Source organism: Aquimarina litoralis (assembly GCF_019295435.1).
Lineage (GTDB): Bacteria > Bacteroidota > Bacteroidia > Flavobacteriales > Flavobacteriaceae > Aquimarina > Aquimarina litoralis_A.
This window is the reverse complement of sequence record NZ_WEKL01000013.1, coordinates 1-57,671: the sequence shown is the minus strand read 5'-3', so window position 1 is coordinate 57,671 and position 57,671 is coordinate 1. Positions and strand designations below refer to the sequence as shown.

The following is a 57,671-nucleotide window of genomic DNA, read 5'->3' as shown; positions in this document are numbered from 1 at the left end:
AATGAGAAGTTACCGCATACAACATTTCAAAATCAGTAGATGAAAATTCAAGTTTACTCCAGTTGAGCATTGACACAGCATTGCTATGCTTTATCATTACTCCTTTTGGTATTCCTGTAGAACCTGATGTGTAAATTATATAAGCAACATTAGACGGGCTAATTTGTGAATCAACAGTCTCTTTTGAAGTATTCTTTTCTTCTTTAAAAGTCGATAATAGACTATTATCTATAATAACTTTACAGCTACTATCTTTTTCAATATACGCTATCCTCTGTTTTGGATATTTTGGATCTATTGGTACGTAAGCACAACCAAGTTTTAAAATCGCTAACAATGATACTATTAACCATTCATCTCTATTTAGTTTAACACCTATTAAGTCTTCTAAATTAAGGTTGTATTTTTCCGATAAAAAATGAGATAATTCATTTGAAAGCTCATCTAATTCTTCATAGGTAAATTCTTTTTCTTCATGTACAATTGCAGTAGCTTTTGGTGTCTTTTTTACTTGTGCTAAAAATAAATCTACAATTGTTTCATTTTCTGGAAAGGAAACCTCTGTTGTATTAAAATCATCTAATAATTGGGTTCGCTCTGATTGAGTCAAATAATCAATTGTTTGTATACTTTGTAGAGGTTTCGTAATACATCCATCTAAAAAACCTTCTATATGTTTGAATAGTTTTTCTATAAATGAAGACTCATATAAATCGGTATTATATTCTAAATATAAATGCAAACAATCTCCCTTTACAGAAAAGATAAAACTAATATCAAATTGACTTACTTTTCTATGATTATTCTTGTATTCATTAAATGTTAGTCCTTCTATAGAAGAATCATCCGATTCTAATAATCCTCTTTGGTTTTGAAACACTACCATTATATCAAATAGAGCAGAGCGACTCATATCACGATGTAGATCTAAGGTGTTTACCAAATCATCAAAAGGATAATCTTGATGTGAATATGCATCTAATAATGTGCTTTTTTGTATCTCTAAAAGATCATCAAAAGTGCATGATTTCTGAAACTGAGTACGGATGGCTAATGTGTTTAGAAATAAACCTATCTGTCCTTCTAGATCTGGATGATCTCTTCCAGCTATTGGAGTTCCAATTATGATGTCACTCAGTCCTGTATATCTTGAAAACAAACCATTTATACCTGCCATTACAGTCATAAATAAACTTGCTCCTCGTTTTTCCGAAAACACTTGCAAACGATGACTAAAATCTTTTGAAAAAGTATATGTTAATGCGTCACCTTTATATGTCTTGATTTTAGGTCTAGACTGATGTGTTGGAAGTTCTACAACTGGTAAGTCACCTTTAAATTTATCTAACCAAAAATCTTTGGATTCTTGTAATTTAGACTGTTGTAATTCTCCTGTTAACCACTCTGCATAGTCCTTATACTGAAGTGGTAGTGTGGGTAAAATAATATTCTTATTATTTAACAAACTACCATATATTACTGCAAATTCTTTACTAAGTACCTCCATTGACCATCCATCACTGATGATATGATGCATATTAAATAGTAATAAATGCTTTTCTTGAGATAATGTAACTAACTGTAATTTTAAAAGCGGTGCTTCACTGAGATCAAAACGATGTTTGTTACTATTTTCGATAATCGATGCAACTGCAGAAGATTGATCGATCACATTACTTAAATTTTTTTGATCAATTATTACATCAATCTCATCAATACTTTTTATGTACTGTCGTACATCTCCTTGATTATCAGTTAAAAAAACTGTTCTTAGACTTTCATGTCTTTCTATAATAGTGATAAGTGCTTTTTTGAGTTTATCAATAGCTACTACACCTTCCAATTCATAAGCTCCTGGAATATTATAGGCAATACTTCCTTCTTCAAACTGACTTAAAATCCAGAGTCTTTTTTGAGAAAACGTCAACGGATAATTTTCTTTTTCTTCTGCTTTAGGAATATCCGATTGTGTATTTTTTTGCAATTTCAGAGCTATCCCATGAATAGTAGGATTGAGAAACATATCCTTTATTCCTAACTCAAGACTTAATATTTGCTTTATTTTATTACATACCAAAGTTACTTTTAGACTATGTCCTCCTAATTCAAAAAAGTTGTCTGTGACTCCTATATTTTCTACTCCTAATACATCTTGCCAGATCGACACTAACTGCTCTTCTAATTTATTTCTTGGTGCCACATATTCTTTTTGAATCAAGTCTTCTTTACCTATCTCCAATAAAGCTTTCTTATCTACCTTACCATTCGGAGTCAATGGTATTCTGTCTAAAAAAACATAGTAGCTAGGTAACATGTAATCTGGTAGTTCTTTGCTTAGTTCAGATCTCAATTCTTTTTTATCTATAGTTTCTGCGCTAACCAGATAAGATACAATTGCATTTTCTCCTTGAACTTTATCAACTGTAACTACACATTGATCTATCGATTTTTTTCTTAGAATCACATTTTCTATTTCCCCAAGTTCGATACGATATCCTCTAATCTTTACTTGATCATCTTTTCGCCCCATAAACTCTACGGTACCATCAGCTAACCAACGACCTAAATCACCTGTTCTATATAATCGACTATTATCCAAAAAAGGATGTGTTATAAACCTCGCAGAACTGAGATCGGGATCATTCAGATATCCTCTTGCTAAACCATCTCCTCCTAAACAGATTTCACCTACTATACCAATTGGTTGTACTTGTAGATCATCATTTAAGATATATACTGTGCTATTACTTATTGGAGATCCAATAGGTATTTCATTTTCTACTTCAGTTATGTTGTGAGTCAAAGAAAATGTAGTATTCTCCGTTGGACCATAACCATTAATTAATTCCAGATTTGGAAAAACCTCCTTAATAGTACTAATATGTCCAGCTGATAATTTATCTCCTCCTACCAAAACTGTTTCTAACGATTCAAATATTCCTATATCATTATCAACCAGTTGATTGAACCATCCAGAAGTAAACCACATCACGTTAACTGCAGTATCTTTAATTTGTTTATTCAATAATGTACTATCTAGCAACACATCTTTAGTACAGATAACTAACTTCGATCCATTTAATAAAGTTCCCCAATACTCGAATGTAGTAGCATCAAATGAAAATGCCCCTGTTGTTAACAATACATCTGATGGTGAAAATTGATAATAGTTGGATGATTTTACTAAGCGAATAATACTTTGTTGCTCAATTAATACGCCTTTAGGGGTTCCTGTCGATCCCGAAGTATACATCACATATGCGAGATGATTCGCTTTGGTCTTAACTTTTGGTAGCGATTTCAATGAAGTATCAGAATTTCTAAATGACTCTAATAAATCTTCATCAATAGTAAACTTACATTTGCTATCCTTTTCGATATATGCGATACGCTGTTCTGGATAATTTGGATCAATAGGAACATATGCGCCACCAGTTTTTAAAACAGCTAACAATGTGATTATTAACCATTCACTACGATCTAATTTAACACCAACTAAATCTTCAATTTCAATATCATAATTATTTAATAAATAGTTTGCTAATTGATTAGATAACTCATCTAATTCTTTATAGGTTAGCTCTACTTCTTCAAATGTTATTGCAATTGCATCAGGAGTATTTATAGTTTGTTCGACAAACAGATCTATAATTGTTTTACTACTTGGGTATGGAGTTAAGGTGTCATTAAAATTATGTACTATTTGTTTCTCTTCTAATTCACTTAAAAAGTTAATTTTAGTAATACTTTGATCAGAATTGGTAATACATTCTTGTAAGAAATTTTCTAAATGCAGCGCTATTTTTTCTATAAAAACAGCTTCATAAATATCCGTATTGAATTCTAAGTCTAAGTTTAACTGTGAGTCTTGTTCGGAAAAAACAAGTGTAATATCAAATTTGCTAAATGACTTCTCTGTATTTTGATATGGAACTAATTCAACTTCATTAAAAAGTAATCCTTCCGAATCGATTACATCTTGTTGATTTTGAAAAACTACCATGACATCAAACAAAGCCGATCGACTCATATCTCTCTTCAGTTGCAATTCATCAACCAATTTATCAAAAGGATAGTTTTGATGTGAATAAGCATCTAATAAAGTGGATTTTTGAATTGCCAGTAACTCTTTAAAACTAGTAGATTTTTCGAATTGTGTTCGAATAGCCAAAGTATTCAAATACAAACCTACTTGCTCTTCTAAATCCGGATGTTCTCTCCCGGCTACAGGAGTTCCTAATACAAAATCTCTTGTATTTGTATATCTTGAAAACAAACCATTTACAGCAGCCATTAAAACCATAAATGTGGTCACCTCATTTTGTTGCGTATATGTATTAAGCTGTGAAGTAAATGCTTTAGAAAATGAATGATTACTATTAGAACCGTTATAGGTTTTTAGTTTAGGTCTAGGTTTCTGAAAAGGTAATTCTAATATTGGTAAATCCCCTTCCAACTTATCCAGCCAAAATGACTCTGATTTTCTTAAATTATCTTGCTGAACTTTACTATTCTGCCATTCAGAATAGTCTTTATATTGAATATTCAACTTTGGTAATTCTAGGCTATTCCCTGATACTAGTGTGTTATAAATAAGCATAAACTCTTTCTTTAACACAGCCATTGACCATCCATCTCCGATAATATGATGCATATTAAATACTAATACATGGCGGTCAGGAGAAACTCTTATAATCTCCCCAATAAACAGTGGCCCGTTTTCTAAATTGAAAATGTGTCTCTGAAATGATTTAACGTGATTTGCTATTATTTCCTCTGTAGTATTTTTACTGAGGTCAATAAATTTTAATACAGAAAAGTTCTCCTCTATCGGAATTATATACTGTCCTAGCTCTCCACTTTTATTTTCTTTAAAAACTGTTCGTAAACTTTCATGTCTGCGTATTAAATGGTTGAATGCCAATGTTAGTTTATCGAGGTCTAATATTCCATGAAGTTCGAATGCACCAAATATATTATAAGCCACACTACCTTCATCGAACTGACTTAATGTCCATAAACGTCTTTGGGGAGAAGTGACATTATAGTACTCCTTTTCAATAGAACTTGGTATAGGTACATAGGAAGAGAGTAAGCTAATCAACTGCTCTTTATGAATCTTGATATCGTTCACAATATCATTAGTTAAAACACCTTTTGGAGCATTAATTTTTATATCTCCATCTTGTATTTTAACACCAATACTTAACGACTCCAGCGTATGAATTAAATTTTCTATCACGATATGTTTTTTAAGATTATACTGATATATCAGGTTGAATTTCAAATATCAACATAGAAATATTACAATGACTTGAAGTCAAATAATTTGAATATTGATCTTACTTTGATCTCAGTATAAATTAATGTAAGTAAGTTCCGGTCAAGCAATAAAACCAGTAGATGTTTTTAGATTATTACTTCATCAAAATCGTCAATGTTATCGGATTTTAATTGATTTTGAAAAACAATGAATTTTAATTTTGTAGATACTCCTACTATTTCTTGAGTATCGTAAAGATCTTGAATCGAGAACCTTGTTTCAAAAGTTTTATTTATTCTATTTACCAGAATTGTTGCCTTTAAACTATTTCCACCTAATTCAAAAAAGTTATCAGTAATTCCAATTTTTTCTATTCCTAAAACATCTTCCCATATAGATACTAAATGTTCTTCTATTTCATTTGTAGGAGCTACATATTCTCGTTGAATAAGATCTTCCATTCTAACTAATGGTAATGCATGTTTATCTACTTTTCCATTTGCTGTCAAAGGAATAAAATCTAAACTTACATAATAACTAGGTATCATATAATCTGGTAATTCTTGACTTAATGAGGCTCGTAATGCTTGTTTATCAAATCCTTCTTTAGATACTATATAAGCTGCGAGTGTTTGATCTCGGTTTTGCACATCTACTTGTACTAAAGCTTGTTCTATTCCAGATTGAGAAGCTATTACATTTTCAATTTCTCCTAATTCTATTCGATAACCTCTTATTTTTATCTGATCATCTTTTCTACCGATATACTCAATAGTACCATTAGGCAACCAACGAGCTAAGTCTCCTGTCTTGTATAATCGTTCCCCAGCTATAAAAGGATTACTTATAAATTTTTCTGATGTCATCTCCTTGTGATTAAGATAACCTCTGGACAAACCTGCTCCAGAAACACATAATTCTCCTACAACACCAACTGGTTGTAATCTCAATGAATCGGATAGAATATATATCTTAGTATTTGAAATAGGGCGACCTATAGGTATAATATTTCCAAAATGATCCTTCAAATCAAAACTAGTAGTAACAACAGTGTTCTCTGAAGGTCCGTAATTATTGTAGATTTTTAAGTTTTTAACTCCTTCAGGCAATTTAAGAGCTTCACCGCCAGTCAAAATTTTCGTATGTTTCAATTCTAAACCTTGAAACACCAGTTCTTCACAAATCCTTGTCGGCAAATAGGAATGCGTGATCTCATGTTGATCTAAAAAGTCTTTAAGTAAGTTAACATTATACCTAACTTCCTTACTTTCAATAGGGTATAGTGAACCACCTGATAATAAATATGGATAGATCTCCCAAACAGAAGCGTCAAATCCTGATCCAGCGAATAAACTTCCTCTACTTGTGATATTCAAGTCATAGGCATCTATATGCCAGAAACATAGATTTAATAAACTACCATGTTCTATCATAACTCCTTTAGGCTTCCCTGTGGAACCTGATGTATAAATTACATATGCTAAATTTGTTGATGTTATTAATGCTTTTGGAAGTTCTTTTGATTGAGATTCAGAAGACTTAAATAATTCAAGTAAATCGGTGTCTATGGTCAACTTACAATTGCTATCTTTTTCAATAAACGATATTCGTTGTTCTGGATAATTTGGATCAATAGGAACGTAAGCGCATCCTAATTTTAAAATTGCTAGTAAGCTAATTATCAACCATTCGCTCCTTTCTAATTTCACACTTATAAGATCTTCAATATCAAGAGTATAATTCGATTTCAAATAATTTGCTAATTCATTTGACAATTCATCTAATTCTTTATATGTTATTTTCTTTCCTTCGAAAAAGATAGCAGTTGAATTAGGAGTTTTGTTCGCTTGATCAATAAATATATCTACAACTGTCTTATTCTTTGGATATATAACATCTGTAGTATTAAACTCATATAATAACTGATGCTCTTCTTGAGCTTTCAGGAGATTAATATTTGCAATACTCTGGCTTGGATCATCAATAGAATTTTCTAAGAAACTTTCTAAATGATACACAAGTTTTTCGATAAAGACAGCATCATAAATATCAGTGTTATATTCTAGATGTAAAGAAATTTTTCCTTCTTGTTCGGAAAAAATGAAACTAAGATCAAACGGAGTTACTTTCCTGTGAACCTCCAAATAAGGTTCTAATGATAATTCTTCTAATTCGATATCTGAAGAACCTAGTAAATTATGCTGATTTTGTAAAACCACCATAACATCAAATAGTGCTGATCTACCGGTATTTCTATTAGTAACTAATTCATCAACCAGAGTATCAAATGGATATTCTTGATTGGAATAGGCATCTAATAGCGTAGATTTTTGAACTGATAGCAAATCTTCAAAGCTTGCATTCTTATCAAATTGTGTACGAATAGCTAAAGTATTCAGATACAGTCCTATTTGTTGTTCTAAATCTAAATGATTTCGTCCAGCTACTGGTGTACCTATAATAATGTCATCTGTATTAGTATATCGGGATAACAAGCCGTTAATTCCTGACATCAAAGTCATAAATAAACTTGCTCCATGTTTTTTACTAAACAATTGTATAGATGTACTTAAATTTTGAGAAAAACTATAAGAAAATGAATCTCCATTATAAGTTTTCATTTTCGGCCTCATTTTATTTACTGGAAGCTCTAGTACAGGTAAATTACCCGATAATTTCTTATGCCAATATTCTTTTTCTTTATCTAATTGCTGGAGTTGTTCTTTACTTGTTTGCCATTCAGCATAGTCTTTATATTGTATAGATAATTCGCAAAGATCTACTTCTTGATTGGTAACTAAGCTGTTGTAGACCGTTATAAATTCTTTGCTTAATATCTCCATCGACCAACCATCTCCAATAATATGATGCATATTTAATAACAACACATGATTCTCTGGAGTTAACTTAATAACCATTCCCTTGAATAACGGACCATTACATAGATCAAAAACATAGTTTTGATTTGAAATAACTAAATCTTCTAATCGTACAGAAGAATTTGATTCTGAACTTATATCCACAAACTCTAATGCAATATTCATGGAGTTGGCTTCCAAAATATGCTGTCTTACCTCTTCTTGATCACTTTCCTTGAAAATGGTACGAAGTACTTCATGTCTATCAACTATTTTAGTAAAAGCTTGAGATAATTTACCAAGATCAAGTCTACCATTTAGTGTAAATGCTACAGGTATGTTGTATGCTACATTTCCTTCCTCAAATTGACTCATTACCCATATCCGTCTTTGGGAAGATGTTAAACTATAACTTTCTTTCTGTGATGCTTTTGGAATATTACTATAAATACTCGTTTCTAATTTGGAAACTACACCTTTAATAGTAGGGTTTAGAAACATGTCTCTTACTGATAAGTCTAAATCTAAATGTTGTTTGATTTTATTAACCAGTAGCGTAATTTTTAAGCTATGTCCTCCTAGTTCAAAGAAATTATCAGTGATACCAATACCTTCTACACCTAAGACACTTTCCCAGATCGAAACCAACTTTATTTGTAAATCAGTAGTTGGAGCTACATATTCTCGTAGCGCTATGTCCTCATTCCCTACTTGAGGTAATGCTTTTTTATCTACTTTACCGTTTGGTGTCAATGGAATAGCATCTATCTCCACATAATAACTCGGTAACATATAATCAGGTAGCTCTTTGCTTAGGGATAAACGTACATCTTTTTTATCTAAGGGTTTTTCGGCTACCAAATAAGCTACAATTACCTCATCACCTTCAACTTTCTGCGTTACAACAGAACACTGATTTATAAAATTTTGAGATAACATAACATTCTCAATTTCTCCTAATTCTATACGATACCCTCTAATTTTAACCTGATCATCTTTTCTTCCGATGAATTCTATTGTACCATCTGGCAACCAACGACCTAAATCACCCGTTTTATATATTTTTTTCCCTGATACATAAGGGTTTTCCACAAATTTTGTAGATGTCAACTCTGGCTGATTTAAATATCCTCTTGATAGTCCTTCTCCTGAAATACATATTTCTCCTACTACTCCAACAGGTAACAATCCAAAGCCTTCTGATAATATATATATTTGAGTATTTGCTATTGGACTTCCAATAGATACGATGTTTCCTTTAAATTGATTTTTATTGATCTTACAAAGTGTAGAACTAATTGTTGTTTCTGTAGGTCCATACTTGTTATAAAAATCTGAAACACTACTCATTTTCATAATTAGATCTTTTGAGCATGCCTCGCCACCAGAGACTATTCTTCTTATCTTTTCACAAGATTTAAGATCATTTAAATGTTGTAAATAAGTTGGAGTGGAATGAAAATGTGTTATATCGTATTCTTTTAAGGCTTTTACAAACATTGAAGGATCAATGATATGCTCCTTTGAGATGATGATTAATGATGCCCCATTCAATAAGGTTAAAAACAATTGTTCTATGGATGCATCAAATGCTGGATTAGAAAATAATAAAACACGTTCTGTACTATTAAAGTCAAATTCTAAAGATTGATTCGTAATATAATTCACCAAACTCTTGTGCTCAACCATTACTCCTTTTGGTCTACCTGTTGAACCTGAGGTGTAAATTACATACATAAGATTTTCTGGTTTCAAAGCTACCTTAGGTAATCTAACGTCATAATTATGTTGTTGAGATCTAAAATCATCTAGTAATTCATTATTAATTACAGCTTTGCAATTACTATCATTTTCGATAAATGCCGAACGTTCAGAAGCATCACTAGTAGGATCAATTGGTACATAAGCTCCTCCTGTTTTTAATACAGCAAGCAATGAAATTATAAGCCATTCGCTTCTATCTAATTTTACTGCTACCAAGTCCTCAATATCTATTTTGTAATTAGCCATTAGATAATTGGCCAATTGACTTGATACCTTATCAAGTTCCTCATAGGTAACCTCTTTTTCTTCAAAAATTAAAGCTACTTGATTAGGTGTTTTTCTTACTTGATCATTAAATAGATCTACAATTGTTTTATCCTTTGGATAAGTTACTTTAGTATCGTTAAAATCTATTAATATTTTATGCTTTTCTAATTTTGTTTGTACATCTATATCTTCTAGCCTAACATGATCAGAAACTAATACTTGTGCAAATAAATTTTCTAAATGAGAAAAGATTTCTGTAACAAATGACTCTTCATAAATATCTGTATTATATGTTATATGAAGTGACAAATCCTCTTTTTCTATAAATGCAAAAGAAAGATCAAATTGAGAAGTTTCACGGGTTATATTAAATGGACTTACTACTAATTCCTGAATTTCTTCTCTATTTTGGAATTCCGATAGTTGTTTTTGGTTTTGTAATATGACCATTACATCAAATAATGGTGATCTGGAAGTATCTCTTGTTACTCCAAGTTCTTCCACTAGTTTGTCGAAAGGATATTTTTGATGTGAGTACGCTCCTAATAATTGTTGTTTTTCTTTTTGAAGTACATCGAAAAAACTATCCTCTTTATTTAATTGAGTTCTTATTGCCAATGTATTTAAATACAGACCAATTTGCGATTCAAGATCAGGATGTTCTCTTCCAGCGATTGGTGTACCTATTATAATATCCTTCTGATTACTATACCTTGAAAGCAAGGCCTTAATTCCAGACATCAAAGTCATAAATAAGGTAACATGATGTTTCTGTGAAAATACCTTTAGATTAGACAAAGTTTCTTTTGAAAAATGATAGTTCAGCTCTTTACCTGTATATGTTTTTATAAGCGGTCGATTTTTATAAGTAGGTAAGTCTAGTACTGGTAATTCTCCATGAAAAACATTTAGCCAATATTCTTTTGATTCCTTTAATACATTCTCGGTATTTGTTTCTTCCAACCAAACTGCATAATCTTTAAACTGTATTGGTAAATCAGGTAGCTCCAAAGAATTTTTCGACTGTAGCTGTTTATAGCTTTCTACAATCTCTGAAGTTAAAATCTCTAACGACCAACCATCACTAATAATATGATGCATTGATAATGAAAATACAAAGCATTCATCATTTACTTTTAACAATGAGCCATCAAATAAAGGAGCTTTAGACAAATCATATCCTTTACCTTTCTGTTCTTTTATATAATTCTCAACTTTTTCATAAGGTACATCTGATCTAGAAAAATCTTTTACTACCAATTCAAAATCAAAATCTGCTTTTGATAATATGTACTGTCTTAGGATACCTTCTTCATTATTCTCAAAATATGTACGTAGTATTTCATGACGATTAACTACATAATAAAATGCCTCTTTAAATTTTTCGATATCTACATTTCCTTCTAAGTATACAGCGCCTTTAATTTGATATGCTTGTGTACTCTCTTCTATTTGACTTAACAACCATAAGCGATGTTGTGATGATGTAATTGGATATGAATCCGAAATAGGCGCTATTGCTATAGAGGTAAACGTATCATCTTTTAATGTTTTCCTTATATCTTCAATTGTTGGATTTGTGTAAAAAGACTTAAAAGGAATATTGGCACCCATAACCTTATAAGCTTTATTTATGATTTGTGAAATCATAAGGCTATGACCTCCCAATTCAAAAAAGTTGTCCTTAACACCTATGTTTTTTATCCCTAACACCTCTTCCCATATATTCACTAAATCTTGCTCTGTTTTATCTCTAGGTGCTACATAATCCTTTTTAACGATATCTACCGTAGTAATTTCTGAAAGTGATTTCTTATTTACTTTTCCATTAGGAGTAAGAGGAACAGATTCTATTGTAATAAAATAAGTCGGAATCATGTAAGATGGCAATCGACTACCTAAAAAATCCCTTAATTCAGATTTATCAATAACATTATTCTCTACATAATAACCAACTAAAATTTCTTTTTCCTTAACTTTTTTAACAGCTACAACAGCTTGCAAAACATCTTCGGAAAACTCTGATATCGAATTTTCTATTTCTCCTAATTCAATACGATATCCTCTTAATTTTACCTGATGATCTTTTCTTCCTAAAAATTCAATATTCCCATCTGGAAGCCATCTTGCTAGATCTCCAGTATCATAAATCCGTTCTCCAGGACAATAGGGATTATCTATAAACTTTTCATCCGTTAATTCTGGACGATTTAAATACCCTTTTGCTACTCCAATTCCAGAAACATATAATTTTCCAATCGCACCAGATGGTAATAACTGTAAATGTTCATCCAGAATATACGCTTGAGTATTGGTAATAGGTTTTCCTATAGGAATCGATTTATATACTTCTGTATTTGATAATTTATAGCATGTGCTATAAGTAGTATCTTCTGATGGACCATAAAGGTTTCTAATCTCCGCTTTTGTAGTTAAAAGTTTTTGAGCGATATCTACAGGAAAAGGTTCTCCTGCTAAGTTTACAGCGCTTACATTTGATAGGTCATAAGCTTCTTCCAATACATTTCTGATACTTGAAGGGACTGTATTTAATAATACCTTGCTATCGTTTTCTAAATGTTCACCTATTTCTAATGCATTATCCAATAGTTTTATTTTCTTCCCTACAGATAACGTATAAAAGAATTCAAATACAGAAAGATCGAAACAATGTGATGTAGCGGCATATACCACTTCAAAATCAGTGTTTTTAAATTCATCTTTTGCCCAATTTATCAAAGCAACTGCATTTTGATGTGTAATCATTACACCTTTAGGGTTTCCTGTAGTTCCCGAAGTATAAATGATATAAGCTAAGTCACTTGATTTAGTATCAGTTTGTATATTCTCTTTTGAATATTTAAGTTGATCTTTCTCAAACTGACTTATTTGTTGTTGGTCGATGACCAATTTACAATTACTATCACTTTCTATGTAAGCGATTCTCTCTTCAGGATAAGTTACATCAATCGGTACATAAGTAGCACCTGTTTTAAGTACAGCTAAGAGTGAAATTAGTAATTTCTCAGTCCTTACTAATTTTACCCCAACAAAATCACCAGAAGAAATACCTGCTTCTTCTATCAAATAATGAGCTAACTGATTAGATTGATCATTAATCTCTTCATAAGTAAATTCCTTACCTTCAAACAAAAGAGCAACATTATTAGGAGTATTGATAACTTGAGATTGAAATAATGAAATGATAGTATCAGATAAAGAATCCACTTTACCTGTAGTATCTCCTACCGATATCATTTTTTCTTTTTCTTCGTCTGATATGATTGCAATTTGAGAAACCTCCTTTTCTATATTTCCTTCTAATTCTTGAATCCAAACACTAAATCTATTTAAGAAATGATTTGCTAGTTCCTTCTTTACAAAATTTTCTGAAAAAAGGACAGATATTTTAATGTCCTTATTTTCTTGCTTAGTTATGTTTAATGAAAATGAAGAAGAACTATTTTTAACACTGTTATAAGAAAATCCATATGGCGTATATTTTCCAAATTCTTTTCCTTCAAATGTATCCAAATCATAATCTTTATGCTTGTATACATCCTGAACTTCTTCCTTGACTTCTTGAAGGAACTGTTTAAATATTTTATTGTTTATCGGAGAAAAACGATATAATAATGAAATATCTTCATTAGGAATCAAATCGTCTGAGAAAACCATATAACACTCTCCAAAATAGCGTTGTAAAAGCGTATTAAAAATAGTCAGAAGAATCGTAAATTCGGCAATATGATTATCCGAGGTTAACTTATAAAAATAGGACAAATCCTCTGATTTTATTAAAATATTATCTTCAGAAGAAGTTAACTCCATCGAAGTATTTAAATTGTCAGAAGAAAAACCTTCCAGTTTATTAACCCAATATTTTGTTGTAATCTTTTTCTGAATCATATCCATTCTAATTATTTAGTACGCTCCAAGAATTGAACTATTATCCTATCGATCGTGAATTCAATCGGACATATTGTTTTACTAAGTTTACATCACCTGTATGATTTACTTAGATGACGTATACTTGATGTTTTTAGGAATTTAATTTATGTATGCAAGTTTGTAGTTTAGATAGCTTGATTACTGTTAAGCTACCTCATGAATATCTACGATATGGCAAGAAGGAACTGTAGCTATAATACTTTGCTGTAATGAGTCTATCCTTACGATAAGTTTATTAGTGTTATTAACTTTTAAGATTTCACACTCTAATCCACTTAATGATCCGTAGTTAATTTTCTTTATTTCACCTATTTTAAATGACCTATTGGAAGTTTCGATATCAGAAAGTTCGTTAGATCCTAAAAATAATTTAATGTTTAAAATTTCCTGATCTTTTACAATTGCGTATTCACTACCAAATCTAATATATGCACAAGCACCATTTACAGAAAGTGCTTTATGAAAATCCATTGGTGAATTAATCTTTACAAAAACATAAGAAGTAAAAAGAGGTTTAAAAACAATCTTTTTTCTATCACTCCATTTTCTAATAGTTTTCACTACAGGTAAAAAAGATTCTAATTGATCTTCTTGCAAGAGATCGTGAACTTTTTTCTCCTGACATGATTTAACATACAGGACATACCAACCGGTTTTAAAAGTTTTTGACATGAGTTAATGATTTATATGTGAGATATTTACGTACACTCCTGTGTTAATAAGAATGTAAAACTTTAAAAATGTATATTAAAATGAGGTTTTGATATGGCTTCGCCTCCTGCACTCCCAAAATCTCTATTTCCAGAAATTTTTAAAAGTAACATATGCGTGACCTTTCCAAAATATGGGATTATTTCGAAAAACTATGTCTTCTTCACAACTTAACTTTCAACAGAATTTGTAATGCTGTATCCTTTTAAAGTTGAGCTATTTTATATCAAAATTTGTTATATTATAATCTTTGGATTATATAACTTTTCTATTCAAAAAAATACTTCCAAAAATTATTTCATGAATAGGATAACCTATTCTAAAATTTTATAATTTCAAATAAAACAATTTATTTTCCGATCATAAGAGTTAATTTATATTGTTAATGTAAAAACATAAATCAACCTAGTTGTTCAACAAATTTCAAGAAACATTTGAAATGATTCCTTTTTAAAATCATTAATAAATCGTTAATAATTCAAAAGTCTATATATTATGTGGAATATGAAAATAGATACAACTGAAATTCATGAATATAAGCTTGAAATTCATGAATTTCAATTCATTTTTTTGACCTAAAAAAACCTGTATATCAAAACTTTACAAAAAAAGACACTCATAAAAACTTTAATTACTTTTGTAATAAGTATATAGGCTAAAAAATGGATAAAAACACGAATTTAACTTTTCTTTAATTCTCAATAACCATTCTATTTTTACCTTTAAACCCTAAAATTTTATATCGAAATTGAATGTATGCGAAATGATTTTTCTTTTTTAATACTACTATTATTTTTTGTTAATATTTTATGCGCAAATCAAACACAAAAACAAGATTCATTATCAATCTTATACTCCAATAAAATAAAGAGTGAAAGCAATGAATTTCGCAAAAAATCACTGGCGAATCAATACCTAAATTTGGTCAAACAAAATAATAATGTTGCTGAGCTTGCAGAGGCTTATTACACGCTTTCTGAAATATTTAGTCATTCTGAGGATGCCGTTAAATATGCTGATAGTATCATCCAAGTGTCACAAAACCTTGAAGACAAAGCTTATCTGGCTAAAGGTTATTTACAAAAAGGAATACAGCTTTATTATGTAGTTGAATATAACGAAGCATTAAAAAATTATCTAAAAGCGAATGAATATTATAGTGAGCAAAAAGATGAATTCAAACAGTTAATTATAAGACATTACATAGGATTACTTAAAAGTAAAATTCATGAAAACAATGAGGCTTTTAATATTTTTAAGGAAAATATGTCTTTTTTTAAAAAACTAGAGCATCAAGAAAAACATAAAAAACAGTATTTAAAATCTTTATTCGCAATTTCTAATGCTTATATACTTAATAAAAAAGCAGATTCTGCTCAATTCTATAGCAAGAAAGGGATACAAGTAAGCTCGAATACTGAAGATAAATATTTGTATCCACTTTTTTTGTTATCGTATGGGAATGCTAAATTGATACAAAAAGAATATAAAACCGCCCTAGACAGTATGATTAAAGGGACTTCATTAATAGAAGACAAAAAAATTTCACTTGCTATGAATTACATGCATATTAGCAGTATTTATGATTCGATTAATGATAAAACAAAGTCTTTATATTATCTTAATAAAGTTGATTCTACCTATAAAAAAAGTCCTCAAGTAATTCTTCAAGCACGGGATGCCTATGAAGCATTATTCAAAAAATATGAAGACAATGCTGAAAAACAATTAGAAATCATAAAGAAATTATTATCCGTAGATAGTATTCTTAAAACTAGACCTACGAATCTAAGTAAACAGATAGCAGAACAATATGATACTCCAAAATTAATTTCGGAAAAAGAAAAACTGATAACAAAACTTGAAACAGAGAAAAAAACAGAAAAACTGATCAATTGGTTTTTAGTGCTGTTCGTTTTGATTTTGTCAGCGATTATTATTTATGTAGGTAGAAGAAATTTAATTAACAAAAAACGGTTTAAAATCTTATTAGAAAGCCGGAATGAAAATGCAGTAAAGAAAGATAGTACGCATCCTAAAGTAAAAAGTCAAAGAGAAGATATTGATGTACCATCTGAAGTAGTCGATACTATTTTAAGTAAGCTTGACAAATTTGAAAGAAGTAATCAATTTGTAACAAAACAATACACCTTAAGTTTACTTGCCAAAGAATTAAATACTAATAATGGTTATTTATCTAAAATAATAAATGCTAAGAAAAAAACCTCTTTTTCTCAATATATTAATAATCTCAGGATCGATTATGCAGTAACAAGACTAACCGAGGACTCTAAATTAAGATCTTATACGATAAAGGCCATTGCCAAAGAATTTGGCTTTAATACGGCACAGTCTTTTACCACCGCTTTCCATAAAAACACTGGGATCTACCCTTCTTATTTTTTAAAGAATTTAAAGAACAAAATAGCCGAAAATAAGTGATGAAATTCATGAATTTAAGCATATGGGCTTAAAATTTAGCTAAAAAACACGTGCCAGGAAAAAGCCTTCCTTTTCTCGATATAATATTGATCTGAAAATCGATTATATGTTAGCAAGACTAACTGAGAATTCTAAATTAAAATCCTATACTACAAAGGTAATTACCAAAGAATTTGCCTTTAATACGGAACAACCTTTACCACGGCTTCTCATAAAAACATTGGGATCTATCTTCTTGTTTTAAAAATAGATTAAAGAACAAAATAGCAGTAAATAGGTGATGAAATTCATGAATTTAAGCATATAGGCTTAAAATTTAGTTAAAAATCCCATTACATTTGTGACAGAAATCAGTTAACCCTATTAAATTCACACAATGAAAAAAAATAGAAAGCATTCTAAATTAAACTTAAAAAAACTTAAAATTTCAAAATTAAATAACCCTAGAACTATTAAAGGGGGATTTGCAGCAATTCTTGACGATGATGATTCTGGGCAGAATACTCAGAATTCAACTATGTGTTAAATTTAGAAAACAACACCAAACCATCTGATGAATGATTAACATCAGATGGTTTTTTTTAGTATATTATAWGAGAAGAAAACTATGTCTATTAATACTTCTAATAATTACAATTCATTGTAAAGAAAAAGAAAAAACTGAAGCTTTGAAACAGTCAAACACAGTAGATGAATTTTACGGTCAAAAAATTGAAGATACATATAGAAGGTTAGAGAACTTAAATGATTCAATTACTATAAATTGGTTAAAAGATCAAAAAGCGAATACTGAGAAAGTCTTTGACAATAATCCAGGAATAGTTAAAATTCAAAAATCCATTGAAAAAAAGAGGAACAACAATGAGAGTATAATTACTAAATTGAAAATTAGTCAGGATGATATTCACTTTTATTTAAAGCGATCAAAAGATGAAACAACATCTAAAGTATACCTAAAAAATGGTTTCCACGGATCAGAGGAAATTTTATATGATCCAAAAGATTTCAAACCGTCTTCAGAGGAATCTTATTCTATAAATTACATTCAACCCAACTGGGATTCCAGTAAAATAGTWCTGAGCATTACCAAGAATGATGAAGAGTTTTCTCAACTTTTTGTTATGGATGTCAAAACAAAAAAAATAGTTTCTGATACACTACCTAATGCACTACCTAATTCTTTAGGAGGAGTTGAATGGCTACCAAATAATGAAGGGTTCATTTATACATACACTCCAATTACAGATACCAAAAACAAAGACTATTCTTTTTTTGCAGAGGCGAAAGTTTATTATTTAAATAAACAAAAAGGCAAAATCCAAACTATATTTTCTAAAAAGAACAATCCAAAAATTAATATCAAACAAGAGGATTTTCCTATTATCTATTTCACAAATCCTAAAAATAATTATGTTCTTGCTTCTATTGCTGGAGTATCGTCTTATAGAGATACTTATTACGAAAAAATAAAAAATATATCCCAAGAAAAGATAAATTGGAAAAAGCTTTATGGAAAACAAGAAAAGATTAAACAGTTTTTCCTTTATGGTAGTGAACTATATTATCGAACTGCTAAAGGAGCCTCCAATTTCAAAATTTGCAAAGTTAATCTAGAGAAGCCTAATTTTRAAGATCCCACATTATTAGTTCCAGAACAAAGCTCTTCCGTAATATCTGATTTTGAAATAACTAAAGACGGAATTTATTATGTAAAAACAAAAAATGGAGTTGAAGCTAAATTATTTTTTCGCGATCATCTAACTACAAAAGAATCCGAAATTAAGCTTCCCAAACCTTCTGGTAATATCAAATTGTCTTCAAAAGGAATTGATTTTTCTGAACTAAGAATTACAATAGAAGGTTGGACTAGTTATAAGGAAACGTATATTCTAAATCACAAAACAAAGCAATTTGAATCAAGAGATTTAGCTTCAGTAACTCAATATGATTTTTTAAAAAATGTAATAGTTGAAGAAATTGAAATTCCATCACATGATGGAGTAATGGTTCCTTTATCTATTATCTATAAAAAGGGCACTAAATTAGATGGTCAAAATAGAATGCTCATTAATGCTTATGGTGCTTATAAATGGTCTAATTCTCCTTTCTTATATAACTATTTATTACATTGGTTAGAAGAAGGAGGAATTTATGCAACAGCTCATGTTCGAGGAGGAGGAGAAAAAGGTGATGATTGGCATTTAGGAGGTCGTAAAGTTACCAAACCCAATTCTTGGAAAGATCTGATTGCTTGTACAACATATCTAATTGATCAAAAATATACCAATAAAGATAAAACGGCACTTTGGGGAGCTAGTGCAGGAGGTATTACGATTGGAAGAGCAATTACAGAACGTCCAGACTTATATAAAGCTGCTGCGATTCGAGTGGGAACCTTAAATATGCTGCGTTCTGAATTTGGTCCTAATGGACAAAACAACGTAAAAGAATTTGGCACTGTCAAAGACTCTATAGAGTTTCAAGCACTTTTGGAAATGGATGCGTATCACCATCTTAAAAAAGGAATACACTATCCAGCAATTTACCTCACCGCTGGGATGAACGATTCTCGTGTACCAGCCTGGCAACCAGCAAAATTCGCTGCTAAATTACAAGAAGAAGGCTATTCAAGTAATCAGGTTTTATTGGACATTGATTTTCAAGGAGGACATGGTTTTGAAGCTTCTGTAAATAAAAAAGGAACAGAATTATCTAAGATCATTACTTTTTTACTGTGGCAAACAGGTCATCCTGATTATCAATCAGAATAATAATTTATTTTTCTTGAATTGGTATAAAACCAAACATATTGAAAACCACTTACTACAATAGCACAAAACTGGTAAACCATTCATTAACTATTAAAAACAAGAGATTTACATTAGTCGGGTAGAGAGGATTCGAACCTCCGATCTCTGGTCCCCCAGACCAGCACTTTAACCGGACTAAGCTACTACCCGAAAATTGGGAAACAAATATAAAAATACTTTTGTTATATGGAAGTATTATTATGTCGTTCTAAGATTTTAATCATCTTAAATGATTTAAGCAAGTGGAATAGACCAGGGAGAATCACAGCTCCACCAATAATCAAAGAAATTCCAAGAACTTTAATTACACTCTCAGGAGCAATATTATCTAATAAACTGACATTTTCTGTTTTTGTAATAATAATGTTTGGAAAATGAGCTACCAAAGCTGCTAAAAGGATCAAAAAAACCTGAAGGCCTGCAAACAATCTACTTAGGACTCTCCTACCCTTTTTGATAGTAATCCAAAGTGGGATTAAAAGCAATCCAGAAAGAATCATAGCTATAATAGCATATGGATCTCTAACAAAGATGGTCACAAAACTATACTCATTGATATATCCATACATAAAAGTGATTAAACCAGTTATAAAAACTACAATAGTCGCAATGGCAGCCTTTCGAATATAAATATTTTCTTTCCTTGCTTCAGACTCGCCAATAAGTAATACAGAAGATAAAAAAGCACACAATGCTGCAAAAAACAATCCAACTAAGATGCTAAAAACATTACACCACGGTTTTATAAATACTTCATAAAAAGAAAGATTACTAACATCTTCGGTAAGTACAATATGACCACTTATAAGTCCTCCGAAAACCATACCTAGAAATATAGGAGTAATCAAACTAGATATCTTAAACATGGCGTCATATAATTTTTGAGAATTATCAATAACCGCGTCATAATGTCTGAATACAAAAGCAACACCTCTTAAAGTAACTCCCAATAGTACTATCGTTAATGGAATATGTAGATTCACAACCAATATATTGTAATACGCAGGAAATGCAATCCATAATATCACTATCAGAATAATAATCCATATATGATTTGCTTCCCAAACTGGGCCCATTACTCTATAAATGGTTTTTTTAGTTATTTTTTGGTTCTCTTCAGATGAAAACATTTCTACAATTCCAGCTCCATAATCAGCACCACCCAAAACAACATATAAATACAAAGAGAATATTAGAAAGAATAAAACTACGTATAACATAAATTAATTATTTTGTGCATTTAGAACTTTGATCTGACGAATCATTAACCAGGTAACGGCAATGGATAATGTTGTATAAACTAAAATATAGGTATAAAAGCTAACCACAATTCCTGGCATGGGCGTAACGGCATCTTTGGTTCGCATAATTTTATGAATAATCCAAGGTTGTCTTCCAACTTCTGTAACAATCCAACCTGCTTCTAAGGCTATGAAACCAAGTGGAGCTAATGCAATAAAAAACAACCAGTATTTTCTATTCGCAAACCATTTTTTCTTTTTCAAAGAAATAAAGTATAATAGTCCTGCCAACATTAAAACTCCTCCAATACCAACCATTATCTGGAAAGCATAGTGTACCATAGGAACATTTGGTCTTTCATCTTCTGGAAAATCATTTAGTCCCTTTACCTCAGCATCAAAGTCACCAAATGCTAAAAAGGACAACATTCCTGGTATTGCCAATTTATATTTTACCTCTTGGGTTTTTGCATCAACAATGCCTCCAATATACAAAGGAGCTCCTTTTTCGGTATTATAATGAGCTTCCATTGCTGCTAATTTTACAGGTTGTCTTTCTGCAATATCTTTTGCAGAAATATCGCCACTAATTGGTTGTAATATTGCAGCAATTGCACCAAAGGTCAATGCTATTTTAAAGGCTTTCGTATGCAATGCTACTCTTCTTCCTTTAAATATTTGATATGCATGAATTCCTGCCACAGCAAAACCTGTAGCAGTAAAAGCAGCCAATGTCATATGCAATGCTTGTGTAAACCATGCGGGATTCAACATTGCTTTAACAGGATCAATATTCAAAAACTGTCCATCAATATAATCAAATCCCGAAGGAGAGTTCATCCAACCATTTGCTGCGACAACTAAAATTCCTGAGGCAACTCCTGATAGTCCAATAATAACTCCTGTAAACCAATGAAATTTTTCTGGTAGTTTATTCCATCCGTATAAATAAAAACCTAATGCTATAGCTTCTACAAAAAAGGCAGCTCCTTCGAGCGAAAAAGGCATTCCAATGATTGGACCAGCATGTTTCATAAATTCGGGCCATAAAAGACCTAGCTCAAATGATAATGCTGTTCCAGATACTGCACCAGTAACAAAAAAAATGGCAACTCCTTTTTGCCAAGCTTTTGTTAATGTTAAATATAGTTCATCTTTGGTTTTTAACCACTTATAATGTGATACAACCATAAAAAAAGGCATGACCATTCCAATACAGGCAAAAACGATATGAAATATCAAAGTAAATGCCATTTGGAGTCTTGCTGCATCAAGATTTTCCATAGATTTTTTTTAGAGAAAAAGTGTGATTCTAATTACTCTATAAAGATACGACGCAAAGCTCATTTTAAGAAGAAAAAACAAGAGTCTTTTCCGTTTTTTTAAAGGTCTTTTTTATCTAAAAAGCTTACTATTCATAAGGCTGAAATTTTTCTTTAAAAACATAAAAAGACGGTAAACTTTTATATCACTAAAAAACAGATTGTTAAATTCATAACAAACGTTAATATGCTTAATCTGATCAATTAATCCATCAAATACTACTATATTTAAACTAACCTAATTGATAAACCTTTTCTCTAGTTAGAAAATCTACATAATATTTCACCCAGATTACATGAATATCAAAATCAACAAGAAAATATTCATTACACTACTCTATTTAAGTGTTTGCTTTAGTTATGGCCAAAAATCAGTTATTACGAAACTTGAAAATGCCGTCGATTCTTTAGACGTAAATCCTTCCTACTCATATAATGAGTTATCTAAAATCGCAAAGAACAAAAGTTATCAAGATTCTACAAAAGCTAAAGCAAAATTATACTTAGGACGTTACTTTAATTCTATAGGAGTTGTTGATTCCTCAATTTACTATACCAGAGCATCTTTAATACACCTTAGAAATAAAAAATACTTAGCGCAAGCGTATAGATTATTAGGTTCAAGCTATCGTAGAAGCGGTAAAATAGATGATGCATTAGAAATATTATACAGAAGTCTTAAGATTTCAGAAGAAATAGACTATACTGATATGGTCACTAAAGTGAAATCAGATCTAGGTTTATTATATGCAAACAAGAAGGAATATGATAAAGCGATACGGTTTTTAAGGGAAAGCATAGAAACTGCAGAAAATGATCAAGCTGTTTATGGTAACTATGTAAATATTGGTGCTATTTATTTCTTCAAAAAAGATTTTGAAAATGCAGAACAGTATTTTTTAAAAGCTTTTGAAATGATGCCTCCAGATAAAGACCCAAAAGTTTCTGCAACTATAGCGCTCAATTTGGGATCAGTTCTTTATGAAAACAACAAATATCAACAAGCAATCGATTACTATAATGAGAGTAAAAAAATTGCTGACAAACATGGATTTGTAGATAAAAGTCTAAACGCTACTGCACATAAAGCTTTGGTTATTGGAGTTATGGGAAATCACGCAGAAGCGATTCGCATGCTCACAGGAATTAAAGACAAAGCCAAAGAGATTTCAAGTTTAGAAATACAGAGAAACATCTATGACAATCTTGCTACTGTGTATACAAAAGCAAATGATCATAAATCTGCTAATAAGGCTCTAAAACAATTTTATGTGTACCGAGATTCTCTAAATAATAGAAAACAGAAAAAAGAAATCACGGAACTCGAAGTTAAATATGAAACCGCTACCAAGGAAAAAGAAATTTTACTTTTAAAAGAAGATCAACTTCTAAAAGAAACGGAGATCAAAAGGCAAAGACTATTAAAGCGATTTTATATTATTGGTTTTATTATCGTTTTGATCCCCATCATAGCATTGTTGTTGGTATACTATCAAAAACTACAAGTAAAAATAAAGTATAACGCTCAGAAAGAAGAAATCAATAGACAAAAAACAGCTGCTTTTCTTAAGGAACAAGAACTAAAATTAGCAAATACTTATGTTATTGCTCAAAACGAAGAACGCAGTAGAATCTCAAGAGAATTACATGACAGTATCGGTGGAAATTTAGCCGCTATAAAATTACAAATGATCAATATTCAAAAAGAGCTAGATATAAAAGATACTATTATTGATCAGATCGATGACACATACCAACAGGTACGAGAGATATCTCATAATCTTATTCCAAAAAAGATCAACCAAACCGCTTTTGCGAATTACATTAGAGAATATATAGATACCATAGAAAAAGTTATTGACCCTGAAATTACATTTATACCTCATCCAGTAGAAAAGATAAATACGATTAGTGATAATCAAAAAGTTGAAATTTTTAAAATCATTCAGGAATTGATGACAAATGCCTTAAAACATGCCAAAGCCAAAGTAATTGAAATATGTTTGAATGCGTATAAAGATTCTATTGAAATTATTTTTGAAGATGATGGTATTGGGTTTGACATTGATAAAGAAACCAATGGTATAGGGTTACAAAATATTAGAAAACGCTTGGCGTTATTAAAAGCAAAAATGGACATTGATTCTACGATCAATAGAGGTACCGCCATACGTATTGAAATACCAACTGTATTAAATGATTAAAAAACATACATATAAATTAGTAGTTGCAGATGATCACAAAATGTTTCTAGATGGTCTTTTGAGTATTATTGCTCATGAATCTGATTATGAAATTATATATACAGCAAGTAACGGAAGTGATCTTAAAAAGTATTTAGATATTAATGTAGATGACCAAATTGATTTAGCAATTTTAGATATTAATATGCCTAAAATGGATGGAATTGCTTTGAACCAACATATCAAAAAGCATCATCCTGCCATAAAAACACTTATCGTAAGTATGCTCGCTACTCCAGATAAAATTTATGAATTAACTCAGGATGGAGTAAACGGCTATATCCCTAAGAATTCGAGAAAAGAAGAACTGTTAAAAGCGATTGAAACAATACTAAACGGTTCTAATTATTTTTCGGATAGTATTAAAGAAACATATACTAAAAGTGTTTTTGAACAAAAACAATCTAATGAAATCAATCTTAGCAAAAGAGAAAAACAAATCTTACAATTAATTGCTAAAGAATATACCACTCAAGAAATTGCCGATAAACTATTTCTCAGTAAATATACGATTGAAGGATATCGAACTAGTTTAATTTCTAAACTAAATGTAAAAAACGTTGTTGGATTAGCTAAACATGCAATCAAAATGGGATTGGTAGATTAGTTTACGTAATCATCTATAAATCATTAAAAAAATTAAAGAAGTGAACAATCTATATTCCGACTTAGCTGAGGTTTATGAAATTATGTATTCAAGCTTTATAGATTATCAATTAGAATATGATTTATATAAAGGTTTTCTCAAAAAGTATCACAAAAAAAGTATTTTGGAAATAGGTTGTGGAACAGGTATTTTATCTCAACTTTTTATAGAAGATGATTATGATTATTACGGACTTGATTTTAGTAGTGAAATGCTAAAAATAGCTAAGGAAAGAAATCCTAGTGCTAACTTCATTCATGAAGACATGCGTTTTTTTAGTTTACAAAGAACTGTAGAAAGTGTGTTAATGACCGGAAGAACAATAAGCTATTTAGTCAAAAATAAAGATGTAGAATCCACTTTTATTAGCATTTATAACAATATGGAAAAAGGAAGTATCTTTTGTTTTGATTTCATAGATGCCAACGAATTTATACCCGAAATAAGCAATAAAAAGGCAATTACCCATAAAGTTAACTATAAGAATATAACTTACATAAGAAAAAGTAAATGGAATCTCAATATTCTAAATAGTTGGTGCTTTGATTGGGAATCTATTTTCTATAGGAAAGAAAAAAAAACTTTACTAGAAATCGGAAAAGATAATTCGACCGTAAGAACTTTTACAAAAAATGAAATTGAGCTATTTCTAATTCTAAATGGATTTGAGGTAATAGAAATAATTAAAAAAGAATCTTACGCATTTCCAACCTATGTTGTAGTTGCACGAAAAAAATGATTTGATATACCTAAATATTCTAAATATTATAGTACCGGTATGAAAACAAAAGTTCTTTTATTTAAATTTCTACTCATAATCTTTTCCAATGCTATTGCCCAAGTAAATACGGAGCATAATATAGTTGGATCCAGCATTTGGATCCAATCCAAAATCTTGAATCAAAAACGAGAGATTCAAATCTATCTACCCGATAATTACAATGAATCAGAAAAGAAATTCCCTGTTCTCTATATCTTAGATGGACAACGTTATTTTCTACATGGCGTTAGTCTCCAAAAAACATTTGTAGAATTTAAACAATCTCCTGAATTCATCGTTGTTGGGATTTCCAAATTGCCTTCAGATAGAAATAGAAATTATAGTGTAAACTCTAAGAATTATTTGAGTTTCATAACAAATGAAGTCGTCCAACATATTGATACCACATACAAAACTTCAAAGGAGAGAATTCTTTTTGGTTGGGCTTTTGCAGGTGGTTTTGTAATTGAAACTATGGTAAATCAACCTAACTTGTTCAATTCATATATTGCTGCAAGCCCTTTTCCTTTAAAAGGGAAGATCAATAAAGTTGATAGTCTTATTAATAGGGGAACTGCCCTTAACAAAGTCCTATTCGTTACTTCTGGAAGCAATGAGGGTTCTGTAAAAGAAGGTACTTTAAAATTACAGGAACTTTTTGAGAAAAATGCTTCTAAAAATCTAAATTGGAAATTTGAAGAATTAGAGGGTGAAGAACATAGGTCAACACCATTTACAACCTTATATCGCGGAATTAAAAGATATTTTGAATTTTATCCGGAATTGCAATTTAATAGTTTAGAAGAGTTTATCAAATTTGGAGGACTTTCTTTTGTTTACGACTATTACAACAAAAGAGCTTCAAGATATGGGTTTTCTAGTAATTTGACAGATTGGACTATGTTTAGCCTTATTAGAAATGCAATGCGAGCAAATAACTTAGAGTATTTTGAAAAACTAGCACATGAATTTGAATCTACAGGATATCTAAAAAGATTAAGAGTCAATAGAGCTTGTTCAATCGCTGAGTTTTACTTAGAAAGTCAAAAAGCTGGTAAAGCTCGTGAATTGTTTTTGGAAATCATCGAAAAAAATCCACAATCAGAAAGAGCTTTGAAAGGAATTGGAAATACCTACAAAGCAGAAAAAAAAGATGCCCTGGCTAAAAAATATTTTGAAAAAGCTAAAAAGCTTTCTGAAAATTAATCCAGAAATGATTTTCAATTCTTTATTATATTACTATCAAAATAGGATTGGTAGATTGACATATTTAGAATAAATTATGCTCCGAATAGCATATTCCAATACTTAAATGAAAAAATTAATAAATACCTCCATAGTCTTATTACTAATTTTTACTGCAAAAGCTCAAAATACGCTTCCAGAAGTTGTGTCAGGAAAGGTTGAACGTATAGAGAACTTTGAATCAAAGCATGTAACACCTAGAAATATCGATATATGGATGCCACAAGGTTATTCCTCTTCTAAAAAATATGCTGTGCTATATATGCACGATGGACAAATGTTATTCGATCCTAAGAGTTCATGGAACAAACAAGCTTGGAATATAGATGATGTAGCATCTAAATTATTTGAATCAAAGGAGATTAAAGATTTTATTGTTGTTGGTATTTGGAATGGAGGGGAAATAAGACACTCCGATTATTTTCCAGAAAAACCATTTGAATATTTATCAACAAGTCAAAAAGATACACTAACTAAGCAACTTAGAAACTCTCATGTTCCCCTAAAAGGGTCATTCAAACCACAATCCAACAATTACCTTAAATTTATTGTTGAAGAACTGAAACCATATATTGACAAAACCTATTCTGTTCATTCTGATAGAGAAAATACATATATTATGGGCAGTAGTATGGGTGGTTTAATTTCTATGTATGCTATTTGTGAGTATCCAAATGTATTCGGAGGCTCAGCTTGCCTATCAACTCATTGGCCAGGTTCATTTACAATTGAAAATAACCCAATATCAGATGCATTTATAAAATATTTAAATAACAATCTTCCAGATACTAAAAACCATAAAATATATTTTGATTGTGGTGATCAAACACTAGACAAATTATATTCCGATATTCAGAAAAAAGTTGATGAATTAATGGTTCAAAAAGGATTCAAGGAAAATAATTGGCTTACCAAGTTTTTCCCAGGAGAAAATCATAGTGAGAATGCATGGAGCAAAAGACTCCATATTCCTTTAGAATTTTTATTTACAAAGTAACTTCATTATAACGATTCATAATTGTAATATAATTTTTATTGTAAACTGTAACACTCTTACAGTTTATAGATCTATATTATAATAAACATTCATAATCAAACTACGTCAAATTTTCAAGATGAAAAGAATCGTTACAATCTCAATACTTTTTTTAATTCTCACAAATGTAACCGCTCAAAGTAATAGGCAAATTTTTGACTTTGAATTTGAAGAAGTACTATTGAATGGAGTTTTAAATCTTCCTAAAGATCAAAAGCCTAAAGGAATTGTAATTCTAGTTCATGGATCAGGAGAAACAAACGCAGTAGCGCAAGAATGGTATTTAGATATAAGGGAAACATTTGTCAGAGCTGGTTATGGGATCTATATGTGGGATAAAATGGGGTGTGGAAAAAGTGGGGGCACTTTCGATTACAATCAATCAGTTCACAATAGCGCGTTAGAGGTAATAGCAGCGATTCGAACCTTGAGGGAAAAGCAAATTCCAGGTTCGGATACTATTGGTTTATATGGTGGTAGTAGAGCTGGTTGGATCAATCCAATAGTTATAGACCAATTCAAAGACATAGCATTTTGGGTTTCGGTAAGTGGTGTTGATGATAAAGAAAACTTTGGATATCTACTTAAACAAAACCTACGAATTGATGGACTACCTAAAGATTCTATTAATTTAATTGTCAGCGAGTGGAAAGCTGCTATAAAAATTCATCATTCAGGAGGAAGCTATGAAAGTGCACTAAATGCAACACCAAATCTTAGAAAAAATGATTTCATATTAAGGTTTAATAATGGCAGTACAATTACAGAAGATGAATATTATAGTTATCAAAAAACACTTATGAAAGAAGAACTTGACGCAGAAACTGGTCTTCCAATTATTATTCGTGATTTTGAAACTATTTTATCTAAAGTAAGAATCCCAGTTTTAGCTTTATTTGGAGAAACTGATATGAATGTAGATTGGAAAAAAACCAAATTATTATATGAAAAAACATTAGCAAAGAATACAGAACTGGAAATAAAATCATTCCCAAATTGTAATCACAATATACAAGAATGTGAAACTGGTGGATTTTACGAATTCCAAGACAATAATTTACCTTTTAAAAGATGTGATGGTTTTCTGGAAACTTTAGAAGGTTGGTTAGATAGAAGATAAACCAAAAATTTAATTATTTAATTTAAAATAGAGAGCATCTAAATTCGTTTGTGCAAAAGAAATTTCTCCAAAGTCTTTTTTATAAAATTTTTGAGGAATAAAATTAGTATCGGGGTCTGCTTTTGACGTTTTCACATATTCAATTTGTTTTAAAACAAATGACTTCTTTTTCAATTCCATTTCATAGGTTACTATTTCTTTGATAAAAAATTTTGAAGAGCATATTTGTTGCACAATTAACAACTTGTTATCATTCATAGAAATATCCTGAAAACCTTCAGAAAAGCAATTATTAGATTCATCTTGTAGTCTTATTATATTGTTATTTGTACATTCAATTTTAGATGTCTTCTCGATAATAGTAAGTTGTTTTCCTTTTATTATAGCCAAAAAGTTATCTCCTAACTTTGTAGTATCTGATTTAATTTCATAATGAGAAGGAAAGAGTCCTTTCTCAGTATGCATTATTTGAAAATTATTACAACAAGAATATACTGTTGTATTAAATGAAATAAAAAATACACCAGAAAATAAGATTAGAACATTTTTAAAAATCATCATGAGTCTTAATTTAACTACATTCATTTAAAAAAACTTTTTTGGTTGTTTGGAAATGGTTTCTACGTGATGCATAACTGCTTGTATGAAAATTAATTACTGCTGTTATACTATTAACGTTAGTATCTTCTCCACCTGCATTTGCCAATTCTACAAGCCCATTTTCTACCCAATAAGCCATTGCAGAAATCATAGCAACTCTAACATCTGTCGAAACTAAAATAGGGTTTGCAATAATATCAATACCTGATTCAGGATATAAGGATTGTATGATTTGGTTAGCATTATTATAATTTGTTCTTCCGGTTAATTGTAAAAAACCTCTACCTCTATAATTCCAACCATCACCACTCGCAAAATTTCCATTTCCATTTCTATTTGCATATGCATAATTAGCTATTGCTTGTACATTTGCTGACTGACCAGGTTTTCTGCCATATTCGTGTGCTTTAGCAGGGTTTCTTCCAAATGATGATGTAAAAGTTGAAATTAAGGCAGAAACTCTATAATTCATATTTTCAGCTGTATTTTCAACATCCACAGAATTCCCAACTTCTTGTTTTACTTGTGCGAAGAAATGTGCCTTATTCAAACAAGTATTCATAGAAAATTGAACAAATGCTTCGTTGAATGCATCTTTCATAGCATTTAGATCTGCATCAGAAGTTGCCGTAAATATTTGTTTTAGTTGTTCTAAGGTTATTGGAGCTGAACAACAATCTGATAATACAAAATAAGCACTATTACTCTCGTTCAAAAACTCTTCTTCATACTTCTGTTTGTCACCATTTACTTGTACTTTCAACCATAACAAATCTACGGTATTAGGAATCGTATAATTTGTTGAACTTCCTGTGGTATCTAAATCATCTGGTCTTGGTTGCGGTCTAATACTTGTTTCAACAGCACCAGTTTCGTTTGTTGTTGTTTCTACAATAGGTTTAAACTTTTCTTTCCATCCATCAAATACAGTATCTGGATCTTCCACTTTCGGACGAAACTTGATTTTTACAACCGCTTCTCCTCTATCATCAAAAGTGGCTTTTAATTCTGTCTTATTGACACTTTCATTAGGCTCTTCTGCATTAAGAGAATCATATTGTATAACGGTAAGTGGTGTTTCACTTTCCATTAATAAAAAAGGTTCCTTTTCAAAAATTTCTATGGTAGCTTCCTTATCCTTCAATGCAAACCCTTTTACGATGATGTATGAATCTCCTCCCAAAGTACCAGAACTTATTTTTTGATATGAGGTTCGTTCTTCCGTTTTAAAAATTTCAAAAGTTACCGAATCTCCATTAGTATTACTATAATTATCATTTACCAATACAGCTATAATCAATTCAATTGCAGTATGTTGCCCATTCTGTTTTAGTTGAGGAGAAACTCTATCAAAAATTATTTGGGCGATACGTCTTTTTTTATCCGCTGTACTAGTATCATTAGTTCCTCCAAAACTATACGTATAGGTTCCATCAGGTATTCCAAACTGTCTAGTTATTTGTTCTGCAAAATATGCATCTAATAATCCTTCTTCAGGATCATTTGTAGCAAATGTAGTTTGATTAGTCTCTTCGTTCCATCGACCAAATCGATCTTGGATCCTTTGAAGACGTGCATCAGAATTATTTCTGGCAATATTTTGTACTGTATCGTTATGTCCACTCATAAGCACAATATTTTTGGTAATGACTATCTAAATACGATCTAGATTATTGAGAAATGATGGCGCGTAGGCAAAAAACTCCTTTTCAAAAGTAATTTTTGTTAAAAACGGTTTATACCCTCTAAGATGTTGTAAAACAAACCAAGCTCTAAAACCAGCTCCTAATGAATAAAACTTTTGCATATCTGGTAAATCAAGACCAAAGTGATCCCAATAAATTACCTGATATGTGATATCATATCCATTTTCCTTCTTAGTGTAATCCGTTATGCTTACCTCATAACTCCAAACATCGTTTACTGCGATTGTTAATCCTCGAAAAAGATTATTGTCCTCTCCTCTAGCGAATGAAGGAGAAGCTCCAGGTCTACGTTGCCATCTAATAGAGGTGTTTTCTGCTCCAGAAATATCTCCACCAGCATTCTGAATTCGTTGTGTAATATCTCTTTCTAACGCTTCACAAAAACGTTTCGTCGCAGAACTCTCTTTTGCCGCATCATTAAGTGCATCATTTTCATAAATTCCTCCTTGATTACTTTGAAATCTGTCGATCATGGAAGCTATATTCTCCCTTAAAGGTCCAGAAGAAAGTTGAAAAGCTAGAATTCTAAAATCGTCAAAAAGCATAAAATCAAAATTCAATCTGGTGAGATTAAACAGAAATGGTCTTAATTCTGTAATTTCCTTTGTACGATAAATAGCTTTGTCCGTAATCTGATCTCCATTAGCAAATTTGATATGTTCAGCAACATTAAATCCATTTTGTATATATTGATCTGTATATCCCTGTATTTCTTCTTCTGTATAAATTAAAGTACTAGGTTCTCCGAAACCATAGGTCATATCATCGGCTATTGCGGTTCCTGAAGTATTTAATCCTGGTATTCTAAAACGTTCTACATAAAAAGGAACCTCAATATCTTTTAGGGTCGGTTCTTCTAGATCTGTAGGAACATCTATTTGAGCTGTATCTTCTATAGCAATATCTACTCCACCAGTACTGCACGTGATCGTAGAATCTTCTAGCAACATAAACTCTCCATCAATCTCAATATCTGTAGCAACTCCTTTCCATTGAGTTGGTGCTATTACACTTGCACAAGGAGGTGGGCTTTTTCTCCATTTTTTGCATACGCCTCCAAAAACAAGATTGGCTCCTCCTTTATCACCATTGGTAGCACAAGGTGTATCTTGTAATTGGACTTGAGTATGAGATACTACTAATGTTCCATTACTTGAACATAATGGACATTTTAAGGTAGCACCATTTTTAACAAATTGCCCAGCCATTTTATTATAATTGAATTATACTAATCGTATTATGATATTCTTGTCTTCCGTATTTCTCAATGCAAGAAATAACAGCTCTTTTTAACCAAGACTCTTTTAGTCCCGAAAAATTATATGTTCCATTTACAGAAACATATTCTTCTTTTTCTGGGTAATGCGACTGTAATTGTAATTGTACATCCTCTGTTTCATTTGCAGACTGTAGTAAGAATTCTTCTTTAGTAGTTACCTTACCATATTTTGTAGTTAGGTATTGCGATGTTTGGCTACAAGTATCTGAGCTATATTTTTGATATATAGATTTTAATAAACCTCCAAAATTTTGATACAACAAAAGATCTTTAATAATTTCATCTTCAGAATTTAAAATGTCATCTGTTTTCTGGATAAAACGTTCTACTTGATCTCCTTTATACTTTGCAGTTAAATACTCCTTTAACGAACTCCATCTTTGTTGTAAATCTTCTATATTTTGAATTGCTACAATTTTTCCTTTATATGATAATTCTAAAGAAATAGTTTCATAAACCGATGCTGTTCTTTTGATAATATCCTGCATTGCAAAAGAACCATCTGAAAATTTAAAGGTATCTTTTTCTATTTCAATTTTAACACTTCGAATATAAGGTTGTTCTTCATCCTCCTCTATAGAAATATTAATTTCCTTTTTGCGATCGCATCGTATCGCTCCAGAATAATTGATATAATTTTTGGTTTCAATTAAATATCTACGTATCCCTTGCTTCGGGATTTTCAATTGAACTTCTTGAGTTCTAAATGTATATTTACTTGGGATCATTGATATGTATTTACGTTAAGAAAATTACCCTTTACTAATTTTCACATTTCCTCCTCCTTGAAATGAAGCTGTGGCTCCACATGCTATTTTCATATWGGCTTTACTTTGAATTTGTGCATTACCACTATTCTGTATTAAATCACCTCCTATTGTATTTTTCATTTTATTTTCTACCATGTTGGTATGATTCAAAGATGATGTATCGAAATTATTTCCAGTATAAATTACCGTATCTCTACCAATATTAAAGTTAGCATCTTCTTGAATATTCATTTCAAAATTCTTAGCATTCAAAGTCATATTTTCTAATGCTGTTATGGTAATATTATTATTAGCAGTATCTATATGAATTGTATTCTGATTTTTGTCGATTATAGTAATGAATTCGGACTTATCGGTATCGTTTAGCTCAATTGTATGACCGCTTCGAGTTCTAATGGCTTTTACATTATTTTTATCGGTTTTCCAACTACTAGGGTTTGCAGTTCCATTGTATAGTGCTCCCATGACATATGGACGCTCTGCATTTCCTCCTTCAAATCCAATGAGCACCTCTTCTCCTACTTCAGGAATAAAATGGAAACCTTTATCTCCACCAGAATGTGGTGTCATCACTCTTAACCAAGGTGTATAAGTGCCCAATGGTTTTTGCCAATCTAATTGAACTTTAATTCTACCTATTCCTTCTGGATCGTTATTAGCAGTAACAGTAGCTACCTGTGTATCACTTTTAGGGCTTCTAAATATATTGGTCTTAGGATATACGTTTTGATCTATAGCTATTCCTTCGAAGTGATTTGTATATTTCCCATTTTCAGTGGCATTATGTGTCGCTTTTGTTATTCTATAGCTTCCATTACTATTATTCTGCTGTTCTATTTTTACTACTTTCCCTAAACTAACTCCAGGATTATCCGTTTTACCTGTTATCAAAACTTGCTTAATCTCTTCCGCTTTCTTTTGTTCAGTTACCAAACTAATTAACCTCTGCTTAGTACTAGGATCATTATATGTATTTAGAAAAACTTGTGTATTATGAGGAAACATCTCATTACTTTTATTAGAAGCATAACCATTATATCCATTTATGGAGCTCATGATTTCAGAGGTTTCAACCTCATGCTTTTCATTGTTCAAATAATCGTTTGTGAAAAAAGAATAATGATTGGATCTTGGATGTAAGCTTCTAGAAAATTCCTGTAAATCGACGCCATACCTTAAAACTACTTCTTCAGAATCCGCAGGTTTTCCAAAAATTAATTTTTCACCATCATAATAAAACCATTCACCATATTGAGCAGATAATCTACTAGCAAAATTGAAGCTACTTTCGCCGTTTTGAACACAATAATGTAGGTTATCCTTAGATCTAGTGGTTATTGCAGTAGCTAATTTAGAACGGTCATATGGCTGAAATACCTGATTGAGAATCGACTCTAGACTTTCGTCACTGAATGATGCATAGTTAGGCCCATCATCTGTTATTATCGAATTACTTTTTGCTTTTATTAGAATAGAATCACCAGTAGCTCTATGAAAACCATTGGTAAGTCTTACTTCTGTAACTATTCCTTTAAACTTTAATTCCTTATAAATATTTACGGTATCTAGAGAAGTAATCGAAAGCGTTATCGTTTGCCCTAAAAAATCATTACTTACTTCTTCATTTACATTAGAAACTTTCTCCAAAACATCTCGACGACATAAAAGTTCTAAAGTATGATGAGCATCAATTTCTTGTTGTAATGTTAGCTCTTTAAAAGCCTCAATACAATATCCCTCAATAAACAATTGTATTTTAGATTGAAGTGCCATTGTTAAGTTTTAAGATTAATTTGTGGAACCTATCAAAAATGATACACGCTAAAAACAACTAAACTTTTAATTCGGAAAAAATAAATAGTTCGTAGATACCGGTTATATATTTTTAAATTGGTTATTTCAAATGTAAAGCACAACGGACTGTAAATCAACCAGACATTCAGTGGAAAGATACCCCTGAAAACCACTACACTTTCAAATGGTTAGTCGATAAGAAAATTAGGGGTTATCCGTAAATTTTAGAAAAAAGAAATCAAAAAAAGGGAAAGAAAAACTGGATATAAAACTACGTTTATATCCAGTTATTAAAAGTAATTAGTATACATTTTATAGGGGATTTATTGATGAAAGTCTATCTGTGAATTGCATGACTACTAGCCGCTGGTAATTCTTGTAAAAACTTCCTCAAAACACTCCAATTAATCTTTAATGAAATAAAATTTGTCATAACTTCTAAATTTTAAATTAATAAACTTTTTTAACTAAAACCGATAATTATGTTATCAGTTGCTTAGTAAATTTCAAAACGTGTGCCAAACTTTTATCTTAACCAAAAAACAAACACAATTAACTGATTATCAATTTTATAAAATTTAGAAGAAACTTGCTTTGAATTACAAAAACGACTCATTAAAAAGAAAACAATAAAAAAAAACCTGCCGAAAAACTTCAATTTTCCAGACAGGTTTTTAAATCAGCAAAATTTATTTTTACTTCACCATTTTTAGCACTTTCACATTTTTATTAGAAACTATCTTAAGAAGATAAATTCCTTTTGGAAGGTTAGCTGTATTCATGGTTACGGTATTCGTTTTAGTATCTTTTATTACAGATGTATTTGTATTCTTTCCTGCAAGGTCAAATATTTCAATTCTCACATGATTATCTTTCATATTACCTGTAAAAGATAAGGTCAAAGAATCATTAAAAGGATTTGGCCATGCCTTTGCTAATTGTAATGTATCATCTGTTGGGGTTTTATCCACGAAAGAGCCTTTGATAGCATCTAATGACGGACAATCATTAGGACAGGCATCAAACCATGCATTATCATACCATCCATCTGTTGTTCTAAATAGATCATCAGTCTGACTATTACCATTATCATTAAATACAATTCCCACCTCTACCGATTCATCTATCGTATAAGAATACCAAGGAGTTCCTACAATTTCGTTCATTGCTACACCTGGCCAACTAGGAAATCCTGGGATTGGAGCATTTGCATTTTTATCAAATAAATAGATATAAGCTGTATTCCATGAAGATGGTTTTTTAAAGAATACATCAAATGAATCATCAGAAATAATACCTGGGCATTCTCCAGGACAAGTATCTGTCCATCCATTATTATACCATCCATCGGTTGTTCTAGATAAATCATCTGTTTGAGCGCCACCATTATCATTGAATACAATTCCTACTTCTACAGTTTCATCTATCGTATAAGAATACCAAGGAGAGTTTTCTAATTGTGTCATTTCAATACCAGGCCATGCTGGAAATCCTGGAATAGCAGAGTTTGCATTTTTATCAAATAAATAAATATATGCTGTACCCCATGTATCTGGTTTTCTAAAATTCACTGTATACCCAGCAACATCCTGAATTGTATATATACGATTCTCTACAGGAGAACTTCCCGCATCATTAATCGCTATTGCATTTAGTTCTGTCGTTCCAATAGAAGATATAGTAAACTCTTCTTCATATAAAGTACTAGAAGTATCTGGAACAGATCCATCCAATGTATAGTATATTGTTCCTGAATTCGTTGCACTCATTGTTACCTCAACACTTCCATTAAATGATCCTGAATCTGGTGAAACTGTAAGTGTTGGTGGCTGTGGTCCTGTTGGACAATCACTTGGACAAGTATCAAACCATGCATTATCATACCATCCTTCAACAATTCTAGTTAGATCATCGGTTTGATCTCCTCCATTATCATTAAAAACAATACCTACTTGTACATTTTGATCTATTACATATGAATACCAAGGAGTTCCGTCTACGATAGTCATTGAATCTCCTGGCCATTCTGGGAAACCTGGAAGTGCTTCTCCTGTATTTTGGTTAAACAGATAAATATTAGCTGTTGACCAGTCTGAAGGTTTCTTAAAATAAACAGTAAATGGTTCTCCATCTCCTATTATATAATCTCTAGAAACAATCGACGATTCATTTCCTTCTGAATCAATTGCTATAGCTTTTATCGTAGCTGAAGCATTGATATTCAAAGGAACTGAATATTCTGAACTTGCAGCGGAAGGATCTGAACCATCTGTAGTATAAAAAATATCAACACTTGCACCTTCTGCTGTAGTAGAAGCGGTCATGCTAACGGCAATATCATCATTATAGAATCCTGAAGCTGGATCAATAGATAGCGTTACAGAATCTGAAAGATCAAATGGCTCTCCGACTAATACAATTCCGAATGTAGTGCCAAAAGTCACGGTTCCTCCAGAAACAGTTGCCGTAGTATCTGAGAAATAATCTTTTAATAAAGTTCCATCAGGCCACATTCCGAAGACGTTTAACGCTCCTGCAAAATCGTTATCTTGTCCTTGGAAAACAAGGGCTTTATCAGAAACTCCATTACGGTTATATTCACGTTTAAAGATATACGGAGCATCACTTAATTTTTGGTGAGAACCTCCTCCAATAGAGATATGTTCTCTTCTAAACTTCCCAAGTTTTCTCCAATGTAATAATAAAGCATCATCTATTGAATCCCAATTCATATCAGAACGGTATCCAGCATCTACATAAGTAGTGGCATTAAAAAATTGACGTCCTGATTCATCTCCATAATAAATTTGTGCTCCTCCAGGAGATAATAATAACTTCACTGCCCCTTCAAACATATTACCTGTAAAGAACTCACTAAAATCATGAGATCTTAAGTAACTTATCATATTATACTCTCCAGGAGTATTAAAACCATTATCATTGTTATTTAATTTTGCAGCAAAAGAGCTAAATATTTCTTCTTGACCTAAATCTGTATAAGCTTCTTTTGGAGAACGGAAGTTGATCATACTATTAAATTTACCAACAGTAAAATCATCTGGTAAAGGATCTCCTACATTTCCAATAATATTCACACCAGAATGTTCTCCAGTCATATAAAAATCAAGGTCGTCTAATTTTTTAGTTGGATTATTCTGTTTCCATTCTCTAAGTGCAGCTACGGCTTCATCTTTTAGTTCTGCCCAAGCATCCACACCAACATGTCTTTCTGTATCTACTCTAAATCCATCGATACCATATTCTCTTACCCAATCTGTTAACCATTTAATGAGATAATATCTTGGAGCTCTTGGTCTTCCTGTTCTAGCAAAATATGCATTTAGTTCATCTAATTCTTGCTGTCTTCTTCCTTCTGCTTCCCATTTATCCAATAACCATTGTGGAAGATCTACCGAATTAAACGACTCGGTACGAATATCTGGCAATCCAAAAAGTGGTGTTGTTAAATCGTCACAAGGAAGCTCTCCATTTTCAGCTCCGCATCGTAATCTCACCCAATCCGATGGATAATCTTCATCTACAAATTCTAATTGACCATTTACATTTTTAAAAGTTCTATAACCAGAATGATTCATTACAATATCCAACAATACTCTAATTCCATGATCGTGAGCAGTGTCTATAAATTTCTCAAAGTCCTCTGCACTTGTAAAATTTGGATCAAAAGCAGTCCAGTCATTGGTATGATATCCGTGATATGGATAATCTCTAAAAGCAGGATCATCAGCAGGAGGATTATTAAATCCATGTCTATTTTCGACTACTGGTGTAACCCAAATCGCACTAACTCCTAACTCATCGAAATAACCTTCTTCCAATTTTTGAGTAACTCCAGCAATATCTCCCCCATGAAAATCTAATTCATTGTTTCTACTATCCTGAAAACGATCAAAGTTAGAATCATTGGTAGTATCACCATTATAAAAGCGATCGGTAATTAAAAAGTAAACTGTTAAATTGTCCCACGAAAATGGAAGATTTCTTTCCGCTTGCGCTATTCCTATTTTTGGTAAACATAGGCAAACCACTAATAACCCTAAGTAGAGTATTTTTTTCATAATTAAGATTTTGTTTGTGTGTTAATAAAAGAACAACTGGATAATTTATTTAAGGGAAATTATCTCAATCGTTGTAATAAAGATTTCTAAAAAAAAACCGAATAATATAATTCTAAGAAGGTCTATTTTTCACGAAAACGATTGAGTGTTGATATTTTATCCTATAGAAGGTTAAAAAAGTAGAAACCAGTCAAAAAAATGCTTAATATTTTGACATTTTTTGAGAAATAATATCAAAAAACAAAAACAATCAAAAACTAATAAAAACTGAAGTTAATATTTGAAAGATTAACAAAAACAAATCATGCTGATTATTGTTTCATCACTATCCTTATATAATCATAGTTTTCGCATTCTAAATAATGTAGCGAAGAATACCTGGTTTAGCTTATCACTTTTAACTTGGCAAATCTTAATAAAAGCTTCTTAATTCCGCCATTTTCGAAGTTTATTTCCGCCTTTCTATCTTGCCCAACTCCTTCTAATTTAAGAACTTTTCCTTTTCCAAAACGCATATGTTCTACTATAGTACCTGGGACTAAATCACCATCAATACTATTTGCTTTTGGAGTACTTTGAGAATCATTAGATACCGGTCTCAATTTGCGTAGTTTACGCAATTGTTCTTCTGTAGGTCTATGTGAAACTGGAGGAGATCCAGAAACTGGTTTTTTAAGTCTTAATTTACTTTTATCTACTTCTCCAAAAATATCGGTATCCACAAGAGGTTTATAGCGATACGTATCTACGGGTGTAATATATTCTAAATATTTGTCGTCAATTTCTTCAATAAACCTACTTGGTTCTGCATCCACCAATTTCCCCCAACGATATCGGGACTGCGTATATGTCAAATAGGCTTGTTTTTCTGCCCTTGTAAGCGCAACATAAAACAATCTACGTTCTTCTTCCAATTCAGATCTTGTATTCATGCTCATCCCAGAAGGAAATAAATCTTCTTCCATGCCCACAATATATACATAAGGAAATTCTAACCCTTTTGCTAAATGAATTGTCATTAAAGCGACTCTATCATCATCTCCAGTATCTTGGTCAAGATCTGTTGCCAATGCCACATCTTCTAAGAATTCGGCAAGCGATCCTGTTTCATCCGCTAACTCTTTTTGACCTTCTACAAAATCGCGAATACCATTAAGTAATTCTTCAATATTCTCTATTCGTGCTATCCCTTCTGGTGTTCCATCTTTTTTAAGTTCTTGTAACAATCCAGTGTTTTTGGCCACCATTTCGGCCAACGTAAAAGCGTCAGAAGTTTGATTCGTAACTTGAAAACTTTTAATCATATTCATAAAGTTCTCAAGTCGCGTCTTTGTTCCACTATTGATTTTTAAGTTAATACGATCTAAATTTTCGATCACCTCGAAAATAGATCGATCATAATGATTCGCTGCAACAACTAGTTTATCCACAGTTGTACTTCCGATTCCTCTAGCTGGATAGTTAATTACACGCTTTAAAGCTTCTTCATCTTTGGGATTAATAATTAATCGTAGGTATGCAAGAACATCTTTAATTTCTTTTCGCTGATAAAAAGACAAACCACCATAAATCCTATACTTAATATCACGTTTTCGTAATGCATCTTCCATTGCTCTGGATTGTGCATTAGTCCTATACAAAATAGCAAATTGACCATTAGTTAACTGATGCTGCATTTGGTTCTCGAAAATGGAACTTGCAACATAGCGTCCTTCATCTCCATCGGTAAGCAATCTATTAACTAAAATTTTCGGACCTGGTTCATTGGCAGTCCAAACTACCTTGTCTAATTTGGTTTTATTTTTATCTATAATAGAATTAGCAGCTTCTACAATATTTCTGGTAGATCTATAATTTTGTTCTAAGCGATATTGCTGCACATTATCATAGTCTCTTTGGAAATTCAAAATATTATTGATGTTAGCACCTCTAAATGCATAAATACTTTGTGCATCATCTCCTACCACACAAATATTCTGAAATTTATCTGATAACGCCTTTACAATAAGGTATTGTGAATGATTTGTATCCTGATACTCATCTACCAGAATATATCTAAATCGATTTTGGTACTTCGCCAATACATCAGGAAAACGATTTAAAAGCTCATTAGTTTTCAACAGTAGATCATCAAAATCCATGGCACCTGCCTTAAAACAACGATCCACATAGTGCTGATAAATCTCTCCCATTCGAGGCCTTTTGGCCATCGCATCAGCTTCAACCAATTCAGGGTTCTGAAAATATGCTTTTACGGTAATAAGACTATTCTTGTAAGAAGAGATTCTGGATTGAACTTGTTTGTATTTATAAATATCCTTATCCAACCCCATTTCTTTAATTACCGAAGCAATGAGTCGTTGAGAATCTTGAGTATCATATATGGTAAAATTGGAAGGATATCCGAGTTTATCCGCTTCTATTCTAAGAATTTTGGCAAAAATAGAATGAAATGTTCCCATCCATAAATTCTTTGCTTCACTGGCTCCTACAATGTCAGCAATACGCTTTTTCATTTCACGTGCAGCCTTGTTGGTAAAAGTCAAGGATAAGATATTAAATGCATCTATTCCTTGATACATCAGATAAGCGATCCTAAACGTAAGAACCCTGGTTTTCCCAGAACCTGCCCCAGCAATTACAATCATAGGTCCATCCTTTTGTAAAACAGGAGCTCTTTGCGCATCATTTAATCCAGCTAAATATTCTTCCAAGTTTTCAATTTTTTATAAGCCTCGAAATTTAAGTAAACTATCCTTTTTATAGAACTAATGTCTCCGATATTTATAAACAAATCATTAACCATAATATCACATGAAAATCAGAATAAGATCAGTGTTTTTATAGTATTTTAATACATTTTTACACAAAAAACATTGCTTAATTACGGTTTTTAAATACAAAATATGTATATTTAAAGAACTTTCTTATTTCCCAAATAACCGAAAGTACCTTAACCCCAACATTAACCTAATTATTTTGCTATGTCCCCAAACATAAACATTCAGCTTATTGAAAAAGAGCAAATTAAGTTCCTAACATTTCCAAAAAAAGAAGTACTAGAAAAAAGAAAAGATCAAATCGATAGAGTTTTAGAGCTAAAAAGAGCTTTATCTCTAGGGAATCTAGAGCGTCACAAAGTGAAAATCATTTTTGTCGACAATAAAGGCTTTAAAAAAGTAGAAACCACGATCTGGGGAATTACGGATAAAGAAGTAATTCTTAAACAATCAACAATAATACCCCTAGAAAGAATTATTAGTATATCTTAAAATATTACAAATTGTTAGTAAGAAACTCTCAATATACTCCTAGTATGTTGAGAGTTTTTATTTATATCTATTTTTCACTTTAAAGAATTTCCCTTTCAACATTAAAAGTATTACTAACGTTCTAAATGCATTTTTTTATGTTCCTTTAGAAGGCACAAAAGTCAAGATTACATTTTAACTTTAGTTTATTAGATTTTTGAATATCTTTAGAAACAAAAAAACAAGCTTGAAACACACATTTTTCTTTCTACTCTTCTCATTTCCTATCATACTTTTCTGTCAAAAAGACACTAAAAAAGGTAGTATTATTTCAGAATACGGCAGCACTTATAGTATTGAAAACACTGATTTTAAAACAGATACAACAAATGATTTGAAAGTTGTTTTTGATGTTGGGCGTTCTTTGGGAGACAATACTAAAATAAACCCATTAATCAACACCGCTGCGCGATATCTTAATATGCACGTTGATGCAGGAGTACCTTTCGAAAACATGAAAGTAGCATTGGTAATTCATGGAAACGCAGCAAATGATATTTTACAAGATAAGAATTATCAAGAAAAATTTGGAATTATAAACCCTAATACCGATTTACTAACAGCTTTAAGCGCAAAAGGTGTTCAAATCATATTATGCGGACAAACAGCAGCACATAGAAACATTGAAAAACAAGACATACACCCCAGAGTACAAATAGCTTTATCAGCAATGACGGCTTTGGTGCAATTGCAAAATAAAAACTATAAACTCATTAATTTTTAACTCAATTACCCTATGAAGAATAGCGTATCCATCATATTATTACTATTGTGCTATACGATTAGTGCACAAAAAATAGATCCTGATGTAGATTCTATGTCTGATAAGATCGAAAATAAAGTGATCGAATGGCGAAGAGATTTTCATCAAAACCCAGAACTTTCTAATCGAGAATTTGAAACTGCCAAAAAAATTGCTGCGCATCTAAAAAGTTTGGGATTAGAAGTAACGGAACAAGTGGCTAAAACTGGTGTTGTGGCTATTTTAAAAGGAAAACAAGAAGGAAAAGTAGTCGCATTGAGAGCAGATATAGACGCTCTTCCTGTAACCGAACGAGCCGATGTTCCTTTTAAATCTACGGTAAAAACTACATTTCTTGATAAAGAAGTTGGTGTCAGTCATGCTTGCGGTCACGATACGCATACAGCAATTCTAATGGGAGTTGCAGAAGTTTTAAGTAAGCATAAAGAAAAGATAAACGGCACTGTAAAGTTTATTTTTCAACCGGCAGAAGAAGGTCCTCCTCCTGGTGAAGAAGGTGGAGCAAAATTAATGATCAAAGAAGGGGTTTTGAAAAACCCTGATGTAGACGCAATTTTTGGATTACATATTAATTCAGGAACACCAGTAGGAATGATTCGTTACAAACCAGGTGGTACTATGGCTGCGGTAGAACGTTTCGTAATTAATGTAAAAGGAAAACAGACGCATGGTTCTGCTCCTTGGTCTGGTGTGGATCCAATTTTGATCTCAGCAAAAATAATTGATGGACTGCAAACCATTATCAGCAGAGAATCACCATTGGTAGAAGAAGCTGCAGTAATAACAGTGGGAAAAATAACAAGTGGTGTTCGTTTTAATATTATACCAGAAAGTGCAGAAATGATTGGAACTGTAAGGACTTTAGATCCGCGAATGCGAAAAATGATCATTCGCCGAATGAGTGAGATGGTACCTTCAATAGCAGAAGCATATGGAGGCAACGCTACGATTGAATTTCAAAATAATACTTCTATTACTTACAATGATCCTGATCTAGTAACAAAAATGCTACCTACAATACAAGGAGTTGCAGGAAAAGAAAATGTAGTTTTATCTAAAGCAACAACAGGTGGTGAAGATTTTTCGTATTTTCAGGAAGTAGTTCCTGGTTTTTATTTCTTTTTAGGAGGAAAACCTCACAATTCTGAAGACGCACCTGCTCATCATACCCCAGATTTTTATATTGATGAAAGTGGAATGTTACTTGGAGTAAAAGTAATGTCTCAATTGACTTTAGATTACTTAAACGCGCAATAATTTTAGTATATGGAAACTATCATAAATTTTCTGGGCACTATATCTTGGTGGATGTGGATATTGCTAGTGTTAGGTTTAGTAGCAATACGAGATATTTTTTTCAATAAAAAACATACCATAAGTCATAACTTTCCTATAGTTGGTCATCTAAGATATCTATTAGAAAGTATTGGACCTGAAATGAGACAGTATTTTGTAGCGAATAATAGAGAAGAACTCCCGTTTAATAGAATAGAAAGAGGTTGGGTCTATGCTTCTTCTAAAAATGAAAATAATTATGAAGGTTTTGGAACGGATAGAGACATCTATGAGCATCAACATATTTTTGTAAAAAACTGTATGATCCCTTTTCAGATGAATTCGGATCATCCTAACACCATAGACAAAACTTTTTTACCGTGTGCCAAGGTTATGGGTGTTTATAACCAACGTAGAAAACCCTATCGTCCAGCCTCTATTATTAATGTTTCTGCTATGAGCTATGGTTCATTATCTGCTCGTGCAGTAGATTCTTTAAATATTGGTGTAAAAAAAGCTGGAGCATTTCACAACACAGGTGAAGGAGGTTTATCTCCATATCATAGTAACGGAGGAGATGTTGTTTTCCATTTTGGAACAGGTTATTTTGGTGTTCGCTCAGAAGATGGAAATTTCTCTATGAAAAAAATGAAGGAACTTGTTGCTAACAATCCTTTTATTAAGGCAATAGAAATTAAACTCTCCCAAGGTGCAAAACCGGGAAAAGGAGGAGTTCTTCCAGGAGCTAAAATAACTCCTGAAATTGCTAAAATAAGAGGTGTTGAAGTCGGTAAAGATGTCTTATCTCCTTCAACTCATAAAGCGTTTAAAAATGTACCTGAATTATTACAACTTATAGAAGATATTGCAGAAGAAACTGGACTACCTGTTGGTATTAAAGCAGCAATTGGAAAAACCGAACAATGGGAACTATTGGCAGAGCTTATGGTAAAGTCTAATCGAGGACCTGATTTTATAACTATTGATGGTGGAGAAGGTGGAACTGGAGCTGCACCTCCAAGTTTTGCTGATCACGTATCGCTTCCCTGGATCTATGGTTTTAGTGCGATTTATAAAATATTTCAAAAGCATAATCTAACGGAAAGAGTGGTCTTCATTGGAAGTGGAAAATTAGGTTTTCCTGCAAAGGCCGCTATGGCTTTTGCAATGGGTGTAGACTGTATTAACGTAGCTAGAGAAGCTATGATGAGTATTGGCTGTATTCAAGCTCAAATATGTCATACAAATAAATGTCCTGCAGGAGTAGCCACACAAAGTAAATGGTTACAAAAAGGTATTAATGTCCCTTTAAAATCAGATCGATTAGCACAATACTTTAAATCTTTTAGAAAAGAACTCGTAGAGATAACTCATGCTGCCGGATATGAACACCCATCGCAATTCACAATGAAAGATATTGATGTGAATGTCGATGACGGAGAACTTACAAAAACCTTAGAAGATTCCTTTAAATATAGCAAAACTCCAGTAGAATTCACCTGTACTCAAGATCTGAAAGATTGCTCATATTTAGGAGGACATTATTCAGAAACACTTTCAAAATAACATTAAATGAACATCGAAATCATTCCTTTATTAATTTCATTAATTCCATCACTATTCATCACTTTATTAGCACTGTTTTATTTTAAAACACATACTGATAATGAAGAAAAAAGAAGAAGATATCTACTTCACAGGGAAAATCAGAAACAATCATTACCACTTCGGTTACAGGCATATGAACGTATGGCGTTATTTATGGAACGAATTTCTCCGGGTAAATTATTGCTAAGAACTCCTCCAGTAGATGATGATAAGAAAAGTTATGAATCCTTACTTGTAAATACTATAGAACAGGAATTTGATCATAATCTAACCCAACAAATTTATATTTCAGATGAATGTTGGAATATGATTAAAACTGCCAAAAACGGAACGATCGCCTTAATTCGAAAAAGCGTTTTGAATAACGAAGTAGATTCCTCCAATAAAATGAGAGAAATGATTTTAACGGAAGTGGTCGAAAAAGGAGCCCCAAGTGATACGGCTTTATCTGCTATTAAATCTGAGGTAGAAGATCTTTTTTAGCGCTATCCTGGTGAATAATTATTTCAGAGATGATCAATACGTTTTAATTTAAAGGTTTGTATAATTAAAATAGTTATATGAAAAGAACCCTATCAGAATTTCTTCAAATTGCATTGGGCATATTTTTGGCAAGTGTAGGGTTAAAAATGTTTTTGCTCCCTAACGGTTTTTTAGATGGAGGAGCTACAGGTATTGCGATTTTACTTAGCGAACTTTTTGAACTTGATATTTCTGTTTTCTTATTACTGGTAAGTATACCTTTTCTAGTTTTGGCTTGGTTTAGTCTCACAAAAAGAATTTTTATCAAATCCTTACTATCCATTATTTCTCTTGCAATTATTATCCATTTCGAAAATTTCAGTGCTATTACTGATGATAAACTTTTAATAGCAATTTTTGGTGGTTTATTTTTAGGAACTGGAATCGGCTTAACTGTTAAAAATGGTGCTGTGTTAGATGGTTCCGAAATATTAGGAATTTTCATCAACGATCGATTAGGCGTAAGCATTGGGAAGGTTATTTTAGTATTCAATATTATTTTATTCTGCATTACAGCTTTACTACTTTCTATAGAAATAGCCATGTACTCTATTTTAACCTTTATCGTTACCGCCAAAGTTATAGACTTTATGATAGAAGGGTTTGAAGATTATGTAGGTTTAATGATTGTCTCGGAAAAACCTGATGAAATTAATAGACAATTAATTAAAGTTATAGGAACCGGCACAACGATGTATTCAGGTTCTGGAGGTTTTGGAAAAAGAGGTGAACAGTCTGAAAAAAAGATTATTCACAGCGTAATCAATAGAATTGATATCAGAAGAACCTACAACTTGATCGACACAATTGATAAACACGCTTTTATTGTAGAATTTGATGTAAACAATATCAAGGGAGGAATGTATACTAAATTTTTGTCTAAAGAAGGATTAAAAAAATTAACTCCTGCCAAAAAAACAGAACAGAACACTCCTATTTAATCTGAAGTAAAAATAATTACATGTTATCTAATACTCAAACATGACACATACACTTCATATAACCATATACTTTGAGAATAAAATTGATCTAATTTTTCTTGAAAAAGTTGTTACGCTATTTGATCCAAAAAGAACAGTAGATCTTAATAGTGATGATTATGTAACATATCTCCCCAAAACATTTAAGGGAATGGGAGTTGTAGTCAATTTAAAATTTGGAAATAAGAATTATAAAGAATCTGTTTTTGATTTAATGGTAAAAGCGAATAAAATAAATGATAACTGGAGCATTAATGGTCCTCTAAAATTGAGAAAATATATGTTCCGAATGATTTTGAATACACAAGATATCTCTGAAGGAGTAAATGGAATACACTTAACATTGTTTAAAGAATAAAATTTGTTATTGTAGCGTATCCAATAAAACAATAATATCATCTAATTTCAAAAAACAAATCGTAGGAATTAACTGCTGGACTATACTAAGTTAAAAGTTTTAAAACACCTTTAAAAACAATTGTTTATCAAGATTTTTCACCATTATCAAGTAATGATCACATAGAAAAATGGGCTTCTACTATTAAAAACCATTTCCGACACAAATACTAAAAAGAGATTTTTTGAGTTAAGTAAATATGTTTTACTTCGTAAAACGACATTATTAAAATGCTTGTGTAATTTAATGAATACTGTTTTGAGGACTTCAGACATCCTCAGAAATAATTTCCGAAAACCAGACAAACTCGGTTAGTATTCATTCCTCCACACTATCTTTTCACAAGTACCTTTTTTAAGGATATGGATGTTTACTATTCATATCCCAGCAAGTCATTTGAACGTTGAATCAAACCGTAAACACAAACTCAATATACATCAAATGAAACCAATTGCACTCTTTAAAGTAAAACATAGGCAGAGCTTTAAACAGATTACACACAATACCTCTAGAATATTTTGTTTACTTCTTATGATTAGTTTTTCACAAACTAGCTATTCTCAGAAGAAGAATTCTTTTAATTTAGGAAGTGAAGAAGCATTCTCTAGTAATTTTTTTAATGCAAAGTCTAATAACATTACCCTTACCGTATCTGAAGACCTATCGTACAGTGGCATCATTACTAAAAAGAAAGGTACTCCAGATTCATATTCTATTATTGGAAGTATTGGGAATTCTGAAACCTCAACATTCCATATTACCAAACAAAACAATTTGATATCTGGTCATATTGTTTTGTACAAAGAAGATATTGCCTATAAATATTTCTCTGATGATCAACATGCTATTTTCATTGAAAAAGTTGATATTAATAAAGTTTTATGTATAAAATATACAAGAATTGTTGAAAAGGAAGATGACACACAAAAAGCTTCAACAAGAGTTCCCACATTATCAAGTTTACCAGGATCTGCTTTTACTGTTTATTTGGATTTTGATGGTGAAGTAGTAAGTGATACTTGGTGGGTAAATGGAGGAACTATCAACGCGCAACCTACAGGATATAGCGATGCTAAAATTACTGAGATCTGGAGAATTATGGCAGAAGATTTTAGACCATTTGATATCAATATCACTACAGATAGAACTACTTTCGAGAATACACCAATTAACCGTAGGATGATGTGTATTTTTACTCCTACTACCGATGCTGCTCCTGGATCTGGTGGTGTAGCATATCTCAATTCTTTTTCCAATAACAATATTGATAACCCTTGTTGGGTATATAATAACGGAACTCGATCTGCTGGAGAAACAGGATCACATGAAGTTGGACACACATTAGGATTATCACACGATGGAGTTCCGGGAAATCAATATTATTCAGGACATGGATCATGGAGTCCAATAATGGGATGGAGTGCTAGTAAACCTATTGGTCAATGGAGTAAAGGAGAATATGATAATGCTATTACTCAGGAAGATGATATGGGTATTATCGCTGGAAACAGAAATGGTTTTGGGTACAAAGAAGATGATCATGCTGATACGGTTTCAGAAGCAACTCCTATTCAGGTAAGTTCTGATGGAACTGTAGATCCTGCGTTACATCAAGCATTAATATCTACAAAAGAGGATAAAGATGTATTTTCATTTATTACTGCTGGTGGAGAGGTTAATTTTGATATTGATCCTGACCCTTATTATCCAAATTTAAACATACAAGCTAGAATCATTAGTGGTACAGGAGAAGAACTTGCTATATCCAACCCCACCAGTAATCTAAGTGCTAGTATCAATACTAACTTAGCAGGAGGTACATATTTTATAGAAATTGATGGTGCTGGCGAAGGAAACCTTTCCAATGGATATTCTGATTATGCTTCTGTAGGGTTTTATGAAATTTCTGGATCTTATACTCCTGGTAATAACAATCAACCTCCAATTGCCAACTTTGAGGCTGATATAGATTGTGATCAAGTTAGTTTTAGAAATACTTCTATCAATACGGTTACTTCTGTTCTCTGGGATTTTGGAGATGGAAATACATCTACAGAACAAAACCCAACTCATACCTATACTACCGATGGAGTTTATACAGTTTCCTTAACAGCTACTAATGCTATTGGAGAAGACACCAATACTAAGGAAAATTTGGTTACCATAACAATAGCCTCTTTACCCAATAATAGCACACAAACGATTTGTTCTGGTGATACTGATCCAATTACCGTATCAGGTAGTAATGGATATATTTGGTATGATGGCCCAAATAGCGATACTATTATTGCCACTGGACCAAGCTTGGATATATCAAACGTTACCCAAGATCAAACATACTATGTTGCTGGAACTACTGATCCAATCGTTGAAGCCATCACTGGTATCACTGATTTAGCGAATTTATCTGGTAATATTCATCAAGGAGGATTTAATTTAGTATTTGATACTGATCAGCCTATTGTTTTAAAGACAGCTGTTGTTATTGCGCAAGGTTCTGGAAATAGAACGTTACAATTAATAGCTGCCGATGGAACTGTAATAGATTCTAAAACAATCAATATTCCTGATGGTGAAAATACTATTGATATTAATATGAATATTCCTGCTGGAACTGATATGGAAATCGGTTTCCTAGAAGAAGCAAACCTTTTTAGAAGTAACGATAACATCAATTATCCCTATAGAGTGGATAATGTGGTAAATATTAAAAGAAGTTCTGCTACTACTAATCCACAAGGTTTTTACTACTACCTATACAATTGGGAAATTTCTACTCTTGGAGGTTGTACAACTTCAGAACGAGCTATTATAGAAGTAAATGTTTCAGAATCTCCAACTATACCAACAGTAAATAGAGATGATCAAACTAATGAACTATCGGTAGTAGAAAATTATACTTCATACCAATGGTATTTTGAAGATCAACCGATTACAGGTGCAAACGCTCAAACCTATTTGGCCCAAGAAGCTGGAACATACACAGTAGAAGTATTTAACCAAGCTGGATGCATCACTTTTTCTGAGCCTATTGAAATTCAATCCTTATCCACGCCTGATATTCAATCTCCAGAAGATCTAATTGTACTATATCCAAATCCAGCAAACGAGATATTGCATATTGATGGAATATCTAATTTAAAGGATAGATATTCGTTGAAAGTCATTAATACTTTGGGACAAACGGTAATTCAAAGATCAGACGTTCCAGAAACTATCAATACTACAAAGCTTTCTGAAGGACTATATTTCTTATTGATTAACAACAAACAAGTAGATAAGTTTATAAAATTACAGCGATAGTAAGAATTAAATTAATCTTTTAAATATAAAGACCAAATAGTCAAATTGAGATTTTCATTTATATAATAGATGATTACTCAGTTTGACTATTTTTTTAGGAATATCAAGCAGATACTTTTATCCTGCCATATCGATATCCTTTAATTTATTTTCATCAGCTTGCTTGGCCTTTTCAGCAGCATAATCAAATCCTTGCTGCCACCAACTACGCATTAATTTTTTATTGAAAACTAAAGAATTCTCTGTTAACTTTGATGGTGTGTAATACAAATTCAGGACTACGTCTTTATTTTTTGCAGCTAACTTTCCCACTACAGTATCATGACCTTCTACCTGATCAAACATAAAGCTAAACAAGTTTACCATTAGCGAAAATGGATTTTTGCCTAGCACCTTATTATGTTCCATATTTTCAGATTCTAAAATTACGGCATCTATCTCTGTTGCCCCTCTTTTGATTGCTTCCCGAATAGGCACCATACATCCAAAACCTCCATCTGCATATTCACAATCATTTTTAGTGACCAAACTCATAAAAGGCACATAGTTGCAAGAGATCCAAATCCAATCACAAAAATCTTCATATGAAAAATCATTAATAGATTTATACTCAGTAGTATTTTTGGTCAAATTAGAAACCGTAACTACCACATCCTTAACTTTTTTCTTAGCCAACTCGAATTCTATTTCAGAAAAATTTCTACGGATATTTCTTCGTAAGTTTTTACTTTCTCCAAATGTTCGTTTACGTTTTAAGAATTGTACTATAGTGTTGAAGAAATTAATTGATACAAACTCTCTATTTCCTTTTTTACGGGTTCTAAAAGGATTTACACTAAAAATTGTATGTTGATTTACGTTGGTATAGATATCGTATACCTTTTGTATATTTCCTAATGCCAATTGCGGTATCAATAAACTTCCAGTAGAAGTTCCTAAGAAAAGTTCATATTTTCTACCTTGCTCCTGGATCAAATATTGAGCTACACCTCCAGCATAAGCTCCTTTACTTCCTCCTCCAGATATTACTAATGCACGCATATATTTTTATTCTAATCGGTTTGATATATTTTTTTCTTTCGCAAATTCATACCCTTTCTTCCACCATTCTTTCATTTTTTCTTTTTCAAAAATTAATGAATTTGTAGTCAAAACTGTTGGCGTATAGTACAGATCCATAGACACATCTTTTCGAGTTGCGATAAACTTACCAATTCGAATATTTTGGTGTTCTATAGTATCCATCATAAAATCTACCATACTGGTTATTAAGGTAAATGGATTCTTGGTAGGCATCCTATTTAAATAATTAATTTCCGTTTCCAGGATAATCACATCTACCTCTTTAGCTCCTCTTCGAATGGCTTCTTCAATTGGAACCATAGAACCTAACCCTCCATCAACATAATCACAATTATTCTTTCGTACTAAACTCATAAAAGGAGGATAATTACAAGAAATCCAAATCCAATCGCAATACTCTTGATAGGTGCACTCTCTGATAGACTTGTACTCCACTTCATTTGTAGATAAATTAGTAACCGTAATCACTACATCTTTATCAGATGCTTTAAGTTGATTGAAATAGGTTTCTGTTACTGATCTTTTAATCAGATTTCTTAAATTTCTGCTATCTCCAAAAGACTTGTTTCCTTTGATTAGATTTCTTAGTACATTAAAATGGTTAATCGTGATCAGATTGTATCCTTTTCTCTTTTTGATCACAAAGGGACAGTTTCTAAAAATTGAGGATTGATTGACAGACGTATATACTTCTTTTATCTCTTTTATTTTTGACAAGGCTAAATGAGAAATCAGTAGGCTTCCTGTAGATGTACCTACATATAAATCATATTCCCTCTTTAAATCTTGAATAAGATATTGTGCCACTCCACCAGCAAAAGCTCCTTTACTTCCTCCACCGGATATGACCAATGCGCGCATAAATTAGTTTATGGGGTTAATTTCTTTTCTAAAAAATCTTGTTGCCTTTTTGACAAATGAACCTTTAAATCTACATATTTCTTTTGAATTGTAGGGTTCTTTAAAAGGTTATCCAATACTTTTCTGCAAAAGTTTCTGAATCTCCAATTATGATGTACAGCTCCGTCTACCAAATCTACCAAAGATTGATCAGAAAAAGCCTGAAGACTCTCTAAGTAAGTAAAAGCATTTTGGCGAGTACTAAAATGATGAATAGGAGACGAATACCCTGAGAGTTCTTTATAAAACTCCTGATGTTTTCCTTTTTCATACTCTTGAGTACTCAATGCTAGCACCAACCATAAGATTCTAACGTTTTTGTCGTGAAATCCAATAATATCTTTCGTTTGCTCCAAATATTTTGCTCTATCTGCTGGAAAATTAGCCCACAAATGGTATAATGCAGGTTCTATAGTGGCATAAGATTCATCCTTCAATAAAGATTCATATTGCTTTTTTAATTCTCCAGGAATGGTATTCATTGTATTTGCAATAGTTTGTCGAACAAAAATATTGTTGGTTTCAAAAGCTTTCGTAAATAATGCTAATGATTCTTTGGAAGTATCTCCTTCTAATTGATAAATCACTTCTTGCCCTAAATACTCATTTATCGGAAAATCTAATGCTGTTGCTAGCGTTCCCCACTTTCCTGCAATAGGCTGTGTTCGCTCACTTGCAAGTGTTAGATAACGTTTAATAAATGGCGTTTTCGTTAAAATATCTAATGCTTCTTTTGATGGAAAAACCATTGCTTCCAACCATATTTTTTGATAGTCCGATAAATCTTGACCACTTACTTTTTCAGCAATGGTAATAAAATCAGAAGTAGTAACATTGCCAAATTGATGTTTTTCTAAATATTCACGAATTGTAGCTTTAAAGTTAGCATCACCAATCATATCTTTTAGCGCATGCAATGCCCAAGCACCTCCTTGGTAAAAGGTAAGAGAACTCGCTTTTGGATCTAATAAAGCCGTTGCATTTTCAGCTTTAGATTGTTCTGTAAGTTGTTCTGCGCTCTCATACAATTTATACTGAAAATAATCATCACCAAAAATTTCTCTCTCTGCTAATAAGGCATAATAGGTTGCAAAACCTTCTTGCAACCAATGATGCTTTCCTTCAGTTTCAGTAATCAAATCTCCGAACCATTGATGAGCTAATTCATGAGCATTTACATTGATATAATTTCGATCATTAAAACCTATTGGGTCTACTACAAAAGCATCTGAAAATATCGTAGTACCAGTATTTTCCATACCTGCATATAAAAAGTCTTTTACAGGAATTTGCTTATAATTTTGCCATGGAAACGCATACCCTATTTCTTTTTCCAGAAAATCAAATAACTGCTTACTATGCTTGTACGTAGATTCGAATTTATCCTTATCAGCAGGGTAATAATACATCTCTAACGGAATTCCACTTTCAGAAGTTTCCACAACCTTTTCATACTTTCCAATAGCTAACGCCAATAAATAGCTACTCATAGGATACTTCATATCATATTCCCATCGTTTTATAGAATCATTGACAGCTTGTGAGTTCAACAACTTCCCATTGGCTATAACTTCATAATCAGAATCGTAGTGAATAACCAAATCGAATTCTACTTTCTCATTCATATCGTCAAAACTAGGCAACCAATTAGACGTATATTTTCCTTGTCCTTGTGTCCATATTTGATCTTCGCCTTGGTAATCTTTTAAAAAGTATAACGCTTTTTTAGGTGCAGCGATATACTGAATTTCGACCGTATGTTCAGAATTTTCTGTAAAATCCCTAGCAACTTTTATTTTTTTTGTATCGTAATTAATTTCTGTCTTTTCTCCATCTAATAAGACATCCATAATTTGCATATTCTGTGCATCGATCGTTATAGAGTCTATAGCTTGTAAAATTTTAAACGTATAGACCACTTTACCTTCTACTTTTTTGAAATTAGCATCCAGAAAAACAGCTACCTTTCCTGTTAAGAAATCTACATAAGGTTGTTCTTTTTTAATATTAGAAAACCTTTCAATTTTTTCATTCCCAGCAATGGTTACAAAAGAAATAAATCCAAAAAACAAATACAGAATAAATCGCATATAATATGATAATCAAATGTTCTGCCAAAATAACGAATTAATTCACTTGTTGTGACATCTGAATAAGATGATCATCCAATAAAATTTCTAATCGTGATATTAAGAAAAAACAAAAAACCCGAGCAGTTGCTCAGGTTTTTAACCAAAATATTTAATTTAAACATACTATCTAATTAAATAGACGTCTTTTTAACTCTTACAAAATCCACATACATATCAGTATTCCAGAATACATTGATGGCATTATTATTAAAGATTCCATCATTAGAACCAATATTAAGATTCAGGATTACATTATGTGGCCCAAAATTTTCTAACTGTAAATCTGGATCAATTCCATTATAGTAATTAGCTACGGGCGCTCCATCTACCAGCACATCTACATAAACGTTTCCATTTACATTTGTCCAATACATATCATAGGTATGCCATCCTTCGCCAATATTATCATAATGTCTTACTGCATTTTGTCCTAATAAACTTTCACCTTCATTATATCCATAAAACAAATTACTAGCATATTTTTCTCCTCCGTAATATCCATAAGAATATGCTTCCATCATATCAATCTCTCCTTGAGTAGGCCAAGCTGTTTCTTGAACAGTCCATACAGCAGGCCAAACACCATAAGTTTCTGCAAATCCTTTAGCATTTCCATTTTCCCATGCTATCACTTTAGCGCTTACTTGCACATGAACTTGCTCGTTATAACCAGGCTCAAAACTAGCCCAGGATTTTACATGACCAGATTCCCATAATCCGTTTTGCTTTTTATACGAACGTAGTCGTAAACAACTTCTATTATCTAGGTTCTGAATACTAACATTCCATGGTCTATACATACAAAAATCAGAATTATAATCTAATCTTTCTGTTCGTTGCCATTTGGCGTCAATATTACTTCCAGCATTAAATTCATCGATAAGAATATCGGTCCAAGGAGCTTTTGCCGAAACCGATGTAAATCCTTTATAAGTTTCTTCTGATGTTACTTCATCTTTACTACAAGAAATAAAAAAAGTAGAGATTGTTAATGCGAGTGTGTAAAGTAATGTTTTTTTCATGAGATAATGTATTTGGAGTTAGACAGTTACGCTATTACTAAAACGTTTTCGTAAAGTTAGCCAAAAAAGCAGGTGAAACGCATTTCCTTTACGGTTAAAACGTAATTATTTGTCGATGAAATACGATTTACAAAACACCAACTCCAATAAAATCAACACTTTCAGAAGAATTTAAGAAAATTTATTTTGAGGGGCTGAAAATAAAAATTCAATATACTTTTAAGATAAAAAATCACTAAAAAGCATAATTTCAACCCTTAACTTTACTAAAAATTAAAATATTTAAGCAAATTATTACAGATCTTCCTATAAAATTCACAAAACAACCTTTTCATATTACATTCTAATCTACTTATCGCTAATTATTTATTTCTATATTGTGCTGTAAACAGAGTCTCAAATAATCGGTCAATTGTCTTCAAGCGCTAATATCTTACAAACTCCTATCGATTACTTAAAAGGTGTGGG

General features: G+C 31.7%; 33 protein-coding genes, 1 tRNA gene and 1 pseudogene (1 of these 35 running past the window's edge). 17 read left to right on the top strand and 18 right to left on the bottom strand.

Annotated features, from left to right (window positions below):
- The 4 genes and pseudogenes from GBO31_RS09180 to GBO31_RS09170 all read right to left on the bottom strand — a co-directional run.
- Positions 1-5,242, bottom strand: partial view of an amino acid adenylation domain-containing protein gene (locus GBO31_RS09180; protein ID WP_343211297.1) — the 5' portion only. The gene continues 1,178 nt to the left of window position 1, outside the view; the window shows 5,242 of its 6,420 coding nt (coding positions 1-5,242); the start codon lies at positions 5,240-5,242; its stop codon lies beyond the left edge, outside the window.
- Between the two features lie 167 nt (positions 5,243-5,409).
- On the bottom strand, positions 5,410-11,883 hold the full coding sequence (locus tag GBO31_RS09175) for an amino acid adenylation domain-containing protein (RefSeq protein ID WP_429725727.1): 6,474 nt from the start codon (positions 11,881-11,883) through the stop codon (positions 5,410-5,412).
- A 102-nt stretch (positions 11,884-11,985) separates the two neighbouring features.
- Positions 11,986-13,410: pseudogene (locus tag GBO31_RS27390) on the bottom strand (amino acid adenylation domain-containing protein); the annotation flags it as partial.
- A gap of 837 nt (positions 13,411-14,247) precedes the next feature.
- Complete coding sequence (locus GBO31_RS09170; protein ID WP_219008038.1) at positions 14,248-14,775, bottom strand: UpxY family transcription antiterminator; 528 nt, start codon at positions 14,773-14,775, stop codon at positions 14,248-14,250.
- Between the two features lie 795 nt (positions 14,776-15,570).
- Here GBO31_RS09170 and GBO31_RS09165 point away from each other — a divergent pair.
- From GBO31_RS09165 to GBO31_RS09155, 3 genes are all read left to right on the top strand, one after another.
- Positions 15,571-17,256 (top strand): helix-turn-helix domain-containing protein, encoded by a 1,686-nt coding sequence (locus tag GBO31_RS09165; protein ID WP_219008037.1) that lies wholly within the window; start codon positions 15,571-15,573, stop codon positions 17,254-17,256.
- A 376-nt stretch (positions 17,257-17,632) separates the two neighbouring features.
- Positions 17,633-17,782 (top strand): hypothetical protein, encoded by a 150-nt coding sequence (locus GBO31_RS09160; RefSeq protein ID WP_219008036.1) that lies wholly within the window; start codon positions 17,633-17,635, stop codon positions 17,780-17,782.
- Positions 17,783-17,924: 142 nt separating this feature from the next.
- Complete coding sequence (locus GBO31_RS09155; RefSeq protein WP_219008035.1) at positions 17,925-20,027, top strand: prolyl oligopeptidase family serine peptidase; 2,103 nt, start codon at positions 17,925-17,927, stop codon at positions 20,025-20,027.
- Positions 20,028-20,141: 114 nt separating this feature from the next.
- Here the strand turns inward: GBO31_RS09155 and GBO31_RS09150 are convergent.
- From GBO31_RS09150 to GBO31_RS09140, 3 genes are all read right to left on the bottom strand, one after another.
- A tRNA-Pro gene (locus GBO31_RS09150) sits at positions 20,142-20,216 on the bottom strand.
- Between the two features lie 32 nt (positions 20,217-20,248).
- Positions 20,249-21,286: a cytochrome d ubiquinol oxidase subunit II gene (locus GBO31_RS09145; protein ID WP_219008034.1), complete on the bottom strand. Its 1,038-nt coding sequence runs from the start codon at positions 21,284-21,286 to the stop codon at positions 20,249-20,251.
- Positions 21,287-21,289: 3 nt separating this feature from the next.
- Positions 21,290-22,591, bottom strand: a complete 1,302-nt coding sequence (locus GBO31_RS09140; RefSeq protein ID WP_219008033.1) for a cytochrome ubiquinol oxidase subunit I — start codon at positions 22,589-22,591, stop codon at positions 21,290-21,292.
- A 334-nt stretch (positions 22,592-22,925) separates the two neighbouring features.
- Here GBO31_RS09140 and GBO31_RS09135 point away from each other — a divergent pair, with 334 nt between their 5' ends.
- The 6 genes from GBO31_RS09135 to GBO31_RS09110 all read left to right on the top strand — a co-directional run bounded on the left by GBO31_RS09135 (position 22,926) and on the right by GBO31_RS09110 (position 29,679).
- Positions 22,926-24,833, top strand: a complete 1,908-nt coding sequence (locus GBO31_RS09135) for a sensor histidine kinase (RefSeq protein WP_219008032.1) — start codon at positions 22,926-22,928, stop codon at positions 24,831-24,833.
- The gene (locus GBO31_RS09130) at positions 24,826-25,479 is read left to right on the top strand and encodes a response regulator transcription factor (protein ID WP_219008031.1); all 654 of its coding nucleotides are present in this window, start codon (positions 24,826-24,828) and stop codon (positions 25,477-25,479) included. The genes GBO31_RS09135 and GBO31_RS09130 overlap by 8 nt, the downstream gene beginning before the upstream one ends.
- A gap of 40 nt (positions 25,480-25,519) precedes the next feature.
- Positions 25,520-26,257: a class I SAM-dependent DNA methyltransferase gene (locus tag GBO31_RS09125; RefSeq protein WP_219008030.1), complete on the top strand. Its 738-nt coding sequence runs from the start codon at positions 25,520-25,522 to the stop codon at positions 26,255-26,257.
- A gap of 39 nt (positions 26,258-26,296) precedes the next feature.
- Positions 26,297-27,484, top strand: a complete 1,188-nt coding sequence (locus tag GBO31_RS09120; RefSeq protein ID WP_219008029.1) for an alpha/beta hydrolase-fold protein — start codon at positions 26,297-26,299, stop codon at positions 27,482-27,484.
- Between the two features lie 106 nt (positions 27,485-27,590).
- Positions 27,591-28,520: an alpha/beta hydrolase gene (locus GBO31_RS09115; protein WP_219008028.1), complete on the top strand. Its 930-nt coding sequence runs from the start codon at positions 27,591-27,593 to the stop codon at positions 28,518-28,520.
- A gap of 118 nt (positions 28,521-28,638) precedes the next feature.
- Positions 28,639-29,679 (top strand): alpha/beta hydrolase family protein, encoded by a 1,041-nt coding sequence (locus tag GBO31_RS09110; protein WP_219008027.1) that lies wholly within the window; start codon positions 28,639-28,641, stop codon positions 29,677-29,679.
- A 9-nt stretch (positions 29,680-29,688) separates the two neighbouring features.
- Here GBO31_RS09110 and GBO31_RS09105 read toward each other — a convergent pair whose 3' ends face one another.
- From GBO31_RS09105 to GBO31_RS09075, 7 genes are all read right to left on the bottom strand, one after another.
- The gene (locus tag GBO31_RS09105) at positions 29,689-30,264 is read right to left on the bottom strand and encodes a hypothetical protein (RefSeq protein WP_219008026.1); all 576 of its coding nucleotides are present in this window, start codon (positions 30,262-30,264) and stop codon (positions 29,689-29,691) included.
- Entirely contained in the window at positions 30,251-31,906 is a 1,656-nt protein-coding gene (locus GBO31_RS09100; RefSeq protein ID WP_219008025.1) for a glycoside hydrolase family 19 protein, read from the bottom strand. The genes GBO31_RS09105 and GBO31_RS09100 overlap by 14 nt, the downstream gene beginning before the upstream one ends.
- 27 nt (positions 31,907-31,933) lie before the next feature.
- The gene (locus tag GBO31_RS09095) at positions 31,934-33,193 is read right to left on the bottom strand and encodes a DUF3289 family protein (RefSeq protein ID WP_219008024.1); all 1,260 of its coding nucleotides are present in this window, start codon (positions 33,191-33,193) and stop codon (positions 31,934-31,936) included.
- 4 nt (positions 33,194-33,197) lie between these two features.
- Positions 33,198-33,992, bottom strand: a complete 795-nt coding sequence (locus tag GBO31_RS09090) for a hypothetical protein (RefSeq protein ID WP_219008023.1) — start codon at positions 33,990-33,992, stop codon at positions 33,198-33,200.
- Between the two features lie 24 nt (positions 33,993-34,016).
- Entirely contained in the window at positions 34,017-35,807 is a 1,791-nt protein-coding gene (locus tag GBO31_RS09085) for a type VI secretion system Vgr family protein (RefSeq protein ID WP_219008022.1), read from the bottom strand.
- Between the two features lie 716 nt (positions 35,808-36,523).
- Complete coding sequence (locus GBO31_RS09080) at positions 36,524-39,907, bottom strand: starch-binding protein (protein ID WP_219008021.1); 3,384 nt, start codon at positions 39,905-39,907, stop codon at positions 36,524-36,526.
- Between the two features lie 383 nt (positions 39,908-40,290).
- Entirely contained in the window at positions 40,291-42,621 is a 2,331-nt protein-coding gene (locus GBO31_RS09075; RefSeq protein WP_219008020.1) for an ATP-dependent helicase, read from the bottom strand.
- 270 nt (positions 42,622-42,891) lie between these two features.
- On the opposite strand from GBO31_RS09075, the gene GBO31_RS09070 reads away from it, so the two are divergent.
- The 8 genes from GBO31_RS09070 to GBO31_RS09035 all read left to right on the top strand — a co-directional run bounded on the left by GBO31_RS09070 (position 42,892) and on the right by GBO31_RS09035 (position 52,066).
- Positions 42,892-43,179, top strand: coding sequence for a hypothetical protein (locus tag GBO31_RS09070; RefSeq protein WP_219008019.1), 288 nt, complete (start codon positions 42,892-42,894; stop codon positions 43,177-43,179).
- A 226-nt stretch (positions 43,180-43,405) separates the two neighbouring features.
- Entirely contained in the window at positions 43,406-43,942 is a 537-nt protein-coding gene (locus tag GBO31_RS09065; protein WP_219008018.1) for a DsrE family protein, read from the top strand.
- Positions 43,943-43,954: 12 nt separating this feature from the next.
- A complete protein-coding gene (locus GBO31_RS09060) occupies positions 43,955-45,238 on the top strand; it encodes an amidohydrolase (RefSeq protein WP_219008017.1) in 1,284 nt (427 codons plus the stop codon).
- A 9-nt stretch (positions 45,239-45,247) separates the two neighbouring features.
- Complete coding sequence (locus tag GBO31_RS09055; protein ID WP_219008016.1) at positions 45,248-46,822, top strand: FMN-binding glutamate synthase family protein; 1,575 nt, start codon at positions 45,248-45,250, stop codon at positions 46,820-46,822.
- Between the two features lie 6 nt (positions 46,823-46,828).
- Positions 46,829-47,347 carry a hypothetical protein gene (locus GBO31_RS09050; RefSeq protein ID WP_219008015.1) on the top strand — a complete coding sequence of 173 codons (519 nt, stop codon included), beginning with the start codon at positions 46,829-46,831 and terminating at the stop codon, positions 47,345-47,347.
- A 77-nt stretch (positions 47,348-47,424) separates the two neighbouring features.
- Positions 47,425-48,327, top strand: a complete 903-nt coding sequence (locus GBO31_RS09045) for a YitT family protein (protein WP_219008014.1) — start codon at positions 47,425-47,427, stop codon at positions 48,325-48,327.
- 40 nt (positions 48,328-48,367) lie between these two features.
- Positions 48,368-48,724 carry a hypothetical protein gene (locus GBO31_RS09040; protein ID WP_219008013.1) on the top strand — a complete coding sequence of 119 codons (357 nt, stop codon included), beginning with the start codon at positions 48,368-48,370 and terminating at the stop codon, positions 48,722-48,724.
- Between the two features lie 480 nt (positions 48,725-49,204).
- Entirely contained in the window at positions 49,205-52,066 is a 2,862-nt protein-coding gene (locus GBO31_RS09035) for a PKD domain-containing protein (protein WP_219008012.1), read from the top strand.
- A 117-nt stretch (positions 52,067-52,183) separates the two neighbouring features.
- On the opposite strand, the gene GBO31_RS09030 is transcribed toward GBO31_RS09035, so the two are convergent.
- The 4 genes from GBO31_RS09030 to GBO31_RS09015 form a co-directional block, all read right to left on the bottom strand.
- Positions 52,184-53,107 (bottom strand): patatin-like phospholipase family protein, encoded by a 924-nt coding sequence (locus tag GBO31_RS09030; RefSeq protein ID WP_219008011.1) that lies wholly within the window; start codon positions 53,105-53,107, stop codon positions 52,184-52,186.
- Between the two features lie 6 nt (positions 53,108-53,113).
- Positions 53,114-54,010, bottom strand: a complete 897-nt coding sequence (locus GBO31_RS09025; RefSeq protein WP_219008010.1) for a patatin-like phospholipase family protein — start codon at positions 54,008-54,010, stop codon at positions 53,114-53,116.
- 8 nt (positions 54,011-54,018) lie between these two features.
- Complete coding sequence (locus GBO31_RS09020; protein WP_219008009.1) at positions 54,019-56,139, bottom strand: M1 family metallopeptidase; 2,121 nt, start codon at positions 56,137-56,139, stop codon at positions 54,019-54,021.
- A 173-nt stretch (positions 56,140-56,312) separates the two neighbouring features.
- Positions 56,313-57,203 (bottom strand): glycoside hydrolase family 16 protein, encoded by an 891-nt coding sequence (locus GBO31_RS09015; protein WP_219008008.1) that lies wholly within the window; start codon positions 57,201-57,203, stop codon positions 56,313-56,315.
- Between the last annotated feature and the right edge of the window lie 468 nt (positions 57,204-57,671).

What these genes read in the sequence shown, in the direction of transcription:
- GBO31_RS09170 (WP_219008038.1), bottom strand. Translation starts at nt 14,775, where the DNA reads ATGTCAAAAACTTTTAAAACCGGTTGGTATGTCCTGTATGTTAAATCA.
- GBO31_RS09105 (WP_219008026.1), bottom strand. Translation starts at nt 30,264, where the DNA reads ATGAATGTAGTTAAATTAAGACTCATGATGATTTTTAAAAATGTTCTA.
- GBO31_RS09070 (WP_219008019.1), top strand. Translation starts at nt 42,892, where the DNA reads ATGTCCCCAAACATAAACATTCAGCTTATTGAAAAAGAGCAAATTAAG.
- GBO31_RS09080 (WP_219008021.1), bottom strand. Translation starts at nt 39,907, where the DNA reads ATGAAAAAAATACTCTACTTAGGGTTATTAGTGGTTTGCCTATGTTTA.
- GBO31_RS09130 (WP_219008031.1), top strand. Translation starts at nt 24,826, where the DNA reads ATGATTAAAAAACATACATATAAATTAGTAGTTGCAGATGATCACAAA.
- GBO31_RS09165 (WP_219008037.1), top strand. Translation starts at nt 15,571, where the DNA reads ATGCGAAATGATTTTTCTTTTTTAATACTACTATTATTTTTTGTTAAT.
- GBO31_RS09115 (WP_219008028.1), top strand. Translation starts at nt 27,591, where the DNA reads ATGAAAAAATTAATAAATACCTCCATAGTCTTATTACTAATTTTTACT.
- GBO31_RS09145 (WP_219008034.1), bottom strand. Translation starts at nt 21,286, where the DNA reads ATGTTATACGTAGTTTTATTCTTTCTAATATTCTCTTTGTATTTATAT.
- GBO31_RS09045 (WP_219008014.1), top strand. Translation starts at nt 47,425, where the DNA reads ATGAAAAGAACCCTATCAGAATTTCTTCAAATTGCATTGGGCATATTT.
- GBO31_RS09060 (WP_219008017.1), top strand. Translation starts at nt 43,955, where the DNA reads ATGAAGAATAGCGTATCCATCATATTATTACTATTGTGCTATACGATT.
- GBO31_RS09055 (WP_219008016.1), top strand. Translation starts at nt 45,248, where the DNA reads ATGGAAACTATCATAAATTTTCTGGGCACTATATCTTGGTGGATGTGG.
- GBO31_RS09135 (WP_219008032.1), top strand. Translation starts at nt 22,926, where the DNA reads ATGAATATCAAAATCAACAAGAAAATATTCATTACACTACTCTATTTA.
- GBO31_RS09120 (WP_219008029.1), top strand. Translation starts at nt 26,297, where the DNA reads ATGAAAACAAAAGTTCTTTTATTTAAATTTCTACTCATAATCTTTTCC.
- GBO31_RS09020 (WP_219008009.1), bottom strand. Translation starts at nt 56,139, where the DNA reads ATGCGATTTATTCTGTATTTGTTTTTTGGATTTATTTCTTTTGTAACC.
- GBO31_RS09110 (WP_219008027.1), top strand. Translation starts at nt 28,639, where the DNA reads ATGAAAAGAATCGTTACAATCTCAATACTTTTTTTAATTCTCACAAAT.
- GBO31_RS09160 (WP_219008036.1), top strand. Translation starts at nt 17,633, where the DNA reads ATGAAAAAAAATAGAAAGCATTCTAAATTAAACTTAAAAAAACTTAAA.
- GBO31_RS09140 (WP_219008033.1), bottom strand. Translation starts at nt 22,591, where the DNA reads ATGGAAAATCTTGATGCAGCAAGACTCCAAATGGCATTTACTTTGATA.
- GBO31_RS09035 (WP_219008012.1), top strand. Translation starts at nt 49,205, where the DNA reads ATGAAACCAATTGCACTCTTTAAAGTAAAACATAGGCAGAGCTTTAAA.
- GBO31_RS09025 (WP_219008010.1), bottom strand. Translation starts at nt 54,010, where the DNA reads ATGCGCGCATTGGTCATATCCGGTGGAGGAAGTAAAGGAGCTTTTGCT.
- GBO31_RS09095 (WP_219008024.1), bottom strand. Translation starts at nt 33,193, where the DNA reads ATGGCTGGGCAATTTGTTAAAAATGGTGCTACCTTAAAATGTCCATTA.
- GBO31_RS09090 (WP_219008023.1), bottom strand. Translation starts at nt 33,992, where the DNA reads ATGATCCCAAGTAAATATACATTTAGAACTCAAGAAGTTCAATTGAAA.
- GBO31_RS09050 (WP_219008015.1), top strand. Translation starts at nt 46,829, where the DNA reads ATGAACATCGAAATCATTCCTTTATTAATTTCATTAATTCCATCACTA.
- GBO31_RS09040 (WP_219008013.1), top strand. Translation starts at nt 48,368, where the DNA reads ATGACACATACACTTCATATAACCATATACTTTGAGAATAAAATTGAT.
- GBO31_RS09100 (WP_219008025.1), bottom strand. Translation starts at nt 31,906, where the DNA reads ATGAGTGGACATAACGATACAGTACAAAATATTGCCAGAAATAATTCT.
- GBO31_RS09015 (WP_219008008.1), bottom strand. Translation starts at nt 57,203, where the DNA reads ATGAAAAAAACATTACTTTACACACTCGCATTAACAATCTCTACTTTT.
- GBO31_RS09030 (WP_219008011.1), bottom strand. Translation starts at nt 53,107, where the DNA reads ATGCGTGCATTAGTAATATCTGGAGGAGGAAGTAAAGGAGCTTATGCT.